Origin of the sequence: Amycolatopsis anabasis (assembly GCF_009765355.1) — a bacterium.
GTDB lineage: Bacteria > Actinomycetota > Actinomycetes > Mycobacteriales > Pseudonocardiaceae > Amycolatopsis > Amycolatopsis anabasis.
The window spans coordinates 1-57,671 of sequence record NZ_VTHK01000029.1; the positions used below are offsets into that span (position 1 = coordinate 1).

Genomic DNA, 57,671 nt, shown 5'->3' on the forward strand with positions numbered 1-57,671 from the left:
GGTAGCGCCGATGGTACTGCAGCCGAAGGGCTGTGGGAGAGTAGGACATCGCCGAACACCTTTTCCGAAGGGCCCGCTAGGGTTGCCAGTTGGCTCCCCTGGCGGGCCTTTCGTGCGTGCAGGACAAGTGAGGTAGGAGGACAGGTGTCCGAGAACGGTCGACGTGACCCGGAGGAAGGCGCGGGGTCCGACCGTCCGCGACGACGGGACTCCGGACCTCGAGACTCAGGAGCCCAGGGGCGTCGCTCCGGCGGCTCCAGCGGCGACAAGCCCGGCTTCGGCAGCGGACGTTCCGAGCGTGGCGGCCGCGGTTACGGGGGACAGGGCAAACCGCGGCGGGACGATCGCGGCGGTAAGCCCCCGTGGCAGAAGGACCAGGGCGGTGCCAAGCCGCGCCGGGACGATCGCGGCTACTCCGGCGGCGGCCGGGATCGGCGCGAGGGCCAGGGCCGCTGGGACGACCGGCGCTCCGGGCCCGGCGGGGACCGGAGTGGCAAGCCGAGCTGGCAACGCGAGGGCGATGGACCGCGTGGTGGTGGCCAAAGCAAACCGTGGCAGAAGGATCGTGGCGGCGCCGGGCAGGGCAAGCCGGCCTGGCAGCGCGACCGCGGGCCGGGCCAGGGCAAACCCTGGCAGAAGGAACGCGACAGCGCGGGTTCGCGCGGGAAGCCCTGGGAGAAGGGCCGCGACAGCTCGGGTGCTCAGGGCAAGTCCTGGGAGCGCGGCCGCAACGGCGAGGGCTCTCGTAAGCCGTGGGAGAAGGATCGCGACAGCGCGGGCTCGCGTGGCAAGCCGTGGGAAAAGGACCGGGACAGCGCGGGCTCGCGTGGCAAGCCTTGGCAGAAGGAACGCGACAGCGCGGGTTCACGTGGCAAGCCGTGGGAAAAGGACCGGGACAGCGCGGGCTCGCGTGGCAAGCCTTGGGAAAAGGACCGCGATAACGCGGGTTCACGTGGCAAGCCTTGGCAGAAGGAACGCGACAGCGCGGGTTCACGCGGGAAGTCTTGGGAACGGGATCGCGACAGCTCGGGCTCCCAGGGCAAGCCTTGGCCGCGGGATCGTGACGATGCGGGGTCGCGGGGCAAGTCATGGCAGAAGGATCGGGACAGCGCGGGATTCCGCGGTTCCCGGGAGGGCAAGCCGTCCTGGAAGGGCGGCGACGACGCCCGGAGCACCCCGCGGGGCAAGTCCGCCCGCGAATCTCGGCGGGAGGACACCCGGCCACCGCGGCAGCGTGACGACGCCGCGCAGACCGTCGACGACGAGACCCTGGCCAAGGAGCTGCTCGAGGCGCCCGAACTTCCCGAGGACATCGAGTTCACCGACCTCGACGAAGAAGCGCGGCGCGAACTGCGCACGCTGCCGAAGGGGCTGGCGGAGACGGTCGGCAAGCACCTGGTCGCGGCGGGCGGCCTGGTCGACGACGACCCCGAGGCCGCACTCGTCCACGCCAGGTACGCCAAGGCGAAGGCGTCCCGGGTGTCCGTGGTCCGGGAGGCGCTCGGGCTGGTCGCGTACCACGCCGGGCACTGGTCGGAGGCGCTTTCCGAACTGCGCGCGGTGCGCCGGATGACCCGGGCCGACACGCACGTGGCGATCATCGCCGACGCCGAACGGGCCCTCGGCCGTCCCGAGCGCGCACTGGATCTGGCCAAGGAGACCAACACCGAGGCGCTGCCCCGGGAGATCCAGGTCGAGCTGCGGATCGTCGCGGCGGGCGCCCGGCGGGATCTGGGCCAGCTCGACGCCGCCGTGGTCTCGCTCCAGGGCGAGGATCTGCGCCCGGAGAAGCGGGATCCGTGGAGTGCCCGGCTCTTCTACGCCTACGCGGACAACCTCGCCGCGGCCGGGCGGCGGGACGAGGCCATCCAGTGGTTCCTGCACGCCGCCGAGGCCGACCTCGAGGAGGAGACGGACGCGGCCGAGCGCGCGGCGGAGCTGGCCGAAAATGAGTGACTCCCTGCTCGCGGTGCACGACGCCGTGCTGCTGGACCTCGACGGGACCGTCTACCACGGGACCCGGTCGATCCCGGGCGTCGCGGAGGTCATCCGGGCCGCGCGCGAGGCGACCGCGGTCCGGTACGTCACCAACAACGCGTCCAAAGCCCCGGGCGAGGTCGCCGCGCACCTGGCGGCCCTCGGGATCGACGCGGACCCGCACGAGGTCAACACCAGCGCGCAGGCCGCGGCCAAGGTGCTCGCCGAACGCCTCCCCGCGGGCGCCGTGGTGCTCGTGGTGGGCACGGCGTCGCTCGAAGCGGAGGTGCGGGCCGTCGGGCTGCGGCCCACGCGGGCGGTGAGCGACGAGGTGGCCGCGGTCGTGCAGGGCCACTCGCCGGAGACCGGCTGGGCGGATCTCGCCGAAGCCTGTCTGGCCATCCGCGGCGGAGCGCTGTGGGTGGCCACCAATGTGGACGCTACGTTGCCGAGTGAACGCGGTCTGTTGCCGGGCAACGGATCCATGGTCACGGCGCTGCGCGCGGCGACCGAGCGGGAACCGGTCGTCGCCGGAAAACCGGCCCGGCCGCTGTTCGAAACCGCGGCCGAATCGGCCGGGGCGAACAAGCCGCTGGTGGTGGGGGACCGGTTGGACACCGATATCGCCGGTGCGGTGGCGGCCGAGCTGGACGCGCTCGTCGTGCTCACCGGGGTGGCCACCCCCGCCCAGCTGCTCGCGGCCGGCGCCGATCGGCGGCCGAAGTACCTGAGCGCGGACCTGACCTCCCTGACCGAACCCGCCGACCTGCTGGAAATCGGCCCGCAGGAGGGCTGGCAGGTGCGCGTGGCCGACGGCGGGCTCACCGTGTCCGTGCGCGGCGGCGGGGACGCCCTCGGCCTGCTGCGGGCGCTGTGCGGGCCCGCCTGGGAGTCCGGCGTCACCACGGTCCGGGCCGCCGACGAAGCCGCCCGCGCCGCCCTCACCGAACTCTCCCTCACCTGATAGGGCTCCGCGCCCCGTTCCGCCGCCACCATCGGTTAGCGTTGAGGGGTGCACGAACCGACCAACCCCGTTCCGCGGCCGGTTCCCGGGCCGCCGCCGGAACCCGTGGGCCAGCCGCAGCAGACCGATCCGCGTGCCGGGATCGCCGAGGCGGTGTCCGGTCTGGAGCAGCTGGACCAGCTGCCGCTCGCCGAACACGTTGAGCGATTCGACGCGGTACACACCGAGCTCACCGTTGCGCTGTCCAGTATCGACAAGGTATGAACCATGGCCCGTAGGGCGCGCCTGGATGCCGAGCTGGTGCGCAGGGGGCTCGCCCGGTCCAGGGAACACGCGAGCACACTGATCAACGAAGGCAAGGTGACCGTGCGAGGCATGGTCGCGAGCAAACCGGCTACCGGCGTCGAGGCCGATGCCGCCATTGTCGTGCGCAGTGCGGACGACCCCGGCTGGGCGTCCCGGGGTGCGCACAAGCTGCTCGGCGCGCTGGCCGAATTCTCCCCGCTCGGCCTGTCCGTGCGCGGAAAGCGGTGCCTCGACGCGGGCGCCTCGACCGGGGGTTTCACCGACGTCCTGCTACGCGAGGGCGCGCGCCAGGTCATCGCGGCGGACGTCGGCCGGGGCCTGCTCGACTGGCGGCTGCGCACCGACGACCGCGTGGTCGTGCTGGACAAGACGAACGTGCGCAACCTCGGACCGGACCAGCTCGGCGGGCCGGTCGACGTGGTGGTGGGGGACCTGTCCTTCATCTCCCTGCGCCTGGTGCTGCCGGCGCTGGCGGCCTGCTCGCTGCCGGACGCCGATCTGGTGCCCATGATCAAACCGCAGTTCGAGGTCGGTAAGGAACGGCTCGGCAGTGGTGGCGTGGTCCGCGATCCGGAACTGCGGGCCCAGGCGGTGCTCGGCGTGCTCGCCGAAGCCGCCGCACTCGGCCTGCGCACCCTGGGCGTGGTGGCGAGCCCGCTGCCCGGGCCGTCGGGAAACGTAGAGTACTTCGTGTGGTTGCGGCGCTCCGCCGACGAGTCCACTGTGGACGATGTGGCACCCGTCGAGCAGCTCGTCCGGGCCGCGGTCAGAGAGGGTCCACAGTGACGAAAGAGCGCGAGGTTCTGCTGGTCGTGCATCCGGACCGGGACGCGACCAGGGATGCGGCCCGCAAGGTCGCGTCCGGACTCGCGACCGCCGGGATCACCCTGCGAGTCCTGGACGACGACGTGCGCGAACTCATCGGCCCGGACGCGGGCGTGGTGGTGGCGCCGGAACGGGATCCCGCCGCGGGCACCGAACTCGTCTTCGTGCTCGGCGGGGACGGCACCCTGTTGCGCGCCGCCGAGCTCGCCCGCCCGGCCGGGGTCGCCGTGCTCGGGGTCAACCTGGGCCGCGTCGGCTTCCTCAGCGAGGCCGATTCGGACGCGGTCGCGGACGCCGTGCACCGGGTGGTGGTCGCCGACTACCAGGTCGAGGAGCGGATGACGATCGACGTCACGGTCGCCGTCAACGGGGACATCGTGGCGCGGACGTGGGCGCTGAACGAGGCGAGCGTGGAGAAGAGCTCCCGCGAGCGGATCCTGGACGCGCTGATCGAGGTGGACGGCCGTCCGGTGTCCTCCTTCGGCTGCGACGGCGTGCTCTGCGCGACGCCGACCGGCTCCACCGCGTACGCGTTCTCCGCCGGGGGACCGATCATCTGGCCGGACGTCGAGGCCCTGCTCGTGGTGCCGAGCAACGCGCACGCGATGTTCTCCCGCCCGCTGGTGGTCTCCCGGGGCTCGGTGATCACCGTCGGCGTCGATCCGGACGGCTCTCCGGCGGTGCTGACCTGCGACGGGCTGCGCCACATCGAGCTGCCCCGGGGCGCGCGGGTGGAGGTGTCCTGCGGGAAGGTGCCGGTCCGCCTGGTCCGGTTGTGGGACCGGCCGTTCACCGACCGGCTGGTGCACAAGTTCTCGCTGCCGGTGAAGAGCTGGCGGGAGCGACACGCCCGGTAGCGCGCACCGATTTTTCACCCCGTTCGAACGTATGAGCGGCCCGTTCATCGCATAATTGATCGGTTACCAGCCGTTCATCGTGCAGGGGAGCGCGGAACGCCGGGGCGTGCCGCTACCGTTGTCCCCGTGCTGGCCGAGATGCGAATCCAGGGCCTCGGAGTCATCGAGGACGCCCTGCTCGAACTGCACCCGGGATTCACCGTGGTCACCGGGGAGACCGGCGCGGGCAAGACGATGGTCGTCAGCGGCCTGCACCTGCTCTCCGGCGGGCGCTCCGAGGCGTCCAAGGTGCGGACCGGGTCCACCAAGGCCGTGGTCGAGGGCAGATTCGAAGGAATCCGCGCCGATCAGGCCATCAAGATCATCAACGACGCGGGTGCGGACATCGACGAGGACGACAGCGTGATCGCGCTGCGCTCGGTCGGCGCCGACGGCCGGTCGCGGGCGCACCTCGGCGGGCGGTCCGTGCCGGTCGGCGTGCTGGCCGACCTGTCCGAGCAACTGCTCGCCGTGCACGGGCAGAACGATCAGCTCCGGCTCCTGCGCCCGGCCGAGCAGCGCGCGGTGATCGACCGGTTCGCCGGGGACGCGGTCGCCGAGCCGCTGGGGGCCTACCGGGCCATCCGGGACGAATGGCTCGCCGTGGTCACCGAGCTCGCCGAACGGTCCAGCCGCTCGCGGGAGATGGCCCAGCAGGCCGATCTGCTGCGCCACGGGCTCGACGAGATCGCCGCGGTCAACCCGCTCGCGGGTGAGGACGCCGAACTCACCGAGGAGATCAAGCGGATGGCCGCGGTGGACGAGCTGCGCACCGCCGCGGGCGCCGCGCAGGCCGCGGTGTCCGGATCGGCCGAAGGGGATCCGGACGTCCCCGGGGCGCTCGGCCTGCTCGCCGAGGCGCGGCGGCGGCTCACCGGCGCGGAGGATTCGGTGCTGCGCGGGCTGGAACCACGGCTCGCCGAGGCCGCGGTGCTGCTCACCGACGTCGGCTCGGAGCTCGGCGCCTACCTCGAATCACTGGAGGCCGACCCGGCCCGGCTGGAACAGGCGCTCGCCCGGCAGGCCGAGCTCAAGCGGCTGACCCGCAAGTACGCGGCCGATGTGGACGGCGTGCTCGCCTGGGCCGAGGACGCCCGGCGCCGACTGTCCACGATGGACACTTCGGAGGAGGCGCTCGCCGCGCTCGCCGAGCGCCGGGACGAACTCGCCGGGCAGCTCGCCGAGTACGCGGCGCAGCTGTCCCGGGTGCGCACCGAAGCCGCCGCCGAACTGGCCCGCGAGATCACCGCCGAACTGTCCGGGCTGGCCATGGGGCAGGCGGAGATCGAGGTCACCGTGCGGCGGCGCCCCGCGGATGCCGAGGACCAGCACGGGCTGGCGGTCGAAGGCGAGCGGGTGCACGCGGGCCCGGACGGCATCGACGACGTGGAACTGCTGCTGCGCGCGCACGGCGGCGCGCCACCGCTGCCGGTGCACAAGGCGGCCTCCGGCGGTGAGCTGTCCCGGGTCATGCTCGCCATCGAGGTGGTGCTCGCGCATGCGGACACCGTGGGAACCCTGGTGTTCGACGAGGTCGACGCCGGGGTCGGCGGCCGCGCCGCGGTCGAGATCGGCCGTCGGCTGGCCCGGCTCGCCCGCAGCCACCAGGTCCTGGTGGTGACCCACCTGCCGCAGGTGGCCGCGTTCGCCGATCAGCACCTGGTGGTGGACAAGGGCACCGCGAAGGGAGTCACCCGGAGCGGGGTCAAGGTGCTGGAACAGTCCGACCGCGTGCTGGAACTGGCCCGGATGCTGGCCGGGATGGACAGCACCGAGACGGGGCGGGCGCACGCGGAGGAACTGCTGGCGGTGGCCGCGTCGGACAAGGAAGCGTTCGCGAAATCCCGCCCGGCCCGGGGAGGCAAGAAGAAGAGCGGTCCCGCCAAACGCGGGAAGTGACTCACCCGGCCGGGGTAGGGGGCGGTACCAGCAATTCGCGATCCCCACAAGTGGCATGCCCATTCTTCGGCGTGGCTAACGTATTCTCATCAGTCCATTTGTCACCATCGGTGGCATGAAGCTCACCGGCTTGCTCTCGCGGAACAACGAGGCTCTCCCCGGCATCACCGGTGTGGCCCGGGTCGATCGGCGCACTCGCGAGCTGCTGCGTAGGGTCGGGCCGGGCGATATCGTCGTGCTCGACCAGCTCGACCTCGACCGGTCCACCGCGGACGCCCTGGTCAAGGCCGAGGTCGCCGGGGTGGTCAACGCGTCGCCGTCGATCTCCGGCAGGTTCCCCAACCTGGGGCCGGAAATCCTGCTCGGCGCGCGGATCCCGCTCATCGACGGGGTGGGCGGTGACCTGCTGCGCAGCGTCAAGGACGGCAGCAAGCTCCGGCTGCACGACGGCGCGGTCTACATCGGCGAGCGCAAGATCGCCTCCGGGGTCGAGCAGACGCGGGAAAGCGTCGCCGACCAGATGATCGAGGCGAAGGCGGGGATGTCCGCCCAGCTCGAAGCGTTCTCCGCGAACACCATCGAGTTCCTCCGCCGGGAGCGCACGCTGATCCTGGACGGGGTCGGCGTGCCCGAGGTCCGCGTCCCGGTGCGGGACCGGCACGTGCTGGTCGTCGCGCCCGGCAAGGGGCACGCGGAAGACCTGAAGAAGCTGAAGAAGTACATCGCGGAGCACCGCCCGGTGCTGGTGGGCGTGGATTCCGGCGCGGACACCCTGCGCGCGCAGCGCTACCGGCCGGACATCATCGTCGGCGATCCGCACGGCATCGACGCCGAAACGCTCAAGAGCGGCGGCGAGGTCGTCGTCCCGGCGCAACCGGACGGGCACGCCCCCGGGGTCGAGCGGATCCAGGATCTCGGGATCGGCGCGGTCACCTTCCCGGCCTCGGGCAACTCCGAAGACCTGGCGCTGCTGCTCGCCGACGCGCACGAGGCGAGCCTGGTGGTCACCGTCGGGTTCCAGGCGACGCTGCGCGAGTTCCTCGACCACGGCCGGTCCGGTTCCAACCCGTCGACCTTCCTCACCCGGCTCAAACTCGGCACGAAACTGGTGGACGGCAAGGCCGTCGCCACGTTGCACCGGAGCCGGGTCTCCGTCGGCGCGATCGTGCTGCTCGTGCTGGCCGCGCTGGTGGTGGTCATCGCCGCGCTGCTGGTGTCCGATGTGGGCGACGTCTACCTGGACTGGGTCGCCGACACCTGGAACTCGTTCACAAGCTGGGTCAAGGGGCTTTTCACGTGATTTCTCTGCGGTACCACATCGTCTCGATCGCCGCGGCCTTCCTGGCCCTCGCCATCGGGGTCGTCCTCGGTTCGACCGCCCTGAACGGCTCGCTGCTGTCCGGGCTCTCGGACGAGAAGGGCAAACTGGGCAACCAGGTTTCCGATCTCGAGGCGCAGAACAACGCGCTGAACGCGCGGCTGGCCGACGCCGATTCCTTCGCCGCCTCGGTGGGGCCGAAGGTCGTGGCGGGCGCGCTGGACAAGCGCTCGGTCGTGCTGGTGACCACCCAGGACGCGCGTCCGGCCGACCGGGACGCGCTCAAGCAGTTCGTCGGCCAGTCCGGCGCCACGGTGACCGGGGAAATCCAGCTCACCGAGGCCTTCGCCGACCCGGCCAAGGCGGACCAGCTGCGCCAGGTGGTGACCCGGCTGCAGCCCGCGGGGGTCCAGTTCCCGACCGCCGGTGACCCGGGCACGCTGTCCGGCGCGCTGCTCGGCTCGGTGCTGCTGCTGAACAAGGATTCGGCGAAACCGCAGTCGTCCCCGGAGGAACTGGCCGCCGCGCTCGGCGGGCTCACCGACGGCGGTTTCGTGAAGCCGAGCCAGGACGTGAAACCCGCCCAGCTGGCCGTCGTGCTGACCGGCGGGAAGGCCACCGGGGACGGGGCCGGGGACAAGGCCGCCACCCTCGCCCGGTTCGCCGCACAGCTCGACCGCTCGGGCGCCGGCACCGCGCTCGTCGGCGACCCGGCTTCGGCCGAGGGCACCGGCGCGATCGGCGTCGCGCGCGCCGACACCTCGGTCACCTCGATTCTGTCCACAGTGGACAACGTGGACACGGCGGCCGGGCGGATCGCGACGATCCTGACGTTGCAGGAACAACTCGACGGCAAGTCGGGCCGCTACGGCATCGCCGGCAACGCGCAGGCTCCGGCCCCCGGCATCACCCAGCCCGGCAGCTAACCCCCGCCCGGCTGCCGGGCTGGGCTCCCCACTGTGGCAGGATGCGCCGGGTGCGTTTCTATGCCGATCTGCACATTCACTCGAAGTACTCCAGGGCTTGCAGCAAGGACTGCGATCTCGAGCATCTGACCTGGTGGGCGCGCCGCAAGGGCATCACGCTGGTGGGCACCGGCGACTTCACCCATCCTGCCTGGTTCGAGCACCTGCGGGAGTGCCTCGTGCCCGCGGAACCCGGGCTGTTCCGGCTGCGTGCGGATCTGGACGCCGACATCGTTCGCAAGCTGCCGCCGAGCTGTGCCGCCGGGGAAGTGCGGTTCATGCTCTCGGTGGAGATTTCCACGATCTACAAGCGGGCCGAGCGCACCCGCAAGGTCCACCACCTGGTGTACGTCCCGGATTTCGACGCGGCGGCGGAGTTCAACCGCAGGCTGGGGAAGATCGGGAACCTCGGCTCCGACGGGCGGCCGATCCTCGGGCTGGATTCCCGGGATCTGCTGGAGATCGCACTGGAGAGCGGCGAAGGTTCGTACCTGGTGCCCGCGCACGTGTGGACGCCGTGGTTCGCCGTGCTCGGTTCCAAGTCCGGGTTCGACGCGATCGAGGACTGCTACGCCGATCTGGCCGGTCACGTGTTCGCGCTGGAGACCGGGTTGTCCAGCGATCCGGCGATGAACTGGCGGATTTCCGGGCTGGACCGGTATCGGCTGGTCAGCAATTCCGACGCGCATTCGCCGCCGATGCTCGGCCGCGAGGCGACCGTATTCGACACCGGCCTCGACTACTTCGCGATCAAACGCTCGCTGGAGACCGGCGACGGGCACGCGGGCTCGGTCGAATTCTTTCCCGAGGAAGGGAAATACCACGTCGACGGGCACCGCAAATGCGGGGTCCGGATGGAACCGGCGGAAACGCGCGAGCACGGCGGTCTCTGCCCCGAATGCGGAAAACCGCTCACCGTGGGGGTGTTGAGCCGGGTCGAGGAGCTGGCCGACCGGCCCGAGGGCGCGCGGGTGCCGGGCGCCGCCGATTTCCGCAGCCTGGTGCCGTTGCCGGAAATCATGAGCGAGATTCTCGGCGTGGGGCCGAAGAGCAAGAAGGTGCTCGGCGAGATCGACAAGCTCACCGCCGCGTTCGGGCCCGAGCTGACGATCCTGGACGAAGTGCCGGTCGACGACCTGGGCCGGAACTCGACGCTGCTCGGTGAGGCCATCACGCGGTTGCGGCGCGGCGAGGTGATCCGGGACGCCGGGTACGACGGCGAGTACGGGGTCATCCGGCTGTTCGAGCCCGATGAGCTGAAGAAGGCCAGCGCGGTCAGCGCGCCGGGCCTGTTCGACGACGGATTGTTCGCGACGGAAGAACCCGAACCGGAGAAGCCGAAGCGGAAGGCGGTCCAGCCCGCGAAAGCGGCGGCGGACCCCGCCCCGGCCGAGGCGCCGCGCGCGGAGCCGGGTTCGCTGCTCGACGGGCTCGATCCGGATCAGCGGGCGGCCGCCGAGGTCGAGGGCGGTCCGCTGCTGATCATCGCCGGACCCGGGACCGGGAAGACGCGGACGCTGACCCACCGCATCGCACATCTGGTGCGGGACCGGGGTGTCGCGCCGGAGCACTGCCTGGCGATCACCTTCACCCGCCGCGCCGCCGAGGAACTCACCGAACGGCTCGAAGCACTGGTCGGCCCGGACGCGCGGAACCTCACCGTCGCCACGTTCCACGCGCTCGGCGTGCGGATCCTGCGGGAGCATCACGACCGGGCGGGATTGAGCGCGGACTTCCGCATCGCGGACCAGGCGCGCCAGCTCGAGGTGCTCACCGAGGTGACCGGGGACGAGAAGGGCGCCCGCCGCCTGCTCACCGCCCTGTCGAAGCTGCGCCGCACCGGTTCGTCCGCGGAGCCGGAACTCGCCGACGTCCTCGACCGGTACGGCAAGGCGCTGCGCCAGCGGGACCTGGTCGACTTCGACGAACTCGTCGCGTTGCCGGTCGCGCTGCTGGAATCCGAGCCGGAGCTCGCGGCGGCCTACCGCGAGCGGTACCGCTGGATCTCGGTGGACGAGTACCAGGACGTCGACGAACTGCAGTACCGGCTGCTGCGGTCGCTCGCCCCGGCGGACGGCAACCTCACCGCGATCGGCGATCCGGATCAGGCGATCTACCGGTTCCGCGGCGCCGACGTCGGATTCTTCCTGCGCTTCCGCCAGGATTTCCCGGCGGCGCGGCAGGTCCAGCTCACCCGGAACTACCGGTCCAGCGCGAACATCCTCACCGCTTCGCTGCAGGCGATCGCGCCGGCGACCCTGGTGCCGGACCGCGAGCTGAAACCGATGGGCTCGCACGGCGAGGCCATGGTCGGCCTGCACCACGCGGCCACCGAACAAGCCGAGGCGGCCTTCGTGGCGCGGACGATCGACCAGGTGCTCGGCGGCTCGTCGTTCCACTCGCTGGACAGCGGCCGGGTGGTCTCGGACGGCACGCAGGGCTTGGACTTCTCCGATTTCGCCGTGCTGTACCGCACCGATCGGCAGGCCCGGGCCGTGATGGACGCGCTGACCCAGGCCGGGCTGCCGTTCCAGAAAAGATCACACGATCGGCTGGTGGACCGTCCCGGGGTGGACGGCATCCTCGCCGAACTGGCGTTCGTTCCGGAGCAGGGCGCGGAAGGGTCCGTGCTGTATCGGGTGCGCCGGGCCGCCGACGTGCTGCTCGAACGGATTCCGCCGGGCGAGCCGGAGGACGCGGCCGCCGAGATCCACTCCGCGGTCGACCTGCTCACCCCGCTGGCCACCCGGTGCGAGCACGATCTGGCGCGGTTCCGCACCGAACTCATCCTCGGGGTCGAGGTGGACACCTGGGATCCCCGGGCGGACCGGGTTTCGCTGCTGACCCTGCACGCCGCCAAGGGGCTGGAGTTCCCGGTGGTGTTCGTGGTCGGCTGCGAGGACGGCCTGCTGCCGTTGCGCTGGCCGGGCGGGGAACCGGAGCAGGACGAGATCGACGAGGAACGCAGGCTGCTGTTCGTCGGCATGACCCGCGCGCAACGGCATCTGTACCTCAGCCACGCGGCCGAACGGTTCCGGCAGGGCGCCACCCGGGAGGCGACCCGCTCCCCGTTCCTCGACGACCTCGCCCCGGACGCCTACGAGAAGATCGGCGGGACCCAGCGCCGCAAACCGCGTGACACCCAGCTGCGCCTCCTCTAGGCGAGCATCCCGGCCCAGGCGTCGACGAAGCCGGGGAAGGTTTTCCCGACCGTGGCGGGGTTTTCCACCTCGATCCCGGCGGCGCGCAGGCCCAGGACCGCGCCCGCCATCACCAGCCGGTGGTCGTCGTAGGTGTGGAACACGCCGCCGTGCACCGGAGCCGGGGTGATCCGCAGCCCGTCCTCGGTGTCGGCGACCTCGGCGCCGAGCGCGGACAGTTCGGTCGCCAGCGCGGCCAGCCGGTCGGTCTCGTGCCCGCGCAGGTGCGCGACGCCGGAAATGACCGAGGGGCCGTCCGCGAAGCACAGCAGCGCGGCGATCACCGGGGTGAGTTCGCCGACCTCGTGCAGGTCCAGCGTCGCCCCGGGCACCCGGCCGGTGCCGGTGACGGTCAGGCCGTCCGCGTCGAGCTGGGCCTCCTGCCCGAGTTCGGCGAGCAGGCCGCGCAGCCAGTCCCCGGGCTGCGTGGTGCGTTCCGGCCAGCCGCCGACCCGGACCGTGCCGCCGGTGAGCGCGGGGGCGACCACGAACGGCGCCGCGGTCGAGAGGTCCGGCTCCACGGTGTAATCCGGGCAGGACAGGCGGGCGGGCGGCACGTGGAACACCGTGCCGTCGCGTTCCGGGGCCGCCCCGAACCGGCGCAGCAGGTCCAGGGTCATCGCGATGTGCGGTTCGCTCGGCGGGGCGTCGCCCACCAGGCGGACGGTCACGCCCTCGGCGAAGGCGGGGCCGGCGAGCAGCAGCGCGGACAGGAACTGGCTCGACGCCGAGGAATCCAGTTCGACCTCGCCGCCGCGCACCCCGCCCTGGCCGCGCACGGTGAACGGCGGCGCGCCCCGCCCGTCGTCGTCGATCTCCATGCCCAGCCGCCGCAGCGCGTCCAGCAGCGGCGCGATCGGCCGCCGCCGGATCGCCTCGTCGCCGTCGAAGCGGACCGCGCGCGCACCCAGCCCGGCCAGCGCCGGGGTGAACCGCGCGACCGTGCCCGCGTTGCCCAGCACGACCGACACCGGGTCGTCACCCTCCGCAGCGATCGGCCGGATGAGCACCCCCTCGGGCGTGGTTTCGCAGCCCCCGCCGAGCGCCGAAACCGCGCCCAGCATCAGCCTCGTGTCGCGGGAATCGAGCGGCGTGCGCACCAGGGTGGGCTCGCCGGCCAGCGCGGCCAGGACGTAGGCCCGGTTCGTGATGGACTTCGAACCGGGAACCCGGACGCTCGCGTCGAGCGGACCCGGCGCGACCGGGGCCTTCCAGGTGTTTTCCGGTGCGACTGGCTCGGGCACGATGCCTCTCTCAGGGGTCGACGGGACTTGCCAGGGCGAGGCTACCGAGCGCGTCGCGGGACGTGCGATAAGGTGGAAGCCCGTGGGACTTCAGCCGCGGACAGCCAAGTATGTCTTTGTCACCGGAGGCGTCGCCTCCTCTCTGGGTAAGGGACTGACCGCCTCAAGCTTGGGGCAGCTCCTTACCGCTCGTGGACTCAGAGTCACGATGCAGAAACTCGACCCGTATCTCAACGTGGATCCGGGCACCATGAACCCGTTCCAGCACGGCGAAGTCTTCGTCACCGACGACGGCGCCGAGACCGATCTCGACATCGGCCACTACGAGCGGTTCCTCGACCGCGACCTCACCGGTTCGGCCAACGTGACCACCGGCCAGGTCTACTCCGAGGTGATCGCGAAGGAGCGGCGCGGCGAGTACCTCGGCGACACGGTCCAGGTGATCCCGCACATCACCGACGAGATCAAGTCCCGGATCACCGCGGTCGCCGAATCGGACGGCACCGGGCTGCGGCCCGACGTGGTCATCACCGAGGTCGGCGGCACGGTCGGTGACATCGAGTCGCTGCCGTTCCTGGAAGCCTGCCGCCAGGTCCGCCACGACGTCGGCCGGGACAACTGCTTCTTCCTGCACGTCTCCCTGGTGCCCTACCTCGCGCCGTCGGGGGAGCTGAAGACCAAGCCCACCCAGCACTCGGTGGCCGCCCTGCGCAACATCGGCATCCAGCCCGACGCGCTGGTGTGCCGCGCCGATCGGGACCTGCCGGACGATCTCAAGCGCAAGATCGGCCTGATGTGCGACGTGGACACCGAAGCGGTCATCGCCTGCCCGGACGCGCCGTCGATCTACGACATCCCGAAGGTGCTGCACGGCGAGGCGCTGGACGCCTACGTGGTGCGCCGCCTCGGGCTGCCGTTCCGCGACGTGGACTGGACGGTGTGGGGCGATCTGCTCGACCGCGTGCACAACCCGGCGGAAACCGTGCGGGTCGCGGTGGTCGGCAAGTACATCGACCTGCCGGACGCCTACCTCTCGGTGACCGAGGCGCTGCGGGCCGGTGGGTTCGCGCACCGGGCGAAGGTGGAGATCGTCTGGGTCGCCTCAGACCGGTGCTCGACGCCCGCGGGCGCCTCGGCCGCACTGTCCGATGTGGATGGTGTGCTGGTGCCCGGCGGGTTCGGCGTGCGCGGGATCGAGGGCAAGATCGGCGCCATCACCTACGCGCGCACCCGCGGCATCCCGGTGCTCGGCCTGTGCCTGGGCCTGCAGTGCATGGTGATCGACGCGGCGCGGAACCTGGCCGGGATCGAGGGCGCGAACTCCGCCGAGTTCGACGAGAACACCGAGCACCCGGTGATCTCCACCATGGCCGACCAGCGCGACGTGGTCGCGGGGGAGCGGGACATGGGCGGCACCATGCGACTCGGCGCGTACCCGGCGAAGCTGATCCCGGGTTCGCAGGTCGCCAAGGCCTACGGCACGAACGAGGTTTCCGAGCGGCACCGGCACCGGTACGAGGTGAACAACGCCTACCGCAAGCGGCTCTCCGATGCCGGGCTGGTCTTCTCCGGCACGTCCCCGGACGACCGCCTGGTCGAGTTCGTCGAGCTGTCGAGCGAGCTGCACCCGTTCTTCGTCGGCACCCAGGCGCATCCGGAACTGAAGAGCCGGCCGACCCGCCCGCATCCGCTGTTCGACGCGTTCGTGCGCGCGGTGGTGCGGTACCGGACGGCCGACCGGCTGCCGGTCGAACTGCCCGAGTCGCCGGTGGGTGCCCGGTGAGCGAACCGGGCACCCACGAGTTCCGGGTGGCGTCCACGAAGGACGTCCACATCGGACGCGTGGTCGGGTTGCGCATCGACGAGGTGGTCATGCCGGACGGCAGCACCGCCCGCCGCGAGGTCGTCGAACACCTCGGCGCGGTGGCGATCGCCGCGGTGGACGACGACGGCGCGATCACGCTGATCCACCAGTACCGCCACCCGCTGGGGCACCGGCTGTGGGAACTCCCGGCCGGGCTCCTCGACCACGAGGGCGAGGATCCGGTCGCCGCGGCCGGCCGGGAACTGGCCGAGGAGGCCGGGCTGGCCGCGTCCCGCTGGGAGACCCTCGTCGACGTGGCGGCCTCGCCCGGGTTCACCGACGAGGTGGTCCGGGTGTTCCTCGCCCGCGATCTGTCCGAAGTGGACAGGGAGGTGCTCGGCGAGGAGGAGGCGGATCTGGTGATCCGCAAGGTGCCGCTGCCCGAGGCCGTCGCGATGGCCCTGGGCGGCGAACTGGTGAACGGCGCGACCGTGGGCGGGGTGCTCGCCGCGCACGCCGTCTTGTCCGGGGCCGCCACGCCACGGCCCGCCGACGCGCCGTGGCGGGACCGCCCGTCGCGGTTCGCGCGGCGCGGGGTCAGTTAGCCAGCCGCCGGCCCTGCGCGTCGGTGCCGCCGCCCGCCAGCAACAGGATTCCGTCGATCAATGGCCAGAGGGCGCCGACGCCGAAGGTGAGCAGCGTGACCAGCAGCTGGGCGACGGCCAGCCCGGTGTGCCCGGTGTAGAAGCGACCGGTGCCGAACGGCAGCACCACCTGCAGGACCCCGGCGAGCACCTGGGACTTCGGGGACGCGGTCGCCGGCGACATCGGCGGCCGCGGTGCGGGCGCCCAGCTCATCGGTGGCGGCCCGAACCCCGGTGGCGGCAGCAGGAAAGCCGGGTGCGGGGCGGGCAGATCGCCGAACAGCTCGCGGATGTCGGCCCGCACGGTGGCGGCGAGCGCTGCGGAGACCCGGGCCTCGTATTCGTCGACCGTCAGCCGCCCCTCGGCGAAGTGGTCGGACAGGAGGCGGTTGGCCTCTTCCCGCTCGGCCGTGCCGACACGCATGGCGTCCGGGTCGGGCTGGCTCGGCATAACGTCACTTTACCCGCGGAAGGGGAGCACGAGCGGGCCGTTCGTGCCTAGAGTGTGCCCGTGGCGAATGCGGGTACCGAGGTGACCCAGGTGGTCGCGGCCTATCTCGATCACCTCACCGTCGAACGGGGCACGGCGCGAAACACGCTGGACAGCTACTCCCGAGATCTGCGGCGCTATGCCGCCCACCTGCGGGGAGCCGGGGTCACCGATTTCCGCCGGGTCACCGAGGCGGAGGTGACCGCGTTCGCCGTCGCGCTGCGCGAAGGCGACGACGAGCACCAGCCGCTGGCCGTGTCGTCGGCCGCGCGGGCGCTGGTCGCGGTGCGGGGCCTGCACAAGTTCGCGCACGTCGACGGCATCACCGAGGACGATCCCGCCCGTGAGGTGCGCCCGCCCGCCGCGGCGAAACGCCTGCCCAAGGCGCTGCCGGTGGACGACGTGCTGCGCCTGCTGGACATGCCGCCGGCCGAAGGGGAGCGGCCGCTGCGCGATCGCGCGCTGCTCGAACTGCTCTACTCCACCGGCGCCCGGATCTCCGAGGCCGTCGGGCTGGACCTGGACGACATCGACGACGCGGAACGCACGGTCCTGCTCGACGGCAAGGGTGGCAAGCAGCGCCTGGTGCCGATCGGCAAACCCGCGATCGACGCGGTGCAGGCCTATCTGGTGCGGGCGCGACCGGCGCTGGCGAAACGCGGCCGGGGCAGCCCCGCGGTGTTCCTCAACTCCCGGGGCAGCCGGTTGTCGCGGCAGAGCGCGTGGCAGGTGCTGAAGACGAACGCCGAGCGGGCCGGGATCTCGGCCAGCGTCTCGCCGCACACGCTGCGGCACTCGTTCGCGACCCATCTGCTGGAGGGCGGCGCGGACGTGCGCGTGGTCCAGGAACTGCTCGGCCACGCCTCGGTGACGACGACCCAGGTCTACACGCTGGTCACGGTGAACACGCTCCGTGAGATTTATGCGACCGCCCATCCGAGGGCATTGGGATAAGAGACAAGTCGTCTTCGGCGAGCCGCTTTGGCCGAGATCCGCAGGCCGGAATAGGCTGCCGAGGACCCCGCCAACGAGGAGCTTTCGCGCTATGTCGACACCAGAGCCGCCGGCCCGGTCGACCACTGCCGCAAGTTCGGCGGCGGCGAACCTGCAAAACCTCACCATCGCCACCGAGGGTGACGTCGATTCCGTGGAGTCTGTTCTGCCCGCCACCAAGGAGAAGTCGAAGGATCGGGTAGGCCCGACCGGACGACCGTACCGCCCGATCCCCGAGCCGCCGCTGCTGGCCGAACACGGCCCCGCCACGGTGCTCGCCATGTGCAACCAGAAAGGTGGCGTCGGCAAGACCACCTCGACCATCAACCTCGGGGCGGCGCTCGCCGAATGCGGCCGCCGGGTGCTGCTGGTGGACTTCGATCCCCAGGGCGCGCTCTCGGTCGGCCTCGGCGTCCAGCCGCACGAGCTGGACGCGACCGTCTACAACGCGATCATGGAACGGTCGGTCAACGCGGCCGATGTCCTGCGACAGACCTCCGTCGAGGGCATGGACCTGCTGCCGAGCAACATCGACCTGTCCGCCGCCGAGGTGCAGTTGGTCGCCGAGGTGGGGCGCGAGCACACGTTACTCCGGGTACTGCAACCGGTCATGAACGGCTACGACTATGTTTTGGTCGACTGCCAGCCATCGCTCGGGTTGCTCACGGTGAACGCGCTGACCGCCGCGGACGGCGTGATCATCCCGCTGGAGTGCGAGTTCTTCAGTTTGCGTGGCGTGGCGTTGCTGATCGACACGATCGAGAAGGTGCGCGAGCGGTTGAACCCGAAACTGGACATCACCGGGATCCTCGCCACCATGTTCGATCCTAGGACGCTGCACTCGAAGGAGGTCATGGCGCGCGTGGTGGAGGCATTCGGCGACATCGTGTTCGACACGGTGATCAACCGCACGGTGCGGTTCCCGGAAACCACGGTGGCCGGAGAACCGATCACCAGATGGGCACCGAAATCGGCCGGCGCGGCCGCGTATCGCCAGCTGGCTCGTGAGGTGATCGCCCGGTGAGCAGGCGAGCCTCGCTGCCCGGGGCTTCGGAACTGTTCCGCCTGACCAGTAGCCCCGCCCTCGACACCCCGGCCATGGTCGAGCCGTCCACTGTGGACCAACCGCAGCCGAAGCCGAGTCAGAACGGGCGCAAGGAACAGCTGGCCACCTCCGGCGCCACCCGGCGCGGTTCGGGCCGCCAGAAGCACGATGCGAAGATCACCGTCTACGTTTCCGGGGACGAACTGCTCGCGATGGAGCAGGCCCGGCTGAACCTGCGGGCCGCGCACGACCTGGTGGTCGATCGCGGTCGGCTGGTCCGGGAGGCGGTCGCGGTGCTGCTTGCCGACTTCGACGCGCACGGGGCGGAATCGGTGCTGGTACAGCGATTGCGCGAAGGCGGAGTCGACGCCGGGGAAGCAGCGAACTAGGAATGGACGGTGCACCGGCCGAAGGGACGGAGCCGGAGCCGGTCACGCAGAACCCCGAGGTGGCGGCGAGTCCGGATCCGGACTCGCCGCTTCCCGAAGTCGCTCCCGAGGACGCCTCGTCGACGCCGAAGTTCAAGGTGCGGCTGGCCAACTTCGAGGGCCCGTTCGACCTGCTCCTCCAGCTGATCTCGCAGCACCAGCTGGACGTCACCGAGGTCGCGCTGCACCAGGTCACCGACGACTTCATCGCCTACACGCGGGCGCTGGGGGCGGAATGGAACCTGGACGAGACCACCGAGTTCCTGGTGATCGCGGCGACCCTGCTCGATCTGAAGGCGGCCCGGCTGCTGCCCTCGGCCGAGGTGGAGGACGAGGACGACCTCGCCCTGCTGGAGGCCCGCGACCTGCTGTTCGCCCGGGTGCTGCAGTACCGTGCGTACAAGCAGGTCGCCGCGCTGTTCGCCGAGCTGGAGGCCGGTGCGCTGCGGCGGTACCCGCGGTCGGTGGCCTTGGAGGAGCGGTTCGTCGGGCTGCTGCCCGAGGTCATGCTCGGAGTCGATCCGGCGAAGTTCGCCGAGATCGCGCTCGCGGTCTTCCGGCCGAAGCCGCCGCCGACGGTGTCGCTCGACCACCTGCACATGGGCAAGGTCTCGGTGCGCGAGCACGCGGCCCTGCTGCGGGTGCGGCTGGCCGAGGCCGGCACGGCGACGTTCACCGAGCTGGTCCGCGACTGCGAGCACACGCTGGAAGTCGTGGCGCGCTTCCTGGCGCTGCTCGAGCTGTACCGCGAGTCGACGGTCCAGTTCGACCAGCCGGAGGCGTTGCAGGAACTGCACGTGCGCTGGACGGGCGGATCCGTCGAGCAGGCCACCGCGGCCGCCGAGCAGGACCGCGCCAGCGTGGAGGAAGAGGAGTACGGGTGAGTTCCCACGAAGAGGCGAGTTCTCCCGCCGGGGAAACCGAGCGCCCGGACGAGGTCGTCGATCTCGACCGGCTGCAGGAGAGCGCGGACGAGCCGCCGGTGGCGGAAGCCGTCCTCGACGTCGACGCCGACGAATCGGAAGCCGCATCGGAAGAAGCCGGGGCCGAGCCCGAGGAGGAGCCGGACCCCGAGCTGGTGGCCGTCTCCGACTCGCGGCCGGATCTCGCCGAGCAGTGGATGCTCGAGGCGGCGCTGGAGGCGCTGCTGCTGGTGGTCGACTCGCCCGCGAGCGAGGAGTCGCTCGCGGAGGCGGTCGATCAACCGGTCGCGCGGGTGAGCGAGGCACTGCGGCTGATGGCTACCCGGTTCGACGAGCGGGACAGTGGCATCGATCTGCGGCGCGTCGGCGAGGGGTGGCGGTTCTTCACCCGGGACACCTATGCGCCGTTCGTGGAGAAGCTGCTGCTGGACGGGCAGCGCTCGAAGCTGACCCGGGCCGCGCTGGAGACGCTCGCGGTGATCGCCTATCGCCAGCCGGTCACCCGGGCGCGGATCGCCGCGGTGCGCGGGGTGAACGTGGACGGCGTGATCCGGACCCTGCTCGCGCGGGGGCTGATCGAGGAGACCGGTACCGATTCCGAGACCGGTGGCACCCTGTACGTGACGACGGAGCTGTTCCTCGAGCGACTCGGGCTCCCGTCCCTGAACGAGCTTCCCCCGATCGCTCCCTTGCTACCGGAAGTGGACGCGATCGATGACATCTGATGCCGAGGGCGTCCGGCTGCAGAAGGTCCTGGCCAAGGCCGGGGTGGCTTCGCGCCGGGCCGCCGAGGATCTGATCGCCCAGGGCCGGGTCAGCGTGGACGGCAAGGTGGTGCGCGAGTTCGGCACGCGGGTCGATCCGGACACCGCGGTGATCCACGTCGACGGCACGCGGGTGATCCTCCGCGAGGATCTGGTGTACCTGGCGCTGAACAAACCGCGCGGGGTGCACAGCACGATGACCGACGACCAGGGCCGCCCGTGCGTCGGCGACTTCGTGCGGAACCGCACCGAGCGGTTGTTCCACGTCGGCCGCCTCGACGCCGACACCGAGGGCCTGTTGCTGCTGACCAACGACGGCGACCTCGCGCACCGGCTGATGCACCCGTCGTTCCACGTGCTGAAGACGTATCTCGCGGAGGTCGACGGCACGGTGCCGCGGGGGCTCGGCAAGCAGTTGCGCGCCGGGGTGGACCTTGAGGACGGCCCGGTCCAGGCCGACGCGTTCCGGGTCAAGGACATGCAGGCGGGCCGCACGCTCGTGGAGATCGTGCTGCACGAGGGGCGCAAGCACATCGTGCGGCGGCTGCTCGCCGAGGTCGGGCACCCGGTGCGCAAACTCGTGCGGACCGCGGTCGGCGACGTGCGGCTCGGCACCGCCCGCCCCGGCTCGCTGCGCGTCCTGACCCGCGAAGAAGTCGGCTCGCTCTACCGCTCGGTGGATCTCTGACGCGGGTAGCCTGGTAGCCGCATCTCCTCGCGAAGGAGCGCCGATGGTCGAGAGTTTCGGTCAGGTCTTGCGTCGTCTGCGGGAGTCCGCCGATGTGTCGCAGCGGGATCTGGCGCGGCGGGTGTTCATCTCACAGACGACCCTTTCCCGTTACGAGTCGGATCGGCAGGCGGTTGATCCGTCGACGGCCGATCGGCTCGATGAGGCGCTCGGTGCGGATGGTGCGTTGCGGGCGCTCCTCGATCCGGGAAGCGCGGTGCTCACCTCCGACGACCGCGGCAGGCTTGCCCGTGTGACTGAGCGGCCGCGGGCTGTTGATTCGTCGGCGCTCGGAGCTTTGGCGGCGGTGCTCGCGGAGTCGCGGCGGATGGAGGACACCCTCGGTGCGCGGGCGGTTCTTGAGCCGACCCTCGGTTATGTTCGGTTGCTTGAGTCCCTGGTGGTCGATGCCCGGGGTGTGTTGCGGCCAGCTGTGGTCGACCTGGCGGCGCAGTGGGCGCAGTTCACCGGTTGGTTGCACGCGGCGACGGATCAGCTGCCGCTTTCCGGCCGGTGGTTCGACCGTGCTCTGGAATGGGCCACCGAAGCCGACAATGTGACTTTGCAGGCCAACGCCTTGAGCTACAAGGGACACCTTGCCTGGATGGAGGGGCATGTCGGGCCGATGATCGGCCTGTCCCGGGCCGCCCAGCGCAATCCCGCTGTGCACGTCGGTCAGCGCGCGTTCGATGCCATGCAGGAAGCGCGGGGGCACGCCATGGCCGGAAACCCCGACCAGGCCGACCGGACGCTCGATGTCGCCGAGAAGCGGATAGCGGACATCCCTGGCCGCACTGAGGACGCACCACCGTGGAGCTACTACTACGGGTCGGCGTTCTGGACACTCCAGCGTGGCATGATCTACCGCTATGCGGGCCGGAACCAGGAGGCGGCCGAGTTCCTCGCCGCTGGCTTGGCCGAGCTACCCCTCGATCAGCGGGATGCCGAGTGGACCGGCGACTACCGGCACGCGCTCGAGGTCGCGGTGACGCGCATCTGATGCGCATCGCGCAACCCCTCAGCGACGGCTGATCTCCGGTCGACGCTGGTCATATGAGTTGGCGGGTTGATCAGCACGGCACGGTCGAGACGGACGAGGGCGATGTGTTCACCGAGGACACCGGGCGCCACGGGCTCAAGCTCCCGCGTTGCTACCGGCCGGTGGTCGGCGGGGTTCGCCACCGGACCCGGTACCGCGCCCGGCCCCCGTCCGGTGAGCTCGTGACCACCTTGTGCGGAGTGCTGCACAAGGTCTCCGCCAGGGGGCGCAAGCTGCCCTGCGTCTACGCATGCCACGCCTGCGACGAGATCGCCGAAACCGAGGCCCGCGCGAACTACACACTCAGGTAAGCGAATTCCACATTCGGGCACGCGAGTTGCACATTCCGGACCAACAACACCTCATTGCGGAGTCATGAACTACCACCCCGAGCGTGCCCTGTCCGCCCCGTTCGCCGATCCGATCGGCGAGCTGATCACCGAACTCGTCCGGCTGCGCAAGACCCGCGGCCTCACCCAACGCGACATCGCCGCCTACATGGGGTGCAACGCGGCGTTCGTCTGCCGCCTGGAGACGCGCCAACGCGAAGAAGTTTCGGTCCAGCGCCTGCGGGCCTACGCCCATGCCGCCGGATTCCGGATCGTCATGGTCGTCGCGCCGCTCGGCTGACAGAACGTCAAGGACCTTCTTGGGGCGCCTGGCGTCCTGAAGGCGGCCTTGGGGGCGTTGCGTGGTCGCCGGGCGGGTGGGGGCGTCAGTAGGATCGCCGCCGTGGCTTCTCCCGAAACCCTCACCGAGACCAGCGACGCGGCGCGGACCCTGCACCGCGTCTTCGGCTACGACTCGTTCCGGGGAGGCCAGCAGGAGATCATCGAGCACGTCGTCGCCGGTGGCGACGCGCTCGTGCTCATGCCGACCGGCGGCGGGAAGTCGTTGTGCTACCAGATTCCCGCGCTGGTGCGAAAGGGCGTCGGGGTCGTCGTCTCGCCGCTCATCGCGCTCATGCAGGACCAGGTCGACGCGTTGCGCGATCTCGGCGTGCGGGCCGGATTCCTCAACTCCACCCAGGATTTCGACGAACGCCGCCTGGTCGAGCAGGAATTCCTCGCCGGGGAACTGGATCTGCTCTACCTCGCCCCGGAGCGCCTGCGCGTGGAGTCGACGCTGAACCTGCTCGACCGCGGCACGATCGCGCTGTTCGCCATCGACGAGGCGCACTGCGTTTCCCAGTGGGGGCACGACTTCCGGCCCGATTACCTGGGCCTGTCCGAGCTGCACGAACGCTGGCCGGACGTGCCGCGCATCGCGCTGACCGCCACCGCGACCAAGGCCACGCACGCCGAAATCGCGACCCGGCTGAACCTGAAGGACGCCAAGCACTTCGTCGCGAGCTTCGACCGGCCGAACATCCAGTACCGGATCGAACCGAAGAACGAGCCGAAGAAGCAGCTGCTCGAGCTGCTGCGCACCGAGCACAAGGGGGACGCGGGCATCGTCTACTGCCTGTCCCGCGCCTCGGTGGAGAAGACCGCGGAATTCCTGACCGCCAACGGCATCACCGCGCTGCCGTACCACGCGGGGCTGGACGCGCGCACTCGAGCCGAGCACCAGGCGCGCTTCCTGCGCGAAGAAGGGCTGGTCGTGGTGGCCACGATCGCGTTCGGCATGGGCATCGACAAACCCGATGTCCGGTTCGTCGCCCATCTCGACCTGCCGAAATCCGTCGAGGGCTACTACCAGGAGACCGGTCGCGCCGGTCGCGACGGGCTGCCGTCCACCGCCTGGCTGGCCTACGGGCTGCAGGACGTGGTGCAGCAGCGCAAGATGATCGACACCTCCGAAGGCGACGACGCGCACCGGCGCCGCCTGGCCACCCACCTGGACGCGATGCTCGCGCTGTGCGAGACCGTGGAATGCCGCCGGGTGCAGCTGCTCGCCTACTTCGGCCAGGAGAGCACCCCGTGCGGCAACTGCGACACCTGCCTCACCCCGCCCGAATCCTGGGACGGCACGGTCCCCGCGCAGAAGCTGCTGTCCGCGGTGTTCCGGCTGCAGCGCGAGCGCCGCCAGAAGTTCGGCGCCGGGCAGATCATCGACATCCTGCTCGGCAAGAAGACGTCCAAGGTCATCCAGCACGACCACGACTCGCTGACCGTGTTCGGCATCGGCACCGAACTGACCGAACCCGAATGGCGCGGCGTGGTCCGCCAACTGCTCGCGCAGCGCCTGATCGGCGTCGAAGGCGACTACGGCACGCTGGTCCTCACCGACGCGAGCGCCGGGGTGCTGCGCAAGGAACGCGAGGTCCGGCTGCGGCGCGAACCCGAACGCGTGGCCAAGGCCCGGGCCGCCAAGGCCGCGCGCCCCGCGCCCGTCGAACTGTCCGCGGAGGCGGCGCCGGTCTTCGAGCGGCTCCGCGCCTGGCGGGCGGCTCAGGCGAAGGAACAGGGCGTGCCGCCGTACGTGATCTTCCACGACAAGACCCTGCGGCAGATCGCCACCGAGTCGCCGAAGACGCTGGCCGAGCTCGGCACGGTCAGCGGGGTCGGGGAGAGCAAGCTGGCCAAGTACGGCCAGCAGATCCTCGACACCCTGGGCGGGCAAGGGTCGTGAGCGTTTGCGCCGGTTCTAGCCAGGTTCTAGCCGGTCCGAACACTCACGACACGCCCCGAAAGTGCGCGCACTTTCGGGGCAACCGAACGAGGCGACCCACCCGAAACTCACCCAGCAACAGGCGCCCCGCAGGGGCGGCGAGGGCTAGCCGCCCAGGCCGACCTGCTCGCTGTAGAACAGGCCCAGGCCGAACATGCAGCAGATGGCGGCGAGCAGCCAGAACCGGATGATGACCGTGGTCTCCGCCCAGCCGCCGAGTTCGAAGTGGTGGTGGAAGGGGGCCATCCGGAACAGCCGCCGTTTCGTCGCGCGGAACACCACGACCTGCACGGTCACCGACAGCATCTCGACCACGAACAGGCCGCCGATGACGATGGCCAGCAGTTCGGTCCGGGTCGTCACGGACAGCCCGGCGACCAGGCCGCCGAGGGAGAGCGAACCGGTGTCGCCCATGAAGATCTTGGCCGGGGCCGCGTTCCACCAGAGGAAGCCGACGCAGGCTCCGGTGGCCGCGGCGGCGACCACCGCGAGATCGAGCGGATCCCGCACCACGTAGCAGGCGCCGCTCGGATCCGGAGCCGCGCAGGACAGGCGCGCCTGCCAGAACGAGATCACCACGTACGTCGCGAGGACCATGGCCGAGGAACCACCGGCCAGCCCGTCGAGGCCGTCGGTCAGGTTCACCGCGTTCGACCACGCCCAGATCAGCACGTAGCAGAGCACGACGAAGATGACCAGCGGCAACGCGGCCATCGCGAAGTCACGGGCGTAGGACAGCTTCAGCGAGCCCGGCGTCACCCCGTTGGCGTCGGGGAACTGCACCACCAGGATCGCGAACGCCACGCCGACCAGGAGCTGGCCGACCGATTTCGCGGTCTTGTTCAGCCCGAGGCTGCGCTGCTTGCGGATCTTGATGAAGTCGTCCAGGAACCCGACGACACCCAGTCCGACGGCGAGGAAGAGGACCAGTAGGCCGGAGACCGACGGGGTCGCCTGATCCGGGTGGCGGAGCCAGTTGACCAGGTGGGCGAGGGCGTAACCCGCCACCATCGCGACAATGATCGCGACGCCACCCATGGTCGGGGTACCGCGTTTGGACTGGTGTCCCTGGGGGCCTTCTTCGCGGATCTCCTGCCCGAACCCGCGCCGGGAGAAGACCCTGATCAACCGCGGGGTGAGCACGATCGACACCAGCAAGGCGCCGAGCGCGCCGATCAAGATGCTGACCAAGATTCCCCTTATGTCGGGCCGAATCCGCGAGCCGTGCGGCGCTTTCTCAGCCGTCGCAACGGGACTTCGCTTTCCTCTCGGCGGGAAACCTTACTGATCGCGTTCGGCGGCCTGATCGGGGGCGGTGCTAACCGCGCGCCGGACGCGTCACCCCATCATCTGCTGCGCCTGTGCGATGTGCTGGTCGACCGCTTGTTCCAGGGCGGCGATGGACTGCTGGGCCTGCTGCGTGCCTTCGATCGCGCCGGAGAGGTACTCGTCGTAGCGACCGGTCCCGGCTTGTTGCAGGTGGGCCTGGGCCGTCTTCACCGCATCGGCGACACCGTGGATGGGCGCGCACTGGTCCAGGGCTTCCTTTGCGGCCAAGAGATTCTGCAGGAGTTGTTCGACGCTGGTCATCCGACCGACGCTCCCCATTCCTCGGGTGATCCCCCCAATTCGATGGTGTCACAATCCTTCTCGAGGCGAACACGTCGAATACACGAACAGCCCAACGCCGGGTTACGGGAGGGTGGCGGCCGGGGCACGCGTGACTTTGCGTTGCAGGCCACGGGCGACCGGCTCGACCACTCGGGCGGCGATCGGGCCGAGGATCGCCATCAACAAGACGTACGCGGTCGCCAGGGCGGCGAGGTCGCCGTCGACCGCGCCGTAGCTCACCGCGAGTCCGGCGATGACGATCGAGAACTCCCCGCGCGCCACGAGTGCCGCCCCGGCGCGGGCCCGCCCGAGCCGTCCGACGCCCTGCCGCCGGGCCGCCCACCAGCCGGTGGTGACCTTGGTCAGCGTGGTGACCACGGCCAGGGCGATCGCCCAGCCGAGCACCGGGGGAATCGCCGCCGGATCGGTGTTGAGGCCGAAGACCACGAAGAACACCGCGGCGAACAGGTCGCGCAGCGGTTCCAGCAGGTGCGTGGCGTTCTCGGCGGTGGACCCGGAGATCGCGATGCCCAGCAGGAACGCGCCGACCGCGGCGGACACCTGCAGCGCGGAAGCCAGCCCGGCGACCAGCAGCGCGGCGCCCAGCACCTTGAGCAGGAACACCTCCCGGTCGGGGCTGTCCACCAGCGCCGACACGTACCGGCCCAGCTTCAGCGCGATGAGCAGCACCACGGTGATGACCAGCAGCGAGATGCCCACCGCCTCGAGGCCGCCGAGGAAGCTCACGCCCACCAGCAGCGCGGTGAGGATCGGCAGGTACAGCGCCATCACCAGGTCCTCGAACACCAGGATCGACAGCACCACCGGAGTTTCCCGGTTGCCCAGCCGCCCGAGGTCGCCGAGGACCTTCGCGATGATCCCGGACGACGAGATGTAGGTGACCCCGGCCATGACCAGGGCGCCGACCGGGCCCCAGCCGAGGATGAGCGCGACCGCGGCGCCGGGCGCGGCGTTGAGCACGATGTCCAGCAGCCCCGCCATCCACGAGCGTTTCAGCCCGGTGAACAGCTCGGCGGCCGAGTACTCCAGCCCGAGCAGCAGGAGCAGCAGCACCACGCCCATCTCGCTGGCCAGGTGCGTGAAGTCGCCGATGTCGTGCAGCGGGATCAGCCCGCCCTTGCCGAAGCACAGCCCGCCGATCAGGTACAGCGGGATGGGGGACATCCCGATCCTGGCGGCGAGCCTGCCGAGTGCGCCCAGGGCGAAGAAGACCGCCCCCAGCTCGATCAGGGACAGTGCGGTTTCATCCACGGGTTCAGCCGTGCTTGAGGATCTTGAGGGCGTGCTCCAGCCCCTCGGACGTGCCGACGGCGACGAGCAGATCGCCCGCGGTGAACGTGAAGTCCGGGGTGGGGGAGGGATGCACCTGACCGGCCCGCATCACCGCGACCACCGATACGCCGGTGCGGGTGCGCAGCGCGGTGTCGCCCAGGGTGCGGCCGTCGAACGGCGAACCGGATTTGATCGGCAGCTGCCGGGTGTTGATTCCCGGGAGGTCGCGGTGCTCCTCGGTGAGTTGCCCGATCAGCTGCGGCGCGCCGAGCAGGTTGGCCAGCGCGCCCGCCTCCTCGGTGGTCAGCGGCAGGGAGGCGACGCAGGCGTCGGGATCGTCCGACTTGGACACGATCAACTCGATCTGGCCGTCCCGCTGGGTGACCACACCCACCCGGCGGCCGTTGCGGAGCGCGAAGTCCTTGCGCACGCCGATACCTGGCAACGGGGTTACTTCAACGTTCACATAAACCACGGTAACCCAGTCGGACAAACCGTGTGCCCGCCCCATCGCCCGGCCGACTGATTCTGCCTGGCGACCAGCAGGCAGAATGGAACGCCGCAGGTGATCGGCGAGTGACTAGGAGAACATTCGGTGTCGGGAGCCCTACGCGGCGTGGTCGCCCTGGACGGTCCGTCGGGAACCGGGAAGACCACGGTCGCGCGCAAACTCGCCGACCGGCTGGGCGCCGGGTACCTGGACACCGGCGCGATGTACCGGGTGATCACGCTGGCCGTGCTGCGGGCCGGGGTCGATCCGGCCGACGCGCCCGCGGTCGCGAAACTCGCCGGGGGCGTCGCGCTCGACATCGGCACCAGCCCGGAGCGGCCGAGCGTCGCGCTCGACGGCGAGGACGTCGCGGCCGAGATCCGCGGGGACGACGTGAACCACGCGGTGTCCCCGGTTTCGGCGGTGCCCGAGGTGCGGCAGCTGCTGGTCGCCCGGCAGCGCCGGATCATCGCGGAGGTGCTGGACACGATCGGCGGGATCGTGGTCGAGGGTCGCGACATCGGCACGGTGGTCGCCCCGGACGCGCCGCTGAAGGTCTTCCTCACCGCGTCGGCGGACGTCCGGGCCGCCCGGCGCACCGCGCAGGATTCGGCCGCGGGGCGGGACGCCACGGTCGGTGACGTGCTCGCCTCGGTGCAGCGGCGGGACCGGCTGGACTCGAGCCGGGCCGCGTCGCCGCTGCGCGCCGCCGAGGACGCGGTGCACGTCGACACCTCCGAGCTGAACATCGACCAGGTCCTCGTGGCGCTCTGCGAACTGGCGAACCAGCGGGGCATGTTGTCCGGGTGCGCCGCTGACAGAGCGTCTGAAAGCCGGGTTGAACCGCCTGAATGGAGTGGCGGAACGCGCCCGTCCGCGCGTTCTCAGACAGGCACTGAGGCCAGGCCGTGAGCGGAACCGGCCTGCCCGGTGACGCCACACCCTGGCTGCACGAGTTCGGCAGGCTGATCGCGCGGTACGCCGTCGGCGGCACGGCGTTCAAGGTGCGGGTGCACGGCGTCGAGCGGGTGCCGCGGACCGGACCGGTCGTGGTCATCGCGAATCACAGCACGATGGCCGAGCCGCAGCTCATCTTCGGAATGTTGCCGCGCCGCTCGGTGTTCCTGGTCAAGGAGGAACTGTTCAAAGGCGCGCTGGGCTGGTTCTTCCGGCGGATCGGCCAGGTGCCGGTGCGCCGGGGCGAACCGGACCGGGTTCCGCTGCTGACCGCGGTTTCCGTGCTCAAGGCCGGTGGCCTGATCGGCATCTTCCCGGAGGGGACCCGGGGCGCGGGTGATGTGGCGAGTGCCGAGCGCGGCGCGGCCTGGCTGGTCCGGGCGTCCGGGGCGGTCCTGCTCCCGGTCGCGACGCGGGGCACCTTGCGCCCGGCGGGGCGCGGTCGGCGGTTCCGGCCGCGGGTGGACATACTGGTGGGCGAGCCGTTCACCGTGGATGTCGGTCGTGGCCGGTCCGGACTGGACGTGGCCACCGAACGGCTCCGCACCGAGCTCGCCGACCTGGTCAGAGTTTTGGATGAATGGCGTGAGGCACACGGATTCGCTGTGCCGCAAAGGAAAGAGAAGTAATGACCGAGGTTGACGGCACCTGGTCCGACGAGTCGGAGTTCACCGCGCTGGACGCGGCCGTGGCTGCCACCGAAGCTGACGAGGAGGCCCAGCTCGCCCAGCCGGTGCTCGCCGTGGTGGGCCGGCCGAACGTGGGCAAGTCCACTTTGGTCAACCGGATCCTGGGCCGCCGCGAGGCCGTCGTGCAGGACGTGCCCGGGGTGACCCGGGACCGCGTGGCCTACGACGCGCTGTGGAGCGGGCGGCGGTTCACCGTGGTGGACACCGGCGGCTGGGAACCGGGCGCGACCGGGCTGCAGGGCGCGGTCGCCGCGCAGGCCGAGCTGGCGATGTCCACTTCGGACGCCGTACTGCTGGTGGTGGACGCGTCGGTCGGCGCGACCGCGACCGACGAGGCCGTCGCGAAGGTGTTGCGCCGCTCGAAGCGCCCGGTGCTGCTGGCCGCGAACAAGGTCGACGACGAGCGGTTGCTGGCCGACACCGCGTCGCTGTGGTCGCTCGGGATCGGCGAGCCGATTCCGGTGAGCGCGCTGCACGGGCGCAGTTCGGGCGATCTGCTCGACAAGATCGTGGCCGCCCTGCCGGAGGCGCCCCGTGAAGGCGAGTGGGTGGCCGGTCCGCGGCGGGTCGCGCTGGTCGGCAAGCCGAACGTGGGCAAGTCGAGCCTGCTCAACAAGCTCTCCGGCGAGCAGCGCGCGGTGGTCGACTCGGTGGCCGGGACCACCGTCGACCCGGTCGACTCGCTCGTCGAACTGGACGGCGAGACCTGGCGGTTCGTGGACACCGCCGGGCTGCGCAAGCGGGTGCAGACCGCGAGCGGCACCGAGTACTACGCGTCGCTGCGCACCAAGACCGCGATCGACGCGTCCGAAGTGGCCATCGTGCTGCTGGACGCGAGCGAACCGCTGTCCGAGCAGGACCTGCGGGTGCTGAGCACGGTCGTCGAGGCCGGGCGGGCGTGCGTGCTGGCGTTCAACAAATGGGACCTGGTCGACGAGGAGCGCCGCTACCAGCTCGACCGCGAACTGGACCGGGGCCTGGTCCGGGTGCCGTGGGCGGAGAAGGTGAACATCTCCGCGCTCACCGGGCGCTCGGTGCGCAAACTCGCGCCCGCGCTGCGGACCGCGCTCGCGTCCTGGGACCAGCGGGTGCCGACCGGCCAGCTGAACGGGTGGCTGTCCGATCTGATCGCGGCCACCCCGCCGCCGGTGCGCGGTGGCAAGCAGCCGAAGGTGCTGTTCGCGACGCAGGCGGGCATCCGGCCGCCGACGCTGGTGCTGTTCACCACGGGTTTCCTGGAGGCCGGGTACCGGCGGTTCATCGAGCGCAAGTTCCGGGAGCGGTTCGGCTTCGCGGGCAGCCCGGTCCGGATCAACGTCCGCGTCCGGGAGAAGAAGCCCAAGCCGGGCACCAAACCGGGCGTCAAGAAGCGGCACTGATTTCGGTGCGCAGGATTCGCCAGCACAGGTAGGCGCAGACGACCAGCGTGGGCGTGCTGAGCAGGGTGCTGGCGATCCCGAGCGCGACCACGTGCCCGGCCGCGTACAACGGTGCCAGCACCGCCAGCTCGAGGGCGAGCTTCACCAGGAACACCGCCGTGCACAGCTGGTAGCGCCGCCGCCGTACCCGGTCCCGCCGCCAGCCGAACCGTTCGCCCCGGGCCGCCCCCACCACCAGACCGATCACCGGCCACCGCACCAGCATGGACACCAGCAGCGCGACCCCGGCGGCCGCCGGGAGCAACAGGCTCGTGAGGTAGAAGTCGACCGCATGCCCGCTGTTCCCGGCCAGGAACGCGGACAGCCCCACCATGAGCAGCCCGATCCCCGGCTGCCAGAACTTCCGGTCGGTGCACACCCGCACCACCGCGAACACCGCCACACCGCCGACCGCCACCAGCGCGGCGGTCAGCACCTGGCCGCTCAGGACATAGGCGACCACGAACAGCGCCCGCGATACAACGGTTTCGGCGACCGTGCGCCAACCGCCCACGGCGGCGAACAAGGACAGCGACTTCTGCGTCAGCGCGGTGAAGTTCATGCGCGCGACTCCGCGGCGCCGATCGCGGCGAGCAGATCCCGCTCGCCCCGGGACGCCTGGACGAGGGCGTCGCGGAGGCGGTGCGCGTCCCGCATCGCCAGGTTGCCGCCGAACCCCGGGGCCGCGTGGATGGCGTCGCCGATGAGCGTCACCGGACCCGCGGGCAACGCCGGTACCGGCGGGATCATGCCGATCCGGATCGCGACCGTGACCTCCGGCCACGCTTGGTCGACGACCAGCCCCAACGCCGGGTGCAGCGCCGCGGCCAGTTCCCGGGCCCGCCGCCACGCCGCGTCCGGACCGGGCCGGTCCCGCGTGTCGGGCAGGGCCCACATCACGTAGTCCTCGGCATCGGCCACGGCCGCGGAGCGCAACGCGGGCAGCCACCGGTCCCGCGCGGCGGTCGGCGGCTGGGCGAACCGGTGCACGCCCAGCGCCATCGTCATGGTGCCGCGCACCTGGACACTGGCAGGGCTGTCGCCGATCAGCCCGGGCAGCCCGGTTCCGGCCACGGCCCGCAGCGGACTCGCGCCCATCAGCATGCGCTTTCCCGTGTCGGCCACCCGCACGTGCGGCAGGTGCTGGCGGCGGACCGCCGAACCGATCCCGTCCGCGCCGACCAGCACGTCTGCGGTGTCCGTGTGGCCATCGGCGAACCAGGCCCGGACGGTCCCGTCGGCCCGCCGTTCGAACCGGGTGAACTCGGCTTCGAACCGCACCGCGTCCGCCAGCCCGGTCAGCAGCACCGCCCGCAGCAGCCGCCGGCTGACCTGGCGGCCGGGCCGCGCCCGCCCCGCCGCGCCGTCGGCCGGTTGCTCGCGCACGACCGCCAGCTCTCCGTCCACTTCGGACAGTGACAACGTCCGCTCCCGCGGCCCGCCCATGGTCGCCTCCACCATCGCCACGTGTTCCGGTGGCAGGCACGCGCGCAGGGCCGCCCGCGCCCGGTCGTCGAAATGCAGGCTGACGCCCTGCGGCCGCCCGCGCGCCCCGTCCCGCTCGTACACCGCGACGTCGATACCCGCCCGTCGCAAGCCGTGGGCCAGCGTCAACCCGCCGAGCCCGGCACCGACCACGATCACCCGCATCCGGTCACCCCCAAGGTTCTTCACCAACTGATGAAGTTCACGCTACCGCGAGGCGGGGAGAAACTCCACCAACCGATGAAGAACCTTCCCGGTAGGCTCACCCGGTCATGGCAGAACACAGTCGTCCCGGGCGCTGGCGAACCGGTGCGGAGAGCAAGCAGCGGATCCTGGAGGCCGCCCGCGTGCTCTTCCGCGAGCACGGCTACGGGGGCACCACGGTGCGCGCGGTCGCCGCCGAAGCGGGCGTCGACCCGGCGATGGTGTTCTACTTCTTCGGCACCAAACAGGGCCTGTTCGGCGCGGCCATCGAGATGTCCCCCGACCTCCCGCCGGCCATCGAAGCGATCTTCACCGGCGACCTCGAGGGCATCGGCGAGCGCGTCATCCGGACCCTCCTGGAGAACCTGGACAAATCCGACCGCACCCCGCTGGTGCTGCTCACCCGGTCCGCCCCCACCCACGACCAGTCCGAAGCGCTGCTCCGCGAGTTCATCGACCGGGAAATCACCGGTCGCCTGGCGGCGCTGCTCGACGCGCCGGACGCCGCGCTGCGGGCCGGCATGGTGAACGTGCAACTCCTGGGCCTCACGGTGGCGCGCTACGTTCTGCGGATCGAGCCGATCGCCTCCGCGCCCATCGACGAACTGGTGACCAGGTTCGGTTCGGTCGTGCAGCACTGCCTCACCGGATAGGGGCGAGTCGCCCGCGCTACCGGGTGATCTCCGACACCCGACCGAGACCCTGGCGATATCTCCTGTTCACCTCCAGTATTCTGGTCGGTCTGTGACCGGGCGCCTCAGCTGGAGAGGGCGAGCCCGACTGACTCGTCTGTGAAGGTGAGAAATGGGCTGGACGCCTGCGCCAGGTTCCACGCTGTCCGTTTTGTTCCCCGCCCAAGGGCGGTCCTGGTGACCGTTCTGGACGAGCGCCCGGCCGAGGTCGAAGCGCCGGTAACCGAGCGCGCCCTCTTCTGGTCCGGCCTCGCCGCCAGCGAGCGGACCCTGCTCGACATCCTCGCCGAGACCGCGGCCACCCATCCGAACGCCGCCGCGATCGACGATGGCGACGCCGTGCTGACCTACCGCCGCCTCACCGAGGAGGTCGACGCCCTGCGCGCCCGGCTGGCCGGGCACGGGATCGGCGCCGGCGACCGGGTCGGCGTCCGGATCTCCTCCGGGACCGCCGAGCTGTACGTCGCGATCCTCGCCGTGCTCGCCGCCGGCGCCGCCTACGTCCCGGTCGACGCGGACGACCCCGACGAACGCGCCGACCTGGTCTTCGGCGAGGCCGGGGTCTGCGCGGTGCTCGGCGACGGCGGCGCGCTCATCCCGCGCGGCCCCGCCGGTGGGCAGCCCGGCCGCGAGCCCGGCCCGCAGGACGACGCCTGGATCATCTTCACCTCCGGTTCCACCGGTAAACCGAAGGGCGTCGCGGTTACCCATTCCGCGGCCGCCGCGTTCGTGGACGCCGAGGCCCGCCTGTTCCTCACCGAGGAGCCGATCGGCCCGGGGGACCGCGTGCTGGCGGGACTCTCGGTGGCCTTCGACGCCTCCTGCGAGGAGATGTGGCTCGCCTGGCGGCACGGCGCCTGCCTGGTCCCCGCCCCGCGCTCGCTGGTCCGCACCGGGGTCGACCTCGGCCCCTGGCTGGTCGCCCAGCGGATCACCGTCGTCTCCACCGTGCCGACGCTGGCCGCCCTGTGGCCCGCCGACGCGCTCGAGGACGTCCGCCTGCTGATCTTCGGCGGCGAAGCCTGCCCGCCCGAACTGGCCGAACGCGTCGCCGTCGAGGGGCGCGAGGTCTGGAACACCTACGGCCCGACCGAGGCCACCGTGGTCGCCTGCGCGGCCCAGCTCACCGGCGAGGAGCCGGTGCGGATCGGCCTGCCGCTCGCGGGCTGGCAGCTCGCCGTGGTCGACGAGCGCGGCGAACCGGTCGCCATGGGGGAGTCCGGCGAGCTGGTCATCGGCGGCGCCGGGCTGGCCCGCTACCTCGACCCCGCCAAGGACGCCGAGAAGTTCGCGCCACTGCCCGCGCTCGGCTGGCAGCGTGCCTACCGCAGCGGCGATCTGGTCCGCGCGGAACCCGAGGGCCTGCTGTTCCTCGGCCGCGCCGACGAGCAGATCAAGCTCGGCGGCCGCCGGATCGAACTCGGCGAGGTCGACGCCGCCCTGCAGGCGCTGCCCAAGGTGGCCGGGGCCGCGGCGGCGATCCGCAAGACCAAGGCCGGTAACCAGGTGCTCGTCGGATACGTGGTAGCCCTGGACGGGTTCGACCACGACGACGCCGCGGCCCGCCTGCGCGAGCAACTGCCCGCCGCGCTGGTGCCGCTGCTCGCGGTCGTCGACGACCTGCCCACCCGCACCTCCGGCAAGGTCGACCGCGACGCCCTGCCCTGGCCGCTGTCCACAGTGGACACAAGCGGGGTGGACCTGACCGAGACCGAGTCCTGGCTGGCCGAAGGCTGGGCGGAAATCCTCGGCGTCTCGGTCACCGATCCGAAGGCCGACTTCTTCACGCACGGCGGCGGCAGCCTCACCGCGGCGCAGCTGATCGCCCGCATCCGCACCCGGCACCCGCAGGTCTCGGTCGCGGACATCTACCAGTACCCGAAGCTCGGCGCGCTCGCGTCGCACCTGGACGCGCTGGACGGCCAGGAGACCAAGCGGCGGGAGATCGCGCCGACGCCGCGCCGGGCGGGGGTGCTCCAGAGCCTGCTGATGGTGCCGCTGATGACCCTGGTCGGCCTGCGCTGGACGACCGTGTTCGCCGCGCTGTCCAACGTGCTCACCCTGGCCGGAGTGGCCTGGGCGCCGACCGTTTCCTGGTGGTGGCTCGGCGCGGCCTGGCTGGTGCTGTTCAGCCCCGCCGGGCGGATCGCGCTCTCCGCGACCGGCGCGCGGCTGCTGCTGCGCGGGATCCGGCCGGGCAGCTACGCACGCGGTGGGAGCGTCCACATGCGACTGTGGGCCGCCGAGCAACTCGCCGAGTTCAGCGGCGCGACCAGCGTCTCCGGCGCGTCCTGGATGACGCACTACGCCAAGGCGCTCGGCGCGAAGGTGGGCAAGGACGTCGATCTGCACTCGCCGCCGCCGGTGACCGGGTTCCTCAAGGTCGCCCGGGGCGCCGCGGTGGAGCCCGAGGTCGAGCTTTCCGGCCACTGGGTCGACGGCGATCTGGTGCACATCGGCAAGATCCGCATCGGCGCGGACGCCCGGATCGGGGCGCGCAGCACGCTCTTCCCCGGCGCGCGGATCGGCAAGGGCGCCGAGATCGCGGCCGGGTCCACCGTGCGGGGCGCGGTGCCCTCGGGGCAGCGGTGGGCCGGTTCGCCCGCCGCCCGCAGCGGCAAGGACGCGTTGAAATGGCCGTCGAGCCGCCCGCCGCGGTCCCGGTTCTGGTCGGCCGTCTACGGCCTGACCTCGGTCCTGCTCGGCCTGCTGCCCGCCTTCGCCGCGATCCCCGGCGTGCTCGTCGTGGGCGCGGCGATCGCCGGTACGCCGACCCTGGGCGCCGCGCTCGGCAGCGCGCTCGCGTTCGTCCCGCTCGCCACGGTCGTCTACTTCGTGAGTTACGCACTGCTCGTACTGGCCGGGGTGCGCGCGCTGAGCATCGGCATGCACGAGGGCTACCACCCGGTGCACGGGCGGACCGCCTGGCGGGTCTGGGCCACCGAGCGGCTGATGGGCATGGCCCGGGAAGGGCTCTTCCCGTTGTACGCCAGCCTGTTCACCCCGGTCTGGCTGCGCCTGCTCGGCGCGAAGGTGGGCCGCGGGGTCGAGGCGTCCACCGTGCTCGCGCTGCCCAAGATGACGCAGGTGGACGATGGCGCGTTCCTCGCCGACGACACCATGGTCGCCACCTACGAACTGGGCCACGGCTGGCTGCACGTCGCCCCGGCCCGGGTCGGCAAGCAGGCGTTCCTGGGCAACTCCGGGATGACCGCACCCGGTCGTGCGGTGCCCAAGCGCGGCCTGGTCGGCGTGCTCTCGTCGACGCCGCGCAAGGCCAAGAAGGGCTCGTCCTACCTGGGCATGCCGCCGATGCCGCTGCGCCGCGCGGTCGAGGCGGGGGACAGCAGCCGCACGTTCAACCCGCCGCGCCGCCTCAAACTGGCGCGTGCGGCCGTCGAGCTGTGCCGGATCCTGCCGGTGATGTGCGGCGCCGCGCTCGCGGTGCTGGTGTTCGCCGCGCTGGCCGCCCTGCGCGCCGCCGCCGGGCTGTGGCCGGCCGCGCTGCTGTCCGGGCTCGTCCTGCTCGCGGCGGGCGCCGTCGCCGCGGGGATCGCGACGGCGATGAAGTGGTCGCTGGTCGGCCGGTTCCGCGAGGTCGAGCACCCGTTGTGGAGTTCGTTCGTCTGGCGCAACGAACTCGCCGACACGTTCGTCGAGGTGCTCGCGGTGCCGTGGCTGGTCGGTTCGCTCGGCGGCACGCCGCTGCTGCCGCTGTGGCTGCGCTCGATGGGCGCGAAGATCGGGCGCGGGGTGTGGCTGGAGACCTACTGGCTGCCGGAAGCGGATCTGGTACGACTTGGTGACGGTTCGACGATCAATCGCGGCTGCGTGGTGCAAACCCACCTGTTCCATGATCGGATCATGAGCATGAGCGAGGTCGTACTGGACGAGGGCGCGACGCTCGGGCCGCACGGGATCGTGCTGCCGGGCGCGAGCATCGGCGCGCGCACCACGGTCGGACCGGGCTCCCTGGTCACCCGGGGCGACGCGGTTCCGGCGGATTCCCGCTGGCTGGGCAACCCGATCGCGGCGTGGAACAGGAGCGGCCGGGGTTGAGTCCGAAGGTATCCCCACCCGCCCCGGGCGCGGACACCTCCGGTGACTCCTACCTCCCCGCGCACGGCAACGGCGGCTACCGCGTCACGCACTACGACCTCGACCTCGACTACCGCATCGGCCCGAACCGGCTGTCCGGCCACGCGGTCATCAGCGCCGTGGCCACCCAGGCGCTGTCCCGGCTGAGCCTGGACCTGGCCGGGTTCAAGATCGGCCGGGTCCTGGTCGACGGGCAGCCCGCGAAGTTCACCCAGCGCCCGGCGAAACTGCACGTCAAACCAGCCCGGTCGATCGCGGCGGGCGCCGAGTTCCGGGTGGAGGTCCGGTACGTGGGCAACCCGCGGCCGATCTCCGGGCGGTGGGGCGACATCGGCTGGGACGAGCTGACCGACGGTTCCCTGGTCGCCAGCCAGCCGGTCGGCGCGCCGTCCTGGTTCCCGTGCAACGACCATCCGGCGGACAAGGCGTCCTACCGGGTGTCGGTGTCCACGTCCTCGCCGTACGCCGTGCTGGTGACCGGGAACCTGGTGTCGCGGCGGCAGAGTGCGAGCACCACGACCTGGGTCTTCGAGCGGCCGGAGCCCACCTCGACCTATCTCATGGGTGTCCACATCGGACGGTACGAGGAGATCGAGCTAGTCGGTTCCGGCAAGCGGGATTCGTACCTGCTGAGCGTCCAATTAGGACGCGGTAGCCAGGTCGCGGAGGTCGCCGCGGCCGTGCCGCAGCGGGCCGCGGTGCCGGGCCGGTTGCGCGAGGCGTTCGCCCACGACTTCGGCCGCCAGTCCCGGATGATGGACGTCCTGCGCGGATTCTTCGGGCCGTACCCGTTCGGCGAATACGTCGTCGTGGTGACCGACGACGAGCTGGACGATCCGATCGAGGCGCAGGGCCTGTCGGTCTTCGGCGCCAACCACGTCGACGGGCGGCGCACGCACGAGCGGCTCGCCGTGCACGAACTGGCCCACCAGTGGTTCGGCAACAGCCTCACCGTGGCCGACTGGCGGCACATCTGGCTCAACGAGGGGTTCGCCACCTACGCGGAATGGCTGTGGTCCGAGGCGATCGGGGGCGCTTCCGCGGCGGCGCACGCCCGGCAGTGGCACGCCCACCTGGCCGCGGGTCCGAACGATCTGCGGATCGCCGATCCCGGCGTGGACCGGATGTTCGACGAACAGGTGTACAAGCGCGGCGCGCTGACCCTGCACGCCCTGCGGCGCGAACTGGGCGACCAGGCGTTCTTCGAGCTGTTGCGGGCGTGGGCGAGCGAGCACCGGCACGGCACGGTGACCACCGAGGCGTTCGTCGCACTGGCCGAGTCGAAGGCCCACCGCTCGCTCGAAGAACTCTTCGCCGCCTGGCTGACCCGCACCGCGCTGCCCGGGATCTAGGGGACGGTGGCGTATCCGTTCGCGTAGGCGTACCGGATCGCCTGCGCGCGGTCGCGGCTGCCGGTCTTGGCGTAGATCCGGTTGATGTGGGTTTTCACCGTCGCCTCGCTGACGAACAGCTCGCGGGCGATCTCCCGGTTCGCCCGCCCGGCCGCGAGCAGGCGGAGCACGTCGGTCTCCCGCGCGGTCAGCTCGTCCGCCCGGTCCTCGGGTGCGGGACTCCGCGTGGCCCGCAGCGCGCTGTCCACGAGCCTGCGCTGGACCTCCGGAGCCAGCACGGCCTGGCCCGCCGCGGCGGCGTGGACGGCCCGGCCGATCTCGTCGCGGGTGGCGGATTTGGTGAGGTAGCCCAGCGCGCCCGCGTCCAGCGCGCGCAGGATCGAATCGTCGTCGGCGTACGTGCTGAGCACGACCACCTGGGTGTCCGGATGCTCCGCGCGAATCCGCGCGGTCGCGGTGACCCCGTCGCACCGGGGCATCGCGAGATCCATCAGCACGACCTCCGGCCCGGTGGCCGCGACCTGCTCGACCGCGGCGAGCCCGTCCGCCGCCTGGCCGGCCACCGTGATGCCCGGCAGCGCCTCGATCAGCAGCGCGAGCCCTTCCCGCACCGCGGACTGGTCGTCGGCCACCACCACCCGGATGTCGTTCATGCCGGAATTCTCACCGACATCCGCCAGCCTCCGGCTTCCGGCCCGGCCGCGAGCGTACCCCCGGCCAGTTCGGCGCGCTCGGCGACGCCGGTCAGCCCGTACCCCGCCCCGGTTCCGGTCAGCGGTCGCGGGGCGCCGGCGGGCGGCGCCGGGTTGGTGACCGTCGCGCCGACCTCGGTGTCGCCGTAGTCCAGTTCGATCGTCACCGGAGCGCCCGGTGCGTGCTTGCGGGCGTTCGTCAGGGCTTCCTGGACCGCGCGGTACAGGGTGAGGCCCGCGCCCGGCGGGAGGTCCCGGTGCACGCCCCGCACCCGCAGGACCACGGCCGGTTCGTCCACAAGGGACTCGAGCAGTTCGGGCAGGGACACCGAGTCCTCGCGCAGGGCCCGGACGGCGCGGCTGGTCTCGGTGAGTCCCTCCCGGGCCAGCCGTCCCGCGCGGTCGACGCAACCGGCGATCTTGGCCAGGGCGGGGTGTTCCCGTGGCAGGTCCGGGGTCTGCAGCAGCGCCCCGGCCGCCTCCAGCTGCAACGACAGCGCGGACAGCGAATGCGCCTGGATGTCGTGGATTTCCCGGGCGATCCGGGCCCGTTCGGCCAGTGCCGCCGCGGCCGCGGTCGCCTCGGTCGCCCGGCGGGTTTCGGCGAGCAGCAGTTCGGCCTGCTCGGCTCGCTGCAGGAACTGCCGCCGGGTCACTCCGGAGAGCCAGAGCCCGACGAAGGCGCCCGCGATGCCGAAGGCGTTGACCGCGATCCGGTCGCTCGACAGATCGGTGACCACCATGGCCAGCAGCCCGGCGGCCACCGCAACCCCCGAGCGCCGCACCCCGAAGAGCATCCCGGCCGAGAAGGCGACCTCACCGCAGAGCGCGATGGCCAGGGAAGCCGAGGCGACCACCACCAGCACCCCGGACACCGCCGAGGCGAGCAGCAGGCCACCGAACATCGCCCAGCCCGGCACCCCGGGCAGCGAATGTGCGGTGACGCCCAGCGCACCGGCGGCGAACAGCGCCCACACCAGGCCGTCCCCGGGCAGGTAACCGGCGGTGAACAGGGTGATCAGCGTGCCCGCGAGCACCAGGCCGCGAACCACCACGTAGAAGGTGGGCCTGGTCAGCAACAGGGAGGGCACGGCTGCAGCGTGCCAGGCCACCGTGCGGCCCGCATCCGCCCGGGGGTGGATCACGGGTGGAGGCTGCCCGCTCATCCCGGTTTCCACCCGCGATCGGCCGCCGGACCGACGCCCGGAAGCGTCCCCGGAACCTAGCTTTTCCTCGTCCGGTTCGACGAAGCCTTGGGGGAGACCCGATGCAAGACGCCCTGATCCTGTCCGCCGCCCTGCTCGCCTACGTCCTGCTCACCCAGATCGGGCGGCACAAGGTGAGCCTGCTGCGGATGCTGCCGTCGCTCGGACTCGTGGGTTACTTCGCCTGGTCGTTCCTCGCCGATCTCACGTTCACCGCGCCGAACCTCTGGACCGCGGGCATCGGGACCGCGCTCGGGCTGGCCGTCGGCGGTGGCTTGCTGGCCACCCTGGCCGTCGAACGCGACCGGGAGACCGGGCGCGCGTACACCCGTGCGGGAGCGCCCTACCTGCTCATCTGGCTGGTGGTCCTGGGCGGGCGCCTGCTCTTCCTGTGGGCGCTGGAGCACGTGACCTGGTTCGGCGAGGACGTCGGCCGGTTCCTGATGGAGAACCGGATCGAAGCGAACGCGGTGGCCGCCTTCTTCGTCCTGATGGCCATGGCGATGATCCTGTGCCGCAACATCGGGGTGTATGTGCGGGTGGCCCGGACCCCGACCCCGGTCACGGTTGGCTGACCACCGCGGAGGCGAGCCGCACGACCTCGGCGATCACGTCGTCGAGCGGGAGCCGGTAGCCGCCGATCGACCAGTGGTAGACGAGTTCGTTCACCGCGCCGATCAGGGCGACCGCACCGAGGAAGAAGTCCCGGTCGGTGGCTTCGCCCCGGGCGACCGCGCGTTTCGCCTCCGCGACCAGCATTTCCACCCAGCGCGCACGCCAGGCGAGCCGATGCTGCTCCACCGCGTCGCTGACCCCGATGACTTCCACATAGGACAGTCGCGCCCAGCGGGGGTCCTTCGCGGTGGTGGTGATGTAGGCGCGCACCGCGCGTTCGATGCGCACCGGCAACGATTCGTCCGCGGTGTCGGCGAGCGCCTCGGCCACCGCGGTCACCGCCTGCTCGATGATCTTGTCGTGCAGCGCCATCAGCAGCGCCTCGCGGCTGGCGAACTCCTCGTAGAAGTTGCGCGTGGAAACCGACGCCGTGGCGCACAGCTTTTCTATCGAGCTCGCCGCGTAGCCGTCGTTGCCGAACAGGTCCAGTCCGGCCGCGAGCAGGCGTTCCCGGCGTTCCGCGCGGCGGTCGGCCGCGGAACGGCCGCCGTAAACGCGACGCGCGGGTTGTTCACTGGGGGACACCACTCCAGATTAGGCCACGGCGACCGGGGAGGTGGACCGTCGGCCGCCGTTTGGCTCACCCGACCGCGACCGCGGAGGGCGTGACCCGGACCGGGAACCGGGACAGCCCGCGGATCACCGTGGTCTTCCGCCACTGCGCGCTCCCGGTCGGCCGCAACCCGGGCAGCCGTTCGGCGAGGGCCCGCAGGGCGACGGTCGCTTCCAGGCGGGCGAGCGGCGCGCCCAGGCAGTAGTGGATGCCGCTGGAGAAGGCCAGGTGTTCCCGGCCGGGATCCCGGGTGATGTCGAATTCGTCCGGCCGGGAGTAGACGCGCTCGTCGCGTCCGGTCGAACCGAGCAGCAGGATGAGCGGCCGGTCCTTCGCGATGCGGCGGCCGCCGAGTTCCAGCTCCTCGTGGGGGATCCGGACGGTCAGCTGCACCGGCGAGTCGTAGCGCAGCGTCTCCTCCGCGGCCTTCCCGGCGAGTTCGGGCTCCGCGCACAGCCGCTCCCACTGGCCGGGGTGGGCGAACAGCGCGTGCATCGCGTTCCCGATCAGGTTCACCGTGGTCTCGAACCCCGCGATGAGCAGCAGTTCGCAGGTCGCCAGCAGTTCCGGAACGGTCAGCTTGTCCTCGGCGTTGGCCGCCGCCAGCTGGCTGATCACGTCCTCGCCCGGATCGGCGCGGCGCTGCTCGATCAGCCGTCCGAACAGCTCGTACAGTTCCGCGGTCGCCCGGCTCAACGCGTTGGCCTGCCGCAACGAGCCGATTCCGTCCAGGGACGCCCCGACGATCCGGCCGTACCGGGCGAACCGGTCCGCGTCGGCGTCCGGGATGCCGAGCAGGGTGGTGATCACCGCGATCGGCAGCGGGCTCGCGAAATCGGACATCAGATCGAACTCGCCCCGGGCCGTCGCCCGGTCGAGCAGCTCGTGGGCGATGCGTTCGATGGTGGCCTGGTAGCCGTTGATCCGGCGCGGGCCGAAGGCGGGCCGGGCCAGCGTGCGCAGCCGCGTGTGGTCCGGCGGGTCGAGTTCCAGGAACGAGGGCACGATGTCGCCGTCGCGGGCGTCGAAGATCGGGTCGAATCCGGGTGGCTCCGCGCCCGCGGAGGTTCGCACTCCGAGCCTGCGGTCGCGCAGCACGTCGTTGCACAGCCCGAAGCGCGACGCGACGAGGACCCCGGTCCGGCTGCGGTACCACGGCTCACCGGCGCGCAGCCGCGCGTACAGCGGGTACGGATCGCGTTGCCACTGCGCGGTGCCCAGCCGCGCGAATTCGTCGCCGGTGAAGGCGAGCAGTCGCCCCACGACCCGTTCGACGCTGATGCGCGCGACGAGCCGCGCGCTCTCGAGCAGTGTCATCACTGTCCTCCTTGTCCCGTGAGATCCCGGAATCCGAGTCCGGCGAGGGTGGTGTCGAGGGCGATTCGCGGGGCGTCCGCCGGAGCGAGTTTCCCCAGTGCCACGCCTTCCCAGGCGGCGTAGACCAGCGCGTACAGGGTCGAGGTGATCCACCAGGCGGACACCCCGGCGCGCAGCACCTGCTCCTGCTGCGCGCGCAGCGCGAACGCGGCGACCGGTTCGTCGAGGCGTTCGGCGCGCGCGGCGATCTCGGGCTCGTCGTCCAGGGACGGCTGCCGGAAGAGGAAGGCGAGCCGGGGGCCGAGTGGCACCAGCGCCTCCACCAGCCTGCGCAGTCCGTCCACTGTGGACTCGCCAGGAGTGTCCAGCTTCGCCTCGGCGATGGCGTTCTCCACGCGGTCCAGCGAATCGTGCGCCACGGCGACGAGCAGGTCCTGCCGGGTGGGGTAGTGCTTGTGCAGGGTGGTCCGGCCGATGCCCGCGGCCTCGGCGACCTGGGCGAGCGACGCGGTGGGATTGGCGACCAGCACCTCGGCGGCGATATCGAGCGTAGACGGCCGTTCGCGAGTGATCGTCGCACGCCGCAAGTGAACACTCATGTTCGCAACGGTACATAGGTGACGGCCTGGTCGCCACCTTTCTCGAAGGCGCTCAGGAAAAGGTCGGGCGCGGCGGGATGTCGACCAGGGCGGGCTGACCGGCCGGAGCCCCGGAGCCGACCCAGTGCGCCAGCCGCGCCGGGGTGAACAGCTCGTCGATGACCATGAAGGCGGCGCCGACCAGCCCGGCCTGGTCGGACAGCGTCGAACGGGCGATCCGCAGTTCCCGGGTGGCCAGCGGCAGCGAGCGCCGGTAGACCGTTTCCCGCAGTGCGGCCAGCAGCAGGTCACCGGCGCCGGAGACACCGCCACCGATGATCACCAGGGCCGGGTTGTAGAAGCTCACCAGCGTCGCGAGCAGGCGGCCGATCAACCGCCCGGCCTGGGTGAGCAGTTCGACCGCGGTCCGATCGCCGTGCTGCGCCGCCGCCGAGATGTCGGCCGCGGTGATCGTGCCCTTCGATTCGCGCAGGCGGGCGAGGAACTCGCTGCGGCCGTCGGCGGCCGCAGCGAGCCCGTCGCGGGCCAGCGCGGCGCCCCCGGCGAACGCCTCCAGGCACCCGGTGTTCCCGCACCGGCACACGACGACCGGATCGTCGGCGACGGCGGCGTGGCCGATGTCCCCGGCGCAGCCCTGGCTGCCGCGGTGCAACCGGCCGCCGGAGACCAGCCCGGCGCCGATCCCGGTGCCGATCTTGATGTACAGGATGTCGTCCTGCCCCTTCGCCGATCCGGCGCGCAACTCGCCGAGGGCCATGGCGTTGACCTCGTTGTCCACCCAGACCGGGGCGTCGAAGCGCGCGGCGAACCGGTCGCGCACCGGATAGCCGTCCCAGCCGGGCATGATCGGCGGCGCGCTCGGGCGTCCGGTGGCGAACTCGACCGGACCGGGCAGCCCGATCCCGGCTCCCCAGATCGGGGCCGGATCGACCTCGGCGAGCAACCGGTCGAAGAGTTCCTCCACGTGGCCGAGCACGCTCTCCGGGCCGAGCCCGATGTCGGCGGGCTCCTCGTGTTGCGCGAGCACCCGGCCGGACAGATCGGTGATCCCGACGCCGATGCTCGTCGCGCCCAGTTCCGCGGCGAGCACCACTCCGGCCCGGGCGCGGAAGCGGAGTTCCCGGGGCGCCCGCCCGCCGCTGGACGGCCCGAGGTCGCCGTCCTCCAGCAGCCCGCATTCGGTCAGCTGGGCGATCCGCTGGGTCACGACGGTCCGGCCGAGTCCCGCCCGGCGGCCGATCTCCGGTTTGGTCCGGGCGATACCCGAGCGCACGAGGTCGAGCACGGTGGCGAGGCTGTCCACCTGGTCGGCTGCGACGGTCTGCATTCGCTCATCTTCCAGCATGCGCTGGTCGCCCGTCGGGTGTCCTCGATCGCAAAGGGGATGAAAACGGCTGCCCCGATAGCTACCATGTGCGTCATGGCTTACCAGTTCTATCTCTGATTCTGCCGACGAGCTTCGTGCGCTGAGGTTCGGCGGGCCCTTCGCCGCCCGCGCCGCGCACCGCTTCCTTCGTCGTCCACTTTGTACTGCCGGTGACCCCGGCGGTTTCGGCGCGCCCGCGAGTCCGCTCTCGCCGGGTGCGCGCCGAAGTACCCAGAATCGGAGAAACTGTTGCTACGCACCAAAACTGACCTACTCGACGCTGCCGAGGAAGGGCAGCGCGCGCATCTGGCGGCCGAGTCGGTGAGCAAGACGTACGAATCCCGGCCGGTCCTGTCCGAGGTCTCGCTGACCGTCAGCGCGGGGCAGCGGCTCGGCGTGGTCGGCGAGAACGGGAGCGGGAAAACCACCCTGCTGGCCCTGCTCTCCGGCGCGGTCGAACCGGACTCGGGCACGGTCACCCGGCACGGTTCGCTCGCGGTCGCCGGTCAGGAACTCCCGTTCGGGCCGGCGGACACGATCGCGTCCCTGCTGGCGGTCGCCCTGGCCGGAGCCCGCACGGCACTGGCCGAACTGGACGCCGCCACCCAGGCGCTCACCGACGGCGAGCCCGGTGCGGACGAACGGTTCGCCGACGCGCTGGCCCGGGCGGAACGGCTGGAGGCGTGGGACGCCGAACGGCGTGCCGACCTGGCGCTGGCCGGACTGGGCGCACCCGGCGACCGGGAGCGGCCACTGGCCGAGCTGTCGGTGGGACAGCGTTACCGGGTGCGGCTCGCGTGCGTGCTCGCCGAACGCGTCGACGTGCTGCTGCTCGACGAGCCGACCAACCACCTCGACGCGGCGGGGCTGGCGTACCTGACCGAAAGCCTGCGCGCACATCCCGGCGTGGTGGTGCTGGTCAGCCACGACCGGATGCTGCTCGACGAGGTCTGCACCGCGTTGCTGGACCTGGATCCGAACGCCGACGGGACGCCGACGGTGTACGGCGGCGGCTACTCGGCCTACAAGCAGGCGAAGGCGGCCGAACGGGTGCGCTGGGAACAGCGCTACGCCGCCGAAACCGCCGAGCTCGAGCAGCTGGCGCACGACCTGCGGGCCGCGGAGAACCGGTTGATCTCGAAGTGGCGGCCGGACAAGGGAACGAACAAGCACGGCCGCGCGACGCGCGCGCCGGGCCGGCTGCACAGCGTCCAGCGGCGGCAGGCGGAGCTGACCGCCCGCCGGGTGCCGCGGCCGCCGGAGCCGTTGCGGTTCTCCTGTCCGGATCTGCCGGGCTCCGGTGCCGGGGCGGTGCTGACCGCCGCGGAGGTCGTCGTTCCCGGGCGGCTCGAGCTGCGCGCGGCGGTCGCGTTGTCCGCGGGGGACCGGTTGCTGGTCACCGGGCCGAACGGGGCCGGGAAGTCGACGCTGCTCGAGACGTTGTCCGGTTCTCTCGAACCGTCTGCGGGGTCGGTGTGGCGAGCGAAGTCCGCGCGGGTCGAACTGCTGGGCCAGGAATCGGAATTCGCCGATCCCGGCCGGACTCCGGACGAGGTGTATTCCTCGGTCGCCGATCGGCTGGTGCTGCACGGCGGGCTGCCCGCCGGGAAGGTGGTTCGGTTGGGAGAGCTGGGTTTGCTGTCGGCGGCGGACCGGAACCGCCCGGTCGGCCGGCTGTCCACCGGGCAGCGGCGCCGGCTTTCCCTGGCACTCGCGGTGTTGCGCGCTCCGCATGTGCTGCTGCTCGACGAACCGACGAACCACCTGTCCAGCACCCTGGTCGACGAGTTGACCGAGGCGATCCGGCACACCCCGGTGGCGGTCGTCGTGGCCGCCCACGACCGGCAACTGCGCTCGGATCTGGCGGACTGGCCGGAACTTTCCTTGGCGGGGTGAGTGAACCGGCCGACTTGTCCACAGGGGACCGGTTGTCCACAGGTTCGAAAACCGGAGCTTCCGGCCTGGTGTCGCGACGGCCACGATGAAGTCATGAAAGTCGCGAGCCGGGCCGCGGAGCCCGAAACCTTGTACAACGCGAGCCGGGACGGGGCGATCAGCGTGGCCGCCCTGTCCCGGCTCGGGATATCGCCGCGCACCGCATATCGCCGTTGCGCGCGTGGCGGTCCCTGGCAGCGCCCCCTACCGGGCGTCGTGCTGCTCACCAACGGCCCGCCGACCAGGCGGCAACTCGTGCAGGCCGCCCTGGTGTACGCCGGTCCGGGTGCGGTGGTGACCGGCGTCGAATCCTGCCGTCGCCAAGGGCTCACCGAACTGCCCGAGGACGACGCGACGGTGCATGTGCTCATTCCGCATGCCCGCAAGGTGAACACCTTGGACTACGTGGTCGTGGAACGGACCACTCGGCTTCCGGCGCCGGTCTTCCGGGGCGGGCTGCCGCTGACGCCGCTGCACCGGTCGCTGCTCGACGCGTGCCGCCGGATGCGGGACTTCGCACCGGTGTCCGCGCTGCTGACCGAGGCGGTGCGGCGGTGCCGGGTGAGTCCACATCGGATCAGGGACGAACTCGACCACGGCAGCCAGCGCGGTGCCCTCGTCCCACGACAGGTGCTCACCGGGATTCTCGCCGAGTGCGTGCCGCGGAACCGTTCGGGAAGCGGAGCGGCGGCGGTGCGCTTCGGCGGTGAGGTGGCAGCCGGTGCTGAGGCTCAGGGTGGTGTTGGCCGCGGTGCCGAACAGCAGTTCCGTGCAGGAGGGGTGCGGGAAGGACACCTCGTGGTCGCCGGGCCGGTCGCCGACCACCGCGGGCTCGCCGAATCCTTGCCGCTGCGCGGTTTCCCGCACCAGCGCGACGGCCCGGGCCCATTCGGCGTCCGGCAGATTGCCCGGTGAGATGCCGGAGCTGTAACGGCGGATCTCGCCGTCGCGGCCGATCGCCGAGAGATCCCCGACGTATCCGGACGCGCTGACCGGTTCTCCCGGGGGTTGCCAGGCGGCGATGCCGACTTCGCGGACGAGCCGGTCGCGGATCTCGGTGAGCATGCCCTGGTAGGCCGATTCGGCCTGCTCGATGTCGGGTCGTTTCCTCAGCTCGGCGAACTGGGCGTTCATCGCGTCCCCCTTCGGTTCGCCGGAGCCGCAGCCGGTCAACGCGACGGCCAGGGCGCAGGCGAGGTCGCCGCGCCACGCGTTGCCCAGGGTGGTGAAGGACCGCGCGGTCTGGGCGCCGGGCAGCGCGGTGCCCGCTTCGGCGATGGCCCCGGCGAGGTCCACACCGGACACCTGCTCACCGGCCGAACGAGCGGCGTTCGCGGCGTGGCGCAGGGCGGCGATCTGGGCTTCGTACTCGCTCACGTTTCCCACCTCCCGTGGGCGATCGAACGCACCATGAGACGCCGCGTTCCCGACGCATGTTCCCCGAACAGCGAAAACCGGATCTCTCACCCGGCCGAGCAGGGGCCCGGAACGGAACGGCACGGGTGGCACACCGGACCAGAGACATCGGATGTCTGTACGGCTGTGCGAGTGAAAGCTATGGCCCAGATCGGGTTCTATCTGCGAACATGCTCGACGTCGATGACGATGGCGGGGCGAAACATAGTATGAATCGTGGAGGCGACGATGCCCGAGGTGTCCAGGAGGGTCGTGCTCAAGGGCGCCTCGGTCGCGGCGGGGGCGGCGGCCACCGGCGGGTTGTGGGCGGCGGCCCCGGCAACCGCCGAGCCGGCCGGGCACGGTGTTCATCGCGACCTCGTGGCCGACGCGCGCATGCTGTGGAAGCGCTTGCCGGTGAGTTGGCAGGACGGTCCGTTCCTCGCCAACGGGCTGCTCGGCGTGCAGGTCTACCGGGGCGACACCGCGCGGTCGGTGAAGTTCATGCTCAGCCATTCCCAGGTGCAGGACCAGCGCGTGCAGTGGGAGGCGGGCATCGGGCTGTCCCGGCTGCCCATCGGCTACCTCACGCTGAACCTGGCGGGCGAGGTCACCGCGGTCGACTGGTGGCTCGACCTGTGGAACGCGGAACTGTCCGGCACGATCACCACCAGCCAGGGCAGCGTCGCGTTCTCGGCGCTCGTGCACAACGACAGCGGCGTCCTGCTGGTCTCCACGATTCCGGGTGCGGGGGAGGAGCCGGCGGCGTGGAGTTTCCAGCCGCTGCCCTCGGCGACCACCCGGACCATTCGCAAGCCGCCGGACTACGTGGCCAATCCCGATCCCGCTCTGGGCCTCGCGGACGGGGTGAACTACGCCGAACAACCCCTGCTGGCCGGGGGCGGGTACACCACCGCCTGGCGGGAACGCCGGGACGGGAGCAGGCGGCTGCTCGCCGCGACCGTGGCCTACGGATTCCCGGACCGGACCTCGACCCCGGACGCCGTGCGTGCCGTCCGGCGAGCGCTGGCGGCGGACCTCGACCACCTGGTCGCCGGGCATCGGCGCTGGTGGAACCGGTTCTACCAGCGCAGCCTGGTTTCGGTGCCGGACAAGGCGGTGCAACGCTTCTACTGGATCCAGCTGTACAAGATCGCGGCGGCGACCCGGGCGGACGCGCCGGTCGTGTCCGAATGGGGGCCGTGGTTCCCCGAGGTCGGCAACAGCTGGACCGCGGTGTGGTGGAACCTCAACGTGCAGGTCGCCTACCCGCTCATCAACGGCGCCAACCACCCGGAGCTCGACGCGGTGACCGCCACCTTCCGCCGGGACCACGAGAACCTCGCGCTCTCGGTGCCCGAGGCGTACCGGGACGGCGAAACCTACGCGCTCTCGCATCCCGGTGACTGGCGGCTGCGCCCCGGCGGCACCCGGACCGTGGGGGTGCCGGGCACCGCGTCGAAGACCGATCAGACCGGCAACCTGCTCTGGGGATTGCACAACGTGTGGCTCGCCTACCGGCACGGGATGGACGACCGGGTCCTGCGGGACGTGCTGTACCCGGTTCTGGCCAAGGCGGTGAACTTCTACCGGCAGTTCCTCACCCCGGGCACCGACGGCAGGCTGCACCTGCCGCTGACCCGGTCCCCGGAGTACGCCGACGCCCCCGACTGCACCTACGACCTTTCCCTGATCCGGTGGGCCTGCTCGACGTTGCTCGACGCGGCCTACCGGTTGCGCCGCGACGATCCCCGGGTGCCCGCCTGGCGGGACATCCTCGCCCGGCTCGTGCCGTACCACCAGGACGCCACCGGCGTGCTCATCGGGGACGGCGTGCCGCTGGCCGAGTCGCACCGGCACTTCTCGCACCTGCTGTGGCTCTACCCGTTGCGGGAAAAGCTGTGGGACCGTCCGGCGGACCGCGACCTCATGCGGCGCAGCTTCGGCCACTGGGCGAGCCGCCGCGACCGCTGGCACGGGTACAGCTTCGCCGCCGCGTCCTCGATGCTGTCGGTAATGGGCTCGCCCGAGGAATCCTTGGCACAGCTGAAGTTCTTCCTCGACGGCAACATCGCCGACAACTGCCAGCTGACCCCGAACACGATGTACCGGGAGGGCGCGAACTTCGCGATCGAGAGCCCGCTGGCCGCCGCCCAGTCGGTGCTCGACATGGTCGTGCAGGGCGCCGCCGGGGTGCTGAAGGTGTTCCCGTCGGTTTCGCGGACCTGGCGGGACGCCTCGATCGCGAACCTGCGCACCGAAGGAGCGTTCCTGGTGGACGCGTCCCGGACCGGCGGTGCCACCGAATGGGTTCGCGTGCACAGCGCCGCGGGTGAACCGCTCGTGCTCGAGCACGGCATCGCCGGTGAGATCGAGGTCCGCGACGAGCACGGCCGCCGGTTGCGCTGGCAGGAGCGCGGCCCGCGCACGATCGCGGTGCGGCTCGGCCGCGGCGAGACCGCCGTGGTCACCCGGCGGGGACGACGGCCCGAGCTGGTGCCGCGGAACGTCCCGGCGAACGGTTCCGCGCCCGCCTGGGGACTGCCCGGCTGAACCACCACGAGACACGGGAGTGGGACATGACCGAACTCAACCGCAGAACCGTGCTGGGTGGGGCGCTCGCCGGGCTCGCGGCCGGGATGGCGGCGCCCGGAATGATCGCGCCCGGAACGGCGCTCGCCGAGGAGGCCGCCATCGCGGACGCGCTGCGGGTCGACCAGGACTGGGCGGCTTTCCTCGGGTTGTCCGATCTGCTCTGGCGGCGGATGCCGAAGACCTGGTACGAGGGACCGTTCCTGGGCAACGGTTTCCTCGGGTCCGGCATCTACGCCGAACCGGACGCCAACGCGATCCGGTTCAACGTGCAGCACAGCCAGGTGCAGGACCACCGGCCGGAGTTCGGTTCCCTGTTCGGGCTGGCCCGGCTGCCGATCGGCTACTTCACGCTCGAACCGGTCGGCGCGATCACCGGGATCGACTGGCGGATGGACCTGTGGAACGCCGAGCTCTCCGGCACCGTCACCACCGCCGCGGGCAGCCTCGAACTGCGCGCGATGATCCACAGTGGACAGTCGGTGCTCGCGGTCGAGGTGTGGCCGAGCGCGGGGGAGCGGGACTTCCGCTGGGCCTTCCACCCGGCCGAGGCCGTCAGCCCCCGCACCGATCCGCGCTTCGGCAAGCCGCCGCCCACCGGGTACGTCGCCAACCCGCCCGCCACCATGGAATCCGCCGGGGACTGCCGGATCGCGGTGCAGCCGTTGCTCGCCGGCGGGGAACATGTCACCGCGTGGCGCGAGGCGACCCGGGGTTCCCGGCGCACGCTGCACGCCGCGGTCGCGTGGTCCCATCCGGAACGGACCGCCGCCCGCGCGGCGCTGCGCGCGGTACGCGCCGCGGCGCTGCCGTGGGACGTCCTGGCGTTCGAGCACCGGCGCTGGTGGCACGCCTACTACCGGCGGAGCTTTCTGTCCATTCCGGACCGCAGGCTGCAGGCCTTCTACTGGATCCAGCTGTACAAGGTGGCCGCCGCGGCCCGCCGGGAGGCGCCGGTCATGGCGACCTCCGGCCCCTGGCTCGAACCGACACCGTGGCCGGCGACCTGGTGGAACCTGAACGTGCAGCTGGAGTACTGGTTGATCCACGGGTCCAACCACCTGGAACTGGACGCGGTCACCTACGCGCTGGACCGCTTCCGGCGGAACCTGCGCGATCAGGTGGCCCAGCCCTACCGCGCCGATTCCTACGGCATTCCGCGCACCACGGACATGACGTTGCTCAACGGGGCGGGCACCGGCACCGCGGGTTACGCGGTCGGCATCCCGGGGAAGGAGAACCCGACGCCGGAGGTCGGCAACCTGACCTGGGCGCTGCACAACGTCTGGCTGTCCTACCGGCACACCATGGACGCGCGCATCCTGCGGGACGTGGTGTTCGGATTGCTGCGCGGGGCGATCAACTACTACCTGCACTTCCTCACCCCGGGCGCGGACGGGCGGCTGCACCTGCCGTTCACGTTCTCGCCCGAGTACGGGGTGAACGCGCCGGACTGCACCTACGATCTCGCGCTGCTGCGCTGGGGTTGCCGCACGTTGCTGGACTCGGCGGAACTGCTGCGGATCGACGATCCGCTCGCCCCGCGGTGGCGCGAAGTGCTGGCGAAACTCACCGGCTACCCGGTCGACGCGAACGGGTACATGATCGGCGCGGGCGTGCCGTTCGCCAAATCACACCGGCACTACTCGCACCTGCTGCAGATCTACCCGCTCTACGAGATCACCTGGGAACGGCCCGAGCACCGCCGGATCATCGAAACCTCGCTCAACCACTGGGTCGGCTTCGAAGGCGCGCTGCAGGGGTACACGTTCACCGGCGCCGCGTCGATGTCGGCGCAGATGCTGCGCGGGGACCGGGCGGAGTTCTACCTCGGCGAACTGCAGCGGCGTTTCATCCAGCCGAACACGATGTACCAGGAGTCGGGTCCGGTCATCGAAACACCGCTGTCCGCCGCACAATCCCTGCACGACATGCTGTGCCAGAGCTGGGGCGGGGTGATCCGGGTGTTCCCGGCCGTGCCCGCGAGCTGGCCGGACGCCGTGGTGCGGGATTTCCGGACCCAGGGCGCGTTCCTGCTGACCGCCGCGCGCCGGGGCGGCCGGACGAACTGGGTGCGGGTGTGCAGCGAGGCGGGCGCGCCGTGCGTGCTGCGGCCGGGAATCGACGGCGAGCTGACCGTCCGCGATCCGCGCGGCCGCGACCTGCGCTGGCGCAGGCTGCCGAACGGGGACGTCCAGATCGATCTCCGGCGCGGCGAAGAGGCCGTGGTGCACCGCACGGGCGAACGGCCGGATCCGCACGTGACCCCGGTGCCCCCGCTGGCCGACTCCGCGCCGTGGGGTCTGCCCTGACGACCTGAAGACTAGGGATTCGTCTAGCCGGAAGAACCGGAAGCCGAGCGCGGGCGGTTGCCGAGGAGCAGGGCGAGGACATCGCCGAAGAGGGTGGACGGCACGGCGTCCGGATCGATACCGCTTTCCACGGCCAGCCCGTTGGACAGCGCGAGCATGGCGACCGCGAGCTGCTCGGCGGGCAGCGGCAACCTGAACCGGCGGGCTTCGGCGGCCCGCCGGATCGCCCCGGCGATGGCCTCCCGCAGCCGCGCGCGCCGCTCGGCCAGCCCGGCGTGCACCTTCTCGTCGTGCATCGCCAGCCCCCAGTACTCGAGGAACAGCCGGTGCCACGTCGCGTCCGTGTGCACCGCCTGGATCAGGCGGATTCCGGCTTCCTGGGTGGCCGCGTCCAGGTCGGTCAGCTCGTCGAACGCCGCGGTGGCGTCGCGCATCCGGTCGACCAGGTGCTCTTCCATGATCGCCAGGACGAGCTCGTCCTTGCTGTCGAAGCTCGAGTAGATCGCACCCTTGGTCAGCCCGGCTTCGGCGGCGATGTCGTTGATCGAGGTCGCGCCGATCCCGCGCTCGGCGAAGACGGCGGCCGCGGCGTCGAGCACCTGGCGGCGGGTCTGCGCGCGCGTCGGGCGGCGGCGTCCCGGTGGTGGTTCGGGTGACACGAACGGCAACGCTACCGCCTGAACCTTGACCGTGATGCGCGTCACCTGGTAAGGAAATAACCTACATACCTGACGGTATCGAGTTGGAGGAGCCATGTTCTCAGCACGACGGCGTGCTGTGTCCGTTCTCGCCGCCGCGGCGCTCGCGGTGGCGGGGGTGATCGGCCTCGCTCAGCCCATCGCCGCGGCCGACGGCCTGCCGCCCAATCCCCGGGACGATCCGTTCTACGCCCAGCCGAGCCCGTTCCCGGACGTCGCGCCCGGCACCATCCTGGACTCGCGGAAGAGCACCGTGCGGGCCCTCGCGATTCCGCTTCCATTCCAAGCGTGGCAAGTGAAGTACCGCTCCACCGATACCCACGGGAAACCGATCGCGAACGTCGCGACGATCATGCAGCCGCTCGGCGAGGCCCCGGCCGGTGGCCGCAAACTGGTCTCGTACCAGACCGCGCAGGACGGGCTCACCACCGACTGCGCGCCGTCCTACTCGCTGGCCACCGGGCTGAACGTGCCGGCGGCCGAACTCGGGCTCATGGGGCCGTTGCTGCTGGCCGGGTACACCGTGGTGACCGCGGACTACGAGGGCCCCGAATCGCAGTGGGCCGCCGCGATCAACAGCGGCCACGGGGTGCTGGACGGGATCCGGGCCGCGCAGAACTTCCCGCCCGCCGGGCTCAACGGCCCGGCGACGCCGACCGCGCTCTGGGGCTACTCCGGCGGCGCGCTGGCCAGTTCCTGGGCCAACGAACTGCAGCCGGACTACGCGCCGGAACTGAAGTTCGCCGGGGTGGCCGCGGGCGGGGTTCCGGCCGACATCGACTACGTGGCCCGCCGGATCGACGGCGGCCCGTTGTCCGGAATCTATCTCGGCGCCGCGATCGGCCTGTCCCGGGCTTATCCCGAGATCGACACGAGCACCCTGCTCAACGAGGCGGGCAAGAAGGCGTTCGAGGAGGTCGGCCGGACCTGCATCGCCCAGTTCGCGGTGTCGCACGCGTTCCGGAAGATGAGCGAGTTCGTCACGGTGCCCGAACTGCTGGACGTCCCGGCGGTCAAGAAGGTGATCGCCGAGAACACCATGGGCCGGTTCCGCCCGGGCGCTCCGATCTACTACTACCAGGGCGTTTTCGACGAGCTGACCTTCGCCGAACCGGTGGACCGGCTGGTGGCGAAGTACTGCTCGCAGGGCGTTCCAGTGCAGTACCGGAAAGAAATCGGGGAACACGGCAGTGTCGCGGTGACCGGCGCTCCGGGGGCCATGGCCTACCTGAACGATCGGTTGTCCGGAAAACCGGCGCCGAGCAACTGCACGTGATCGCCACCCGTGCGGCGGCTGTCGGCCGCCGCACGGAGGCGGCAGGCTGAAATGAATGGGAGTCGGCCGGCAGCAACATCTCAATCAGGCCCTGATGCGTATTCCGCGCCGAGCGGAAAGCACCGATCGGGCCACCCTCAGCAAAACGTTCGTGGCCGCGGGATCGTTTTCCGCGATGCTGCATTCGACGGACCACCAGATCATCTACGGGCGGCGGGGCGCCGGTAAGACCCACGCGTTGCTGCATCTGAGTGATCTGGTCGATCACACCGGCGATATCGCGGTCTACCTCGATCTGCGCACCATCGGCTCGGCCGGGGGAATCTACGCGGACAACTCGCTCAGCCCCGCGGTGCGCGGCACCCACCTGCTGGTGGACACCCTGGAGGCGATCCACGAGGAACTCCTCGTGGTGGCCATCGACCGCGAATTCGGCAACGAGCGGCTGCTGCCCGCGCTGGACGCGCTGGCCGAATCGGCGACCGTGGTGCAGGTCGTCGGGGAGGTCGAGCAGGAGGTCACGCTCGGCGGCTCGACGGAGTCCTCGAGCGGTGCCGAACTGGCCGTGTCGCCGCAAGCGAAGGTGACGCTGGGCCACCGCCGGTCGGCGACCGCGGAGAGCCGGTTGCGCCGCACCGGGACCGAGCGGCACCACGTGGTCTTCGGCCCGCTCGGGCGGGCGCTGCGCGGTGTGGTCCGGGCGTTCGGCACCGCGCGCCTGTGGCTGCTGCTGGACGAGTGGAGCAGCGTTCCGCTGGATCTGCAGCCGCTGCTGGCCGATCTGCTGCGCCGCAGCGTGCTGCCGACCCCGGGGATCACCGTCAAGATCGGAGCCATCGAACGCCGGTCGCGGTTCCGCCAGCCGCTGCCCGGCGGGGATCAGGTGGGCATCGAGGTCGGTGCGGACGCCGCGTCGGCGGTGAGCCTCGACGACGCCATGATCTTCGACGACGCCCGGACCCGCGCGCAGGAGTTCTTCGGCCGGCTCTTCCACAACCACGCCCACACCCGGCTGGCCACGATGATCCCCGATCCGCCGCCGGACGCGCACAGCTTCGTCGAGGAGGTCCTTCCGCCCGAGCGCCTTCCCGGAACTGGTCCGGGCGGCCGAGGGGGTGCCGCGCGACGCGATCAACATCGCGGCCCTGGCCGCGCAGCACGCCCACGACGAACCGATCGCGCTGCGGGACGTGCGGCTCGCCGCCCGGGACTGGTACCTGCGCGACAAACAGGCCGCGATCAGCGCCGACGAGCCCGCGCGCAGGCTGCTGAAGGGCCTGGTCGACGAGGTGGTCGGCAAGCGCCATTCCCGGACCTTCCTGCTCGACCAGCTGGCCGGCGCGCGGCACGCGATGATCGAGGAGCTCTACGACGCGCGGCTGCTGCACGTGCTGCGCCGCGGCATCGTGGACCGGAAGAGCCCGGGCACCCTCTACGACGGGTTCGCGATCGACTACGGCTGCTACGTCTCGCTGCTCGTCGGCGGGGACGCCAGCTCGCGGCCCCGGGGACGGGGAAGCTGGCTCAACTCGCCCAAGGGGGTGCCGCCGGACGGGTTCAGCCTCGCCCGGGAGGCGGTCGACCTGTCCGCGCTGGTGTCCGTTGTGGACGGTTAGAGGTCGAGGGTCACCGTGCCGCCGCGGGACCGGGAAACGCAGATGAGCATGGTGTCGGCGCGTTCGGTGCCGGTCAGCGCGCCGTCG

52 protein-coding genes (1 of these 52 running past the window's edge) are annotated in these 57,671 nt (G+C 71.3%); 33 read left to right on the top strand and 19 right to left on the bottom strand.

Annotated elements, in window-relative coordinates; genetic code table 11:
- Positions 1-144: 144 nt before the first annotated feature.
- From FXO23_RS50845 to FXO23_RS31425, 9 genes are all read left to right on the top strand, one after another.
- Entirely contained in the window at positions 145-1,956 is a 1,812-nt protein-coding gene (locus FXO23_RS50845; RefSeq protein ID WP_179956927.1) for a hypothetical protein, read from the top strand.
- The gene (locus FXO23_RS31390) at positions 1,949-2,941 is read left to right on the top strand and encodes an HAD-IIA family hydrolase (protein WP_158889115.1); all 993 of its coding nucleotides are present in this window, start codon (positions 1,949-1,951) and stop codon (positions 2,939-2,941) included. The genes FXO23_RS50845 and FXO23_RS31390 overlap by 8 nt, the downstream gene beginning before the upstream one ends.
- 48 nt (positions 2,942-2,989) lie before the next feature.
- Positions 2,990-3,205, top strand: coding sequence for a hypothetical protein (locus FXO23_RS31395; RefSeq protein ID WP_158889116.1), 216 nt, complete (start codon positions 2,990-2,992; stop codon positions 3,203-3,205).
- A gap of 3 nt (positions 3,206-3,208) precedes the next feature.
- Positions 3,209-4,033, top strand: coding sequence for a TlyA family RNA methyltransferase (locus tag FXO23_RS31400; protein WP_158889117.1), 825 nt, complete (start codon positions 3,209-3,211; stop codon positions 4,031-4,033).
- Positions 4,030-4,929, top strand: coding sequence for an NAD kinase (locus FXO23_RS31405; RefSeq protein WP_158889118.1), 900 nt, complete (start codon positions 4,030-4,032; stop codon positions 4,927-4,929). Before FXO23_RS31400 ends, FXO23_RS31405 begins: the two co-directional genes overlap by 4 nt.
- Positions 4,930-5,055: 126 nt before the next feature.
- Complete coding sequence (gene recN / locus FXO23_RS31410) at positions 5,056-6,867, top strand: DNA repair protein RecN (RefSeq protein ID WP_179956928.1); 1,812 nt, start codon at positions 5,056-5,058, stop codon at positions 6,865-6,867.
- A 115-nt stretch (positions 6,868-6,982) separates the two neighbouring features.
- Positions 6,983-8,167 (top strand): putative cytokinetic ring protein SteA, encoded by a 1,185-nt coding sequence (gene steA, locus FXO23_RS31415; protein WP_158889119.1) that lies wholly within the window; start codon positions 6,983-6,985, stop codon positions 8,165-8,167.
- Positions 8,164-9,111, top strand: coding sequence for a copper transporter (locus tag FXO23_RS31420; protein ID WP_158889120.1), 948 nt, complete (start codon positions 8,164-8,166; stop codon positions 9,109-9,111). Before steA ends, FXO23_RS31420 begins: the two co-directional genes overlap by 4 nt.
- Positions 9,112-9,152: 41 nt before the next feature.
- Entirely contained in the window at positions 9,153-12,311 is a 3,159-nt protein-coding gene (locus FXO23_RS31425; protein WP_246258123.1) for a UvrD-helicase domain-containing protein, read from the top strand.
- Here FXO23_RS31425 and aroA read toward each other — a convergent pair.
- The gene (aroA, locus tag FXO23_RS31430; protein WP_158889121.1) at positions 12,308-13,594 is read right to left on the bottom strand and encodes a 3-phosphoshikimate 1-carboxyvinyltransferase; all 1,287 of its coding nucleotides are present in this window, start codon (positions 13,592-13,594) and stop codon (positions 12,308-12,310) included. The genes FXO23_RS31425 and aroA overlap by 4 nt on opposite strands.
- A gap of 82 nt (positions 13,595-13,676) precedes the next feature.
- On the opposite strand from aroA, the gene pyrG reads away from it, so the two are divergent.
- Both pyrG and FXO23_RS31440 read left to right on the top strand, forming a co-directional pair.
- The gene (pyrG, locus tag FXO23_RS31435; protein ID WP_158889122.1) at positions 13,677-15,377 is read left to right on the top strand and encodes a CTP synthase; all 1,701 of its coding nucleotides are present in this window, start codon (positions 13,677-13,679) and stop codon (positions 15,375-15,377) included.
- Positions 15,374-16,003 carry an NUDIX domain-containing protein gene (locus FXO23_RS31440; RefSeq protein WP_158889123.1) on the top strand — a complete coding sequence of 210 codons (630 nt, stop codon included), beginning with the start codon at positions 15,374-15,376 and terminating at the stop codon, positions 16,001-16,003. The genes pyrG and FXO23_RS31440 overlap by 4 nt, the downstream gene beginning before the upstream one ends.
- Here the strand turns inward: FXO23_RS31440 and FXO23_RS31445 are convergent.
- Positions 15,996-16,493 (bottom strand): DUF1707 domain-containing protein, encoded by a 498-nt coding sequence (locus FXO23_RS31445; RefSeq protein ID WP_158889124.1) that lies wholly within the window; start codon positions 16,491-16,493, stop codon positions 15,996-15,998. The two genes, FXO23_RS31440 and FXO23_RS31445, sit on opposite strands and share 8 nt — an antisense overlap.
- Positions 16,494-16,583: 90 nt before the next feature.
- On the opposite strand from FXO23_RS31445, the gene xerD reads away from it, so the two are divergent.
- The 10 genes from xerD to recQ all read left to right on the top strand — a co-directional run bounded on the left by xerD (position 16,584) and on the right by recQ (position 25,025).
- Positions 16,584-17,486, top strand: coding sequence for a site-specific tyrosine recombinase XerD (gene xerD, locus FXO23_RS31450; RefSeq protein WP_158889211.1), 903 nt, complete (start codon positions 16,584-16,586; stop codon positions 17,484-17,486).
- Positions 17,487-17,577: 91 nt separating this feature from the next.
- Positions 17,578-18,549 (top strand): ParA family protein, encoded by a 972-nt coding sequence (locus tag FXO23_RS31455; protein ID WP_158889125.1) that lies wholly within the window; start codon positions 17,578-17,580, stop codon positions 18,547-18,549.
- Positions 18,546-18,959, top strand: a complete 414-nt coding sequence (locus tag FXO23_RS31460) for a cobyrinic acid a,c-diamide synthase (protein WP_158889126.1) — start codon at positions 18,546-18,548, stop codon at positions 18,957-18,959. The genes FXO23_RS31455 and FXO23_RS31460 overlap by 4 nt, the downstream gene beginning before the upstream one ends.
- A 2-nt stretch (positions 18,960-18,961) precedes the next feature.
- Complete coding sequence (locus FXO23_RS31465; protein ID WP_158889127.1) at positions 18,962-19,882, top strand: segregation and condensation protein A; 921 nt, start codon at positions 18,962-18,964, stop codon at positions 19,880-19,882.
- Positions 19,879-20,646 (top strand): SMC-Scp complex subunit ScpB, encoded by a 768-nt coding sequence (scpB, locus tag FXO23_RS31470; RefSeq protein ID WP_158889128.1) that lies wholly within the window; start codon positions 19,879-19,881, stop codon positions 20,644-20,646. Before FXO23_RS31465 ends, scpB begins: the two co-directional genes overlap by 4 nt.
- Positions 20,636-21,373, top strand: a complete 738-nt coding sequence (locus FXO23_RS31475) for a pseudouridine synthase (RefSeq protein ID WP_158889129.1) — start codon at positions 20,636-20,638, stop codon at positions 21,371-21,373. The genes scpB and FXO23_RS31475 overlap by 11 nt, the downstream gene beginning before the upstream one ends.
- Positions 21,374-21,416: 43 nt before the next feature.
- Entirely contained in the window at positions 21,417-22,412 is a 996-nt protein-coding gene (locus tag FXO23_RS31480; protein ID WP_158889130.1) for a helix-turn-helix domain-containing protein, read from the top strand.
- 53 nt (positions 22,413-22,465) lie between these two features.
- Positions 22,466-22,762, top strand: coding sequence for a hypothetical protein (locus FXO23_RS31485; protein WP_158889131.1), 297 nt, complete (start codon positions 22,466-22,468; stop codon positions 22,760-22,762).
- A 64-nt stretch (positions 22,763-22,826) separates the two neighbouring features.
- Complete coding sequence (locus FXO23_RS31490; protein ID WP_158889132.1) at positions 22,827-23,081, top strand: XRE family transcriptional regulator; 255 nt, start codon at positions 22,827-22,829, stop codon at positions 23,079-23,081.
- 102 nt (positions 23,082-23,183) lie between these two features.
- Positions 23,184-25,025 carry a DNA helicase RecQ gene (gene recQ, locus FXO23_RS31495; RefSeq protein ID WP_158889133.1) on the top strand — a complete coding sequence of 614 codons (1,842 nt, stop codon included), beginning with the start codon at positions 23,184-23,186 and terminating at the stop codon, positions 25,023-25,025.
- Between the two features lie 144 nt (positions 25,026-25,169).
- Here recQ and mraY read toward each other — a convergent pair whose 3' ends face one another.
- From mraY to FXO23_RS31515, 4 genes are all read right to left on the bottom strand, one after another.
- Positions 25,170-26,255, bottom strand: coding sequence for a phospho-N-acetylmuramoyl-pentapeptide-transferase (gene mraY / locus FXO23_RS31500; protein WP_158889134.1), 1,086 nt, complete (start codon positions 26,253-26,255; stop codon positions 25,170-25,172).
- A 147-nt stretch (positions 26,256-26,402) separates the two neighbouring features.
- Positions 26,403-26,654, bottom strand: a complete 252-nt coding sequence (locus tag FXO23_RS31505; protein ID WP_158889135.1) for a hypothetical protein — start codon at positions 26,652-26,654, stop codon at positions 26,403-26,405.
- Between the two features lie 102 nt (positions 26,655-26,756).
- Positions 26,757-27,947 (bottom strand): cation:proton antiporter, encoded by a 1,191-nt coding sequence (locus tag FXO23_RS31510; protein ID WP_158889136.1) that lies wholly within the window; start codon positions 27,945-27,947, stop codon positions 26,757-26,759.
- Positions 27,948-27,951: 4 nt separating this feature from the next.
- A complete protein-coding gene (locus tag FXO23_RS31515; protein WP_158889137.1) occupies positions 27,952-28,434 on the bottom strand; it encodes a cation:proton antiporter regulatory subunit in 483 nt (160 codons plus the stop codon).
- Between the two features lie 150 nt (positions 28,435-28,584).
- On the opposite strand from FXO23_RS31515, the gene cmk reads away from it, so the two are divergent.
- From cmk to der, 3 genes are read left to right on the top strand one after another with little or no spacing between them, the layout of a single operon-like run.
- Complete coding sequence (gene cmk / locus FXO23_RS31520; RefSeq protein ID WP_158889212.1) at positions 28,585-29,370, top strand: (d)CMP kinase; 786 nt, start codon at positions 28,585-28,587, stop codon at positions 29,368-29,370.
- On the top strand, positions 29,367-30,044 hold the full coding sequence (locus FXO23_RS31525) for a lysophospholipid acyltransferase family protein (protein WP_158889138.1): 678 nt from the start codon (positions 29,367-29,369) through the stop codon (positions 30,042-30,044). The genes cmk and FXO23_RS31525 overlap by 4 nt, the downstream gene beginning before the upstream one ends.
- Entirely contained in the window at positions 30,044-31,483 is a 1,440-nt protein-coding gene (gene der / locus FXO23_RS31530) for a ribosome biogenesis GTPase Der (RefSeq protein ID WP_158889139.1), read from the top strand. Before FXO23_RS31525 ends, der begins: the two co-directional genes overlap by 1 nt.
- Here der and FXO23_RS31535 read toward each other — a convergent pair.
- Both FXO23_RS31535 and FXO23_RS31540 read right to left on the bottom strand, forming a co-directional pair.
- Entirely contained in the window at positions 31,467-32,084 is a 618-nt protein-coding gene (locus tag FXO23_RS31535) for a DUF3159 domain-containing protein (protein ID WP_158889140.1), read from the bottom strand. The genes der and FXO23_RS31535 overlap by 17 nt on opposite strands.
- Entirely contained in the window at positions 32,081-33,172 is a 1,092-nt protein-coding gene (locus FXO23_RS31540) for an FAD-dependent oxidoreductase (protein ID WP_179956929.1), read from the bottom strand. Before FXO23_RS31540 ends, FXO23_RS31535 begins: the two co-directional genes overlap by 4 nt.
- Before the next feature lie 107 nt (positions 33,173-33,279).
- On the opposite strand from FXO23_RS31540, the gene FXO23_RS31545 reads away from it, so the two are divergent.
- The 3 genes from FXO23_RS31545 (at position 33,280) to FXO23_RS31555 (ending at position 39,353) form a co-directional block, all read left to right on the top strand.
- Positions 33,280-33,864 (top strand): TetR/AcrR family transcriptional regulator, encoded by a 585-nt coding sequence (locus FXO23_RS31545; RefSeq protein WP_158889141.1) that lies wholly within the window; start codon positions 33,280-33,282, stop codon positions 33,862-33,864.
- Positions 33,865-34,080: 216 nt separating this feature from the next.
- Entirely contained in the window at positions 34,081-37,962 is a 3,882-nt protein-coding gene (locus tag FXO23_RS31550) for a Pls/PosA family non-ribosomal peptide synthetase (protein ID WP_246258125.1), read from the top strand.
- Entirely contained in the window at positions 37,959-39,353 is a 1,395-nt protein-coding gene (locus FXO23_RS31555; protein ID WP_158889142.1) for a M1 family metallopeptidase, read from the top strand. Before FXO23_RS31550 ends, FXO23_RS31555 begins: the two co-directional genes overlap by 4 nt.
- On the opposite strand, the gene FXO23_RS31560 is transcribed toward FXO23_RS31555, so the two are convergent.
- On the bottom strand, positions 39,350-40,006 hold the full coding sequence (locus FXO23_RS31560; protein ID WP_158889143.1) for a response regulator transcription factor: 657 nt from the start codon (positions 40,004-40,006) through the stop codon (positions 39,350-39,352). The two genes, FXO23_RS31555 and FXO23_RS31560, sit on opposite strands and share 4 nt — an antisense overlap.
- Positions 40,003-41,136, bottom strand: coding sequence for a sensor histidine kinase (locus FXO23_RS31565; RefSeq protein WP_158889144.1), 1,134 nt, complete (start codon positions 41,134-41,136; stop codon positions 40,003-40,005). The genes FXO23_RS31560 and FXO23_RS31565 overlap by 4 nt, the downstream gene beginning before the upstream one ends.
- Positions 41,137-41,312: 176 nt before the next feature.
- Between FXO23_RS31565 and FXO23_RS31570 the strand changes: the two genes are divergently transcribed.
- Complete coding sequence (locus tag FXO23_RS31570; protein WP_158889145.1) at positions 41,313-41,825, top strand: DUF1453 domain-containing protein; 513 nt, start codon at positions 41,313-41,315, stop codon at positions 41,823-41,825.
- Here FXO23_RS31570 and FXO23_RS31575 read toward each other — a convergent pair.
- Genes FXO23_RS31575 through FXO23_RS31590 form a run of 4 tightly spaced genes read right to left on the bottom strand, consistent with a single transcriptional unit; the run spans position 41,812 to position 45,721 of the window.
- The gene (locus FXO23_RS31575; protein ID WP_158889146.1) at positions 41,812-42,450 is read right to left on the bottom strand and encodes a TetR/AcrR family transcriptional regulator; all 639 of its coding nucleotides are present in this window, start codon (positions 42,448-42,450) and stop codon (positions 41,812-41,814) included. The two genes, FXO23_RS31570 and FXO23_RS31575, sit on opposite strands and share 14 nt — an antisense overlap.
- A 55-nt stretch (positions 42,451-42,505) precedes the next feature.
- A complete protein-coding gene (locus tag FXO23_RS31580; protein WP_158889147.1) occupies positions 42,506-43,795 on the bottom strand; it encodes a cytochrome P450 in 1,290 nt (429 codons plus the stop codon).
- Positions 43,795-44,394, bottom strand: a complete 600-nt coding sequence (locus FXO23_RS31585; RefSeq protein ID WP_158889148.1) for a TetR/AcrR family transcriptional regulator — start codon at positions 44,392-44,394, stop codon at positions 43,795-43,797. Before FXO23_RS31585 ends, FXO23_RS31580 begins: the two co-directional genes overlap by 1 nt.
- Before the next feature lie 52 nt (positions 44,395-44,446).
- A complete protein-coding gene (locus tag FXO23_RS31590) occupies positions 44,447-45,721 on the bottom strand; it encodes an ROK family protein (protein WP_158889149.1) in 1,275 nt (424 codons plus the stop codon).
- A gap of 288 nt (positions 45,722-46,009) precedes the next feature.
- Between FXO23_RS31590 and FXO23_RS31595 the strand changes: the two genes are divergently transcribed.
- Positions 46,010-47,656: an ABC-F family ATP-binding cassette domain-containing protein gene (locus FXO23_RS31595; protein ID WP_158889150.1), complete on the top strand. Its 1,647-nt coding sequence runs from the start codon at positions 46,010-46,012 to the stop codon at positions 47,654-47,656.
- A gap of 243 nt (positions 47,657-47,899) precedes the next feature.
- Here FXO23_RS31595 and FXO23_RS31600 read toward each other — a convergent pair whose 3' ends face one another.
- Entirely contained in the window at positions 47,900-49,072 is a 1,173-nt protein-coding gene (locus FXO23_RS31600) for an LppA family lipoprotein (RefSeq protein WP_246258127.1), read from the bottom strand.
- Positions 49,073-49,339: 267 nt separating this feature from the next.
- On the opposite strand from FXO23_RS31600, the gene FXO23_RS31610 reads away from it, so the two are divergent.
- Together FXO23_RS31610 and FXO23_RS31615 are read left to right on the top strand one after the other, a co-directional pair.
- A complete protein-coding gene (locus FXO23_RS31610; RefSeq protein WP_158889151.1) occupies positions 49,340-51,643 on the top strand; it encodes a glycosyl hydrolase family 95 catalytic domain-containing protein in 2,304 nt (767 codons plus the stop codon).
- A 26-nt stretch (positions 51,644-51,669) separates the two neighbouring features.
- Entirely contained in the window at positions 51,670-53,994 is a 2,325-nt protein-coding gene (locus FXO23_RS31615; protein ID WP_158889152.1) for a glycosyl hydrolase family 95 catalytic domain-containing protein, read from the top strand.
- 23 nt (positions 53,995-54,017) lie between these two features.
- Here FXO23_RS31615 and FXO23_RS31620 read toward each other — a convergent pair whose 3' ends face one another.
- Entirely contained in the window at positions 54,018-54,698 is a 681-nt protein-coding gene (locus FXO23_RS31620) for a TetR/AcrR family transcriptional regulator (RefSeq protein ID WP_246258129.1), read from the bottom strand.
- A 49-nt stretch (positions 54,699-54,747) separates the two neighbouring features.
- Between FXO23_RS31620 and FXO23_RS31625 the strand changes: the two genes are divergently transcribed.
- The gene (locus FXO23_RS31625; protein ID WP_158889154.1) at positions 54,748-55,968 is read left to right on the top strand and encodes a lipase family protein; all 1,221 of its coding nucleotides are present in this window, start codon (positions 54,748-54,750) and stop codon (positions 55,966-55,968) included.
- 324 nt (positions 55,969-56,292) lie between these two features.
- On the opposite strand, the gene FXO23_RS51810 is transcribed toward FXO23_RS31625, so the two are convergent.
- Positions 56,293-56,805: a hypothetical protein gene (locus FXO23_RS51810; protein WP_246258131.1), complete on the bottom strand. Its 513-nt coding sequence runs from the start codon at positions 56,803-56,805 to the stop codon at positions 56,293-56,295.
- A gap of 42 nt (positions 56,806-56,847) precedes the next feature.
- On the bottom strand, positions 56,848-56,988 hold the full coding sequence (locus FXO23_RS51815; RefSeq protein ID WP_246258133.1) for a hypothetical protein: 141 nt from the start codon (positions 56,986-56,988) through the stop codon (positions 56,848-56,850).
- Between the two features lie 95 nt (positions 56,989-57,083).
- On the opposite strand from FXO23_RS51815, the gene FXO23_RS51820 reads away from it, so the two are divergent.
- Entirely contained in the window at positions 57,084-57,584 is a 501-nt protein-coding gene (locus FXO23_RS51820; RefSeq protein WP_246258134.1) for a hypothetical protein, read from the top strand.
- Here the strand turns inward: FXO23_RS51820 and FXO23_RS31635 are convergent.
- Positions 57,581-57,671: the final stretch of a PDR/VanB family oxidoreductase gene (locus FXO23_RS31635; protein WP_158889216.1), read on the bottom strand. It continues 929 nt past the right edge of the window; 91 of the gene's 1,020 nt are visible here — the last part of the coding sequence; its start codon lies off the right edge, out of view — the gene reads right to left on this strand; its stop codon occupies positions 57,581-57,583. The genes FXO23_RS51820 and FXO23_RS31635 overlap by 4 nt on opposite strands.

Bases quoted from the DNA above. Each gene is read 5' to 3' on its own strand.
- FXO23_RS31390 (WP_158889115.1), top strand. From the start codon at position 1,949: ATGAGTGACTCCCTGCTCGCGGTGCACGACGCCGTGCTGCTGGACCTC.
- FXO23_RS31400 (WP_158889117.1), top strand. From the start codon at position 3,209: ATGGCCCGTAGGGCGCGCCTGGATGCCGAGCTGGTGCGCAGGGGGCTC.
- steA (WP_158889119.1), top strand. From the start codon at position 6,983: ATGAAGCTCACCGGCTTGCTCTCGCGGAACAACGAGGCTCTCCCCGGC.
- FXO23_RS31425 (WP_246258123.1), top strand. From the start codon at position 9,153: ATGCGCCGGGTGCGTTTCTATGCCGATCTGCACATTCACTCGAAGTAC.
- FXO23_RS31445 (WP_158889124.1), bottom strand. From the start codon at position 16,493: ATGCCGAGCCAGCCCGACCCGGACGCCATGCGTGTCGGCACGGCCGAG.
- FXO23_RS31455 (WP_158889125.1), top strand. From the start codon at position 17,578: ATGTCGACACCAGAGCCGCCGGCCCGGTCGACCACTGCCGCAAGTTCG.
- FXO23_RS31465 (WP_158889127.1), top strand. From the start codon at position 18,962: ATGGACGGTGCACCGGCCGAAGGGACGGAGCCGGAGCCGGTCACGCAG.
- FXO23_RS31475 (WP_158889129.1), top strand. From the start codon at position 20,636: ATGACATCTGATGCCGAGGGCGTCCGGCTGCAGAAGGTCCTGGCCAAG.
- FXO23_RS31480 (WP_158889130.1), top strand. From the start codon at position 21,417: ATGGTCGAGAGTTTCGGTCAGGTCTTGCGTCGTCTGCGGGAGTCCGCC.
- FXO23_RS31485 (WP_158889131.1), top strand. From the start codon at position 22,466: ATGAGTTGGCGGGTTGATCAGCACGGCACGGTCGAGACGGACGAGGGC.
- FXO23_RS31490 (WP_158889132.1), top strand. From the start codon at position 22,827: ATGAACTACCACCCCGAGCGTGCCCTGTCCGCCCCGTTCGCCGATCCG.
- FXO23_RS31505 (WP_158889135.1), bottom strand. From the start codon at position 26,654: ATGACCAGCGTCGAACAACTCCTGCAGAATCTCTTGGCCGCAAAGGAA.
- der (WP_158889139.1), top strand. From the start codon at position 30,044: ATGACCGAGGTTGACGGCACCTGGTCCGACGAGTCGGAGTTCACCGCG.
- FXO23_RS31535 (WP_158889140.1), bottom strand. From the start codon at position 32,084: ATGAACTTCACCGCGCTGACGCAGAAGTCGCTGTCCTTGTTCGCCGCC.
- FXO23_RS31540 (WP_179956929.1), bottom strand. From the start codon at position 33,172: ATGCGGGTGATCGTGGTCGGTGCCGGGCTCGGCGGGTTGACGCTGGCC.
- FXO23_RS31545 (WP_158889141.1), top strand. From the start codon at position 33,280: ATGGCAGAACACAGTCGTCCCGGGCGCTGGCGAACCGGTGCGGAGAGC.
- FXO23_RS31560 (WP_158889143.1), bottom strand. From the start codon at position 40,006: ATGAACGACATCCGGGTGGTGGTGGCCGACGACCAGTCCGCGGTGCGG.
- FXO23_RS31570 (WP_158889145.1), top strand. From the start codon at position 41,313: ATGCAAGACGCCCTGATCCTGTCCGCCGCCCTGCTCGCCTACGTCCTG.
- FXO23_RS31580 (WP_158889147.1), bottom strand. From the start codon at position 43,795: ATGACACTGCTCGAGAGCGCGCGGCTCGTCGCGCGCATCAGCGTCGAA.
- FXO23_RS31585 (WP_158889148.1), bottom strand. From the start codon at position 44,394: ATGAGTGTTCACTTGCGGCGTGCGACGATCACTCGCGAACGGCCGTCT.
- FXO23_RS31590 (WP_158889149.1), bottom strand. From the start codon at position 45,721: ATGCAGACCGTCGCAGCCGACCAGGTGGACAGCCTCGCCACCGTGCTC.
- FXO23_RS31610 (WP_158889151.1), top strand. From the start codon at position 49,340: ATGCCCGAGGTGTCCAGGAGGGTCGTGCTCAAGGGCGCCTCGGTCGCG.
- FXO23_RS31615 (WP_158889152.1), top strand. From the start codon at position 51,670: ATGACCGAACTCAACCGCAGAACCGTGCTGGGTGGGGCGCTCGCCGGG.
- FXO23_RS31625 (WP_158889154.1), top strand. From the start codon at position 54,748: ATGTTCTCAGCACGACGGCGTGCTGTGTCCGTTCTCGCCGCCGCGGCG.
- FXO23_RS51810 (WP_246258131.1), bottom strand. From the start codon at position 56,805: ATGGCTCCGATCTTGACGGTGATCCCCGGGGTCGGCAGCACGCTGCGG.